The 55076-nt window shown below is 64.1% G+C and carries 60 protein-coding genes and 1 pseudogene (1 of these 61 running past the window's edge); 18 read left to right on the top strand and 43 right to left on the bottom strand.

All coding sequences use genetic code 11. The annotated features are described in order from the left end of the window. From lepB to era, 3 genes and pseudogenes are all read left to right on the top strand, one after another. Positions 1-203: pseudogene (lepB, locus tag RTCK_RS13415) on the top strand (signal peptidase I) (it extends 544 nt beyond the left edge of the window). Then, positions 204-920, top strand: coding sequence for a ribonuclease III (gene rnc / locus RTCK_RS13410; protein ID WP_142593165.1), 717 nt, complete (start codon positions 204-206; stop codon positions 918-920). It begins immediately after the preceding pseudogene. Positions 921-928: 8 nt separating this feature from the next. Next, entirely contained in the window at positions 929-1867 is a 939-nt protein-coding gene (gene era / locus RTCK_RS13405; protein ID WP_142593164.1) for a GTPase Era, read from the top strand. Between the two features lie 7 nt (positions 1868-1874). On the opposite strand, the gene RTCK_RS13400 is transcribed toward era, so the two are convergent. Then, the gene (locus tag RTCK_RS13400; RefSeq protein ID WP_142521228.1) at positions 1875-2240 is read right to left on the bottom strand and encodes a hypothetical protein; all 366 of its coding nucleotides are present in this window, start codon (positions 2238-2240) and stop codon (positions 1875-1877) included. Positions 2241-2391: 151 nt separating this feature from the next. Here RTCK_RS13400 and recO point away from each other — a divergent pair, with 151 nt between their 5' ends. Further along, positions 2392-3144 carry a DNA repair protein RecO gene (gene recO, locus RTCK_RS13395; protein WP_142521227.1) on the top strand — a complete coding sequence of 251 codons (753 nt, stop codon included), beginning with the start codon at positions 2392-2394 and terminating at the stop codon, positions 3142-3144. Here recO and RTCK_RS13390 read toward each other — a convergent pair whose 3' ends face one another. From RTCK_RS13390 to RTCK_RS13370, 5 genes are all read right to left on the bottom strand, one after another. After that, on the bottom strand, positions 3145-4371 hold the full coding sequence (locus RTCK_RS13390) for an MFS transporter (RefSeq protein ID WP_142521226.1): 1227 nt from the start codon (positions 4369-4371) through the stop codon (positions 3145-3147). It lies immediately after the preceding gene. A 104-nt stretch (positions 4372-4475) separates the two neighbouring features. Beyond that, positions 4476-5372: a DMT family transporter gene (locus RTCK_RS13385; protein ID WP_142521225.1), complete on the bottom strand. Its 897-nt coding sequence runs from the start codon at positions 5370-5372 to the stop codon at positions 4476-4478. 130 nt (positions 5373-5502) lie between these two features. Then, positions 5503-6348: an MOSC domain-containing protein gene (locus RTCK_RS13380; protein WP_142593163.1), complete on the bottom strand. Its 846-nt coding sequence runs from the start codon at positions 6346-6348 to the stop codon at positions 5503-5505. Between the two features lie 9 nt (positions 6349-6357). Continuing rightward, the gene (locus tag RTCK_RS13375; RefSeq protein ID WP_142593162.1) at positions 6358-7008 is read right to left on the bottom strand and encodes an HD domain-containing protein; all 651 of its coding nucleotides are present in this window, start codon (positions 7006-7008) and stop codon (positions 6358-6360) included. Beyond that, entirely contained in the window at positions 7005-9701 is a 2697-nt protein-coding gene (locus tag RTCK_RS13370; RefSeq protein ID WP_142593161.1) for a DUF2339 domain-containing protein, read from the bottom strand. Before RTCK_RS13370 ends, RTCK_RS13375 begins: the two co-directional genes overlap by 4 nt. Positions 9702-9960: 259 nt before the next feature. Here RTCK_RS13370 and RTCK_RS13365 point away from each other — a divergent pair, with 259 nt between their 5' ends. From RTCK_RS13365 to RTCK_RS13355, 3 genes are all read left to right on the top strand, one after another. Then, on the top strand, positions 9961-10992 hold the full coding sequence (locus RTCK_RS13365; protein ID WP_142593160.1) for an ABC transporter substrate-binding protein: 1032 nt from the start codon (positions 9961-9963) through the stop codon (positions 10990-10992). Positions 10993-11162: 170 nt separating this feature from the next. After that, on the top strand, positions 11163-11951 hold the full coding sequence (locus RTCK_RS13360; RefSeq protein WP_185928013.1) for an ABC transporter ATP-binding protein: 789 nt from the start codon (positions 11163-11165) through the stop codon (positions 11949-11951). Then, positions 11948-12766, top strand: coding sequence for an ABC transporter permease (locus tag RTCK_RS13355; RefSeq protein WP_142593159.1), 819 nt, complete (start codon positions 11948-11950; stop codon positions 12764-12766). The genes RTCK_RS13360 and RTCK_RS13355 overlap by 4 nt, the downstream gene beginning before the upstream one ends. A gap of 33 nt (positions 12767-12799) precedes the next feature. Here the strand turns inward: RTCK_RS13355 and RTCK_RS13350 are convergent, their stop codons facing one another. The 8 genes from RTCK_RS13350 to RTCK_RS13315 form a co-directional block, all read right to left on the bottom strand. Beyond that, complete coding sequence (locus tag RTCK_RS13350; RefSeq protein ID WP_142593158.1) at positions 12800-13693, bottom strand: mechanosensitive ion channel family protein; 894 nt, start codon at positions 13691-13693, stop codon at positions 12800-12802. Between the two features lie 125 nt (positions 13694-13818). Next, positions 13819-14340 (bottom strand): tyrosine phosphatase family protein, encoded by a 522-nt coding sequence (locus RTCK_RS13345; RefSeq protein WP_142593157.1) that lies wholly within the window; start codon positions 14338-14340, stop codon positions 13819-13821. Next, positions 14337-14921: an HD domain-containing protein gene (locus RTCK_RS13340; protein WP_408004554.1), complete on the bottom strand. Its 585-nt coding sequence runs from the start codon at positions 14919-14921 to the stop codon at positions 14337-14339. The genes RTCK_RS13345 and RTCK_RS13340 overlap by 4 nt, the downstream gene beginning before the upstream one ends. Before the next feature lie 29 nt (positions 14922-14950). Then, complete coding sequence (gene ygfZ, locus RTCK_RS13335; RefSeq protein WP_142593155.1) at positions 14951-15793, bottom strand: CAF17-like 4Fe-4S cluster assembly/insertion protein YgfZ; 843 nt, start codon at positions 15791-15793, stop codon at positions 14951-14953. A 75-nt stretch (positions 15794-15868) separates the two neighbouring features. Beyond that, positions 15869-16588, bottom strand: coding sequence for a hypothetical protein (locus RTCK_RS13330; protein WP_142521215.1), 720 nt, complete (start codon positions 16586-16588; stop codon positions 15869-15871). Positions 16589-16603: 15 nt separating this feature from the next. Beyond that, positions 16604-16861 (bottom strand): hypothetical protein, encoded by a 258-nt coding sequence (locus RTCK_RS13325; protein WP_142522907.1) that lies wholly within the window; start codon positions 16859-16861, stop codon positions 16604-16606. A gap of 101 nt (positions 16862-16962) precedes the next feature. Continuing rightward, a complete protein-coding gene (locus tag RTCK_RS13320; protein ID WP_142521214.1) occupies positions 16963-17379 on the bottom strand; it encodes a TIGR02301 family protein in 417 nt (138 codons plus the stop codon). Between the two features lie 23 nt (positions 17380-17402). Beyond that, on the bottom strand, positions 17403-17849 hold the full coding sequence (locus RTCK_RS13315; RefSeq protein WP_142521213.1) for an NUDIX hydrolase: 447 nt from the start codon (positions 17847-17849) through the stop codon (positions 17403-17405). A 57-nt stretch (positions 17850-17906) separates the two neighbouring features. Here RTCK_RS13315 and RTCK_RS13310 point away from each other — a divergent pair, with 57 nt between their 5' ends. Genes RTCK_RS13310 through RTCK_RS13300 form a run of 3 tightly spaced genes read left to right on the top strand, consistent with a single transcriptional unit; the run spans position 17907 to position 19668 of the window. Further along, entirely contained in the window at positions 17907-18230 is a 324-nt protein-coding gene (locus RTCK_RS13310) for a YnfA family protein (protein WP_142521212.1), read from the top strand. A 43-nt stretch (positions 18231-18273) separates the two neighbouring features. Continuing rightward, on the top strand, positions 18274-19029 hold the full coding sequence (locus RTCK_RS13305) for an SOS response-associated peptidase (RefSeq protein WP_142593154.1): 756 nt from the start codon (positions 18274-18276) through the stop codon (positions 19027-19029). 27 nt (positions 19030-19056) lie between these two features. Continuing rightward, positions 19057-19668, top strand: a complete 612-nt coding sequence (locus RTCK_RS13300) for a LysE/ArgO family amino acid transporter (RefSeq protein ID WP_142593153.1) — start codon at positions 19057-19059, stop codon at positions 19666-19668. 8 nt (positions 19669-19676) lie between these two features. Here the strand turns inward: RTCK_RS13300 and RTCK_RS21040 are convergent, their stop codons facing one another. The 6 genes from RTCK_RS21040 to RTCK_RS13280 all read right to left on the bottom strand — a co-directional run bounded on the left by RTCK_RS21040 (position 19677) and on the right by RTCK_RS13280 (position 25547). Next, positions 19677-19811, bottom strand: a complete 135-nt coding sequence (locus RTCK_RS21040; RefSeq protein WP_268963133.1) for a hypothetical protein — start codon at positions 19809-19811, stop codon at positions 19677-19679. 159 nt (positions 19812-19970) lie between these two features. Next, the gene (gene pssA, locus RTCK_RS13295) at positions 19971-20792 is read right to left on the bottom strand and encodes a CDP-diacylglycerol--serine O-phosphatidyltransferase (protein WP_142521209.1); all 822 of its coding nucleotides are present in this window, start codon (positions 20790-20792) and stop codon (positions 19971-19973) included. Positions 20793-20808: 16 nt separating this feature from the next. Further along, positions 20809-21507, bottom strand: coding sequence for a phosphatidylserine decarboxylase (locus RTCK_RS13290; RefSeq protein ID WP_142522906.1), 699 nt, complete (start codon positions 21505-21507; stop codon positions 20809-20811). A gap of 115 nt (positions 21508-21622) precedes the next feature. Next, positions 21623-21751 (bottom strand): hypothetical protein, encoded by a 129-nt coding sequence (locus RTCK_RS21035; RefSeq protein ID WP_268963132.1) that lies wholly within the window; start codon positions 21749-21751, stop codon positions 21623-21625. A gap of 15 nt (positions 21752-21766) precedes the next feature. After that, a complete protein-coding gene (locus RTCK_RS13285) occupies positions 21767-23656 on the bottom strand; it encodes an ABCB family ABC transporter ATP-binding protein/permease (RefSeq protein ID WP_142593152.1) in 1890 nt (629 codons plus the stop codon). A gap of 139 nt (positions 23657-23795) precedes the next feature. Continuing rightward, on the bottom strand, positions 23796-25547 hold the full coding sequence (locus RTCK_RS13280; RefSeq protein ID WP_142593151.1) for an Ig-like domain-containing protein: 1752 nt from the start codon (positions 25545-25547) through the stop codon (positions 23796-23798). Between the two features lie 168 nt (positions 25548-25715). On the opposite strand from RTCK_RS13280, the gene RTCK_RS13275 reads away from it, so the two are divergent. Further along, positions 25716-26321, top strand: a complete 606-nt coding sequence (locus RTCK_RS13275; protein ID WP_142593150.1) for an LOG family protein — start codon at positions 25716-25718, stop codon at positions 26319-26321. A gap of 33 nt (positions 26322-26354) precedes the next feature. Here the strand turns inward: RTCK_RS13275 and rarD are convergent, their stop codons facing one another. The 16 genes from rarD to RTCK_RS13200 form a co-directional block, all read right to left on the bottom strand. After that, positions 26355-27266: an EamA family transporter RarD gene (gene rarD, locus RTCK_RS13270; protein WP_142593149.1), complete on the bottom strand. Its 912-nt coding sequence runs from the start codon at positions 27264-27266 to the stop codon at positions 26355-26357. Positions 27267-27391: 125 nt separating this feature from the next. Further along, positions 27392-29008, bottom strand: a complete 1617-nt coding sequence (gene cimA, locus RTCK_RS13265; protein ID WP_142593148.1) for a citramalate synthase — start codon at positions 29006-29008, stop codon at positions 27392-27394. Positions 29009-29052: 44 nt separating this feature from the next. Further along, the gene (gene pip / locus RTCK_RS13260) at positions 29053-30024 is read right to left on the bottom strand and encodes a prolyl aminopeptidase (protein WP_142593147.1); all 972 of its coding nucleotides are present in this window, start codon (positions 30022-30024) and stop codon (positions 29053-29055) included. A gap of 10 nt (positions 30025-30034) precedes the next feature. Beyond that, positions 30035-30685, bottom strand: a complete 651-nt coding sequence (locus RTCK_RS13255) for a hypothetical protein (protein ID WP_142593146.1) — start codon at positions 30683-30685, stop codon at positions 30035-30037. A gap of 29 nt (positions 30686-30714) precedes the next feature. Then, positions 30715-30837, bottom strand: a complete 123-nt coding sequence (locus RTCK_RS21030; RefSeq protein WP_268963131.1) for a hypothetical protein — start codon at positions 30835-30837, stop codon at positions 30715-30717. 152 nt (positions 30838-30989) lie between these two features. After that, a complete protein-coding gene (locus RTCK_RS13250) occupies positions 30990-31472 on the bottom strand; it encodes a GFA family protein (RefSeq protein WP_142593145.1) in 483 nt (160 codons plus the stop codon). Continuing rightward, positions 31469-31966 carry a GFA family protein gene (locus RTCK_RS13245; RefSeq protein ID WP_142593144.1) on the bottom strand — a complete coding sequence of 166 codons (498 nt, stop codon included), beginning with the start codon at positions 31964-31966 and terminating at the stop codon, positions 31469-31471. The genes RTCK_RS13250 and RTCK_RS13245 overlap by 4 nt, the downstream gene beginning before the upstream one ends. Then, on the bottom strand, positions 31948-33333 hold the full coding sequence (cysS, locus tag RTCK_RS13240; protein WP_142593143.1) for a cysteine--tRNA ligase: 1386 nt from the start codon (positions 33331-33333) through the stop codon (positions 31948-31950). The genes RTCK_RS13245 and cysS overlap by 19 nt, the downstream gene beginning before the upstream one ends. 213 nt (positions 33334-33546) lie before the next feature. Further along, entirely contained in the window at positions 33547-34287 is a 741-nt protein-coding gene (locus RTCK_RS13235) for an SDR family NAD(P)-dependent oxidoreductase (RefSeq protein ID WP_142593142.1), read from the bottom strand. A gap of 97 nt (positions 34288-34384) precedes the next feature. Then, positions 34385-35887 carry an amidophosphoribosyltransferase gene (gene purF / locus RTCK_RS13230; RefSeq protein ID WP_142521197.1) on the bottom strand — a complete coding sequence of 501 codons (1503 nt, stop codon included), beginning with the start codon at positions 35885-35887 and terminating at the stop codon, positions 34385-34387. Positions 35888-36023: 136 nt separating this feature from the next. Further along, a complete protein-coding gene (locus tag RTCK_RS13225; protein ID WP_142593141.1) occupies positions 36024-36626 on the bottom strand; it encodes a CvpA family protein in 603 nt (200 codons plus the stop codon). Positions 36627-36710: 84 nt separating this feature from the next. Then, positions 36711-38114, bottom strand: a complete 1404-nt coding sequence (radA, locus tag RTCK_RS13220) for a DNA repair protein RadA (RefSeq protein ID WP_142593140.1) — start codon at positions 38112-38114, stop codon at positions 36711-36713. Positions 38115-38200: 86 nt separating this feature from the next. Beyond that, positions 38201-39361, bottom strand: coding sequence for an alanine racemase (gene alr, locus RTCK_RS13215; RefSeq protein ID WP_142593139.1), 1161 nt, complete (start codon positions 39359-39361; stop codon positions 38201-38203). An 86-nt stretch (positions 39362-39447) separates the two neighbouring features. Then, positions 39448-40950: a replicative DNA helicase gene (locus tag RTCK_RS13210; protein WP_142521193.1), complete on the bottom strand. Its 1503-nt coding sequence runs from the start codon at positions 40948-40950 to the stop codon at positions 39448-39450. A 225-nt stretch (positions 40951-41175) separates the two neighbouring features. Beyond that, positions 41176-41814 (bottom strand): class I SAM-dependent methyltransferase, encoded by a 639-nt coding sequence (locus RTCK_RS13205; RefSeq protein ID WP_142593138.1) that lies wholly within the window; start codon positions 41812-41814, stop codon positions 41176-41178. A 7-nt stretch (positions 41815-41821) separates the two neighbouring features. Then, positions 41822-42607, bottom strand: a complete 786-nt coding sequence (locus tag RTCK_RS13200; RefSeq protein ID WP_142593137.1) for an alpha/beta fold hydrolase — start codon at positions 42605-42607, stop codon at positions 41822-41824. A 32-nt stretch (positions 42608-42639) separates the two neighbouring features. Between RTCK_RS13200 and RTCK_RS13195 the strand changes: the two genes are divergently transcribed. Further along, entirely contained in the window at positions 42640-43992 is a 1353-nt protein-coding gene (locus RTCK_RS13195; RefSeq protein ID WP_142593136.1) for an alpha/beta fold hydrolase, read from the top strand. Between the two features lie 107 nt (positions 43993-44099). Here RTCK_RS13195 and RTCK_RS13190 read toward each other — a convergent pair whose 3' ends face one another. After that, entirely contained in the window at positions 44100-46148 is a 2049-nt protein-coding gene (locus RTCK_RS13190) for a TRAP transporter permease (protein WP_142593135.1), read from the bottom strand. 84 nt (positions 46149-46232) lie between these two features. Next, complete coding sequence (locus RTCK_RS13185) at positions 46233-47207, bottom strand: TAXI family TRAP transporter solute-binding subunit (RefSeq protein ID WP_142593134.1); 975 nt, start codon at positions 47205-47207, stop codon at positions 46233-46235. Positions 47208-47306: 99 nt separating this feature from the next. Between RTCK_RS13185 and RTCK_RS13180 the strand changes: the two genes are divergently transcribed. From RTCK_RS13180 to RTCK_RS13160, 5 genes are all read left to right on the top strand, one after another. Continuing rightward, entirely contained in the window at positions 47307-47465 is a 159-nt protein-coding gene (locus tag RTCK_RS13180; protein WP_185928012.1) for a hypothetical protein, read from the top strand. Between the two features lie 28 nt (positions 47466-47493). Further along, on the top strand, positions 47494-48804 hold the full coding sequence (gene ugpB / locus RTCK_RS13175) for a sn-glycerol-3-phosphate ABC transporter substrate-binding protein UgpB (protein ID WP_142593133.1): 1311 nt from the start codon (positions 47494-47496) through the stop codon (positions 48802-48804). Positions 48805-48872: 68 nt separating this feature from the next. Continuing rightward, positions 48873-49754: a sn-glycerol-3-phosphate ABC transporter permease UgpA gene (gene ugpA / locus RTCK_RS13170; protein ID WP_142521186.1), complete on the top strand. Its 882-nt coding sequence runs from the start codon at positions 48873-48875 to the stop codon at positions 49752-49754. Positions 49755-49763: 9 nt separating this feature from the next. Next, entirely contained in the window at positions 49764-50612 is an 849-nt protein-coding gene (gene ugpE, locus RTCK_RS13165; RefSeq protein ID WP_142521185.1) for a sn-glycerol-3-phosphate ABC transporter permease UgpE, read from the top strand. Beyond that, on the top strand, positions 50612-51667 hold the full coding sequence (locus RTCK_RS13160; RefSeq protein WP_142593132.1) for a sn-glycerol-3-phosphate import ATP-binding protein UgpC: 1056 nt from the start codon (positions 50612-50614) through the stop codon (positions 51665-51667). The genes ugpE and RTCK_RS13160 overlap by 1 nt, the downstream gene beginning before the upstream one ends. 90 nt (positions 51668-51757) lie before the next feature. On the opposite strand, the gene rplI is transcribed toward RTCK_RS13160, so the two are convergent. The 5 genes from rplI to RTCK_RS21120 form a co-directional block, all read right to left on the bottom strand. Next, on the bottom strand, positions 51758-52333 hold the full coding sequence (gene rplI, locus RTCK_RS13155) for a 50S ribosomal protein L9 (RefSeq protein WP_142521183.1): 576 nt from the start codon (positions 52331-52333) through the stop codon (positions 51758-51760). Positions 52334-52357: 24 nt separating this feature from the next. Then, positions 52358-53326: a DUF2232 domain-containing protein gene (locus RTCK_RS13150; protein ID WP_235988692.1), complete on the bottom strand. Its 969-nt coding sequence runs from the start codon at positions 53324-53326 to the stop codon at positions 52358-52360. Positions 53327-53485: 159 nt separating this feature from the next. Beyond that, positions 53486-53734: a 30S ribosomal protein S18 gene (gene rpsR / locus RTCK_RS13145; protein WP_052637782.1), complete on the bottom strand. Its 249-nt coding sequence runs from the start codon at positions 53732-53734 to the stop codon at positions 53486-53488. A gap of 22 nt (positions 53735-53756) precedes the next feature. After that, positions 53757-54200: a 30S ribosomal protein S6 gene (rpsF, locus tag RTCK_RS13140; RefSeq protein WP_142593131.1), complete on the bottom strand. Its 444-nt coding sequence runs from the start codon at positions 54198-54200 to the stop codon at positions 53757-53759. 226 nt (positions 54201-54426) lie between these two features. Further along, positions 54427-54585, bottom strand: a complete 159-nt coding sequence (locus tag RTCK_RS21120; protein WP_328803963.1) for a ClbS/DfsB family four-helix bundle protein — start codon at positions 54583-54585, stop codon at positions 54427-54429. Between the two features lie 72 nt (positions 54586-54657). Here RTCK_RS21120 and RTCK_RS13135 point away from each other — a divergent pair. After that, positions 54658-55076 (top strand): helix-turn-helix domain-containing protein (locus tag RTCK_RS13135; protein WP_185928011.1); only part of this gene is annotated, 419 nt, incomplete at its 3' end.

The following is a 55076-nucleotide window of genomic DNA, read 5'->3' as shown; positions in this document are numbered from 1 at the left end:
CTGAAGGCCACTACTTCTTCATGGGCGACAACCGCGACAACTCCTTGGACAGCCGTTTTGACGTGGGCTTCGTGCCCGCCGAGAACCTGATCGGCCGCGCCTCCATCATCTTCTTCTCCGTTGGCAACGACACGTCCTTCCGCGAGTTCTGGAAGTGGCCGGCGAACATGCGTTGGGACCGCCTGTTCAAGGGTGTCGAGTGAATGAAGGCGAAGGCGCTCTCGGCTGACGACAGGTCGAAGCTTGAGGAACTGACCGGACACCGGTTTGCCGACCAGCAGTGGCTCGATCGCGCTCTGACCCACGCGAGTGCCGGATTGGCCAAAGGGCCTAACTACGAGCGGCTGGAATTTCTCGGAGACCGCGTTCTCGGCCTCTGTGTCGCGGAACTGCTGTTCCAGACCTTCCGGACTGCCACCGAAGGGGAGCTCTCCGTCCGGTTGAACCAGTTGGTGAGCGCGGAAAGCTGTGCCCAGGTTGCCGACGAACTGGAGCTCCACCGCTATATCCGGACAGGTTCGGACGTAAAGAAGTTGACGGGCAAGCGGATGCTGAACGTACGGGCGGACGTGGTGGAGAGCCTGATCGCGGCGCTCTATCTCGACGGTGGACTGGAGCCTGCCCGCAGGTTCATCCTCCGCAACTGGCGGGACCGCGCGACCCGCGCCGATGGTGCTCGCCGCGACGCCAAGACAGAGCTGCAGGAATGGGCCCATGCGAAATTCGGCCTCACTCCGTCCTACCGGATCGACGATCGGAGCGGACCGGATCATGATCCCCGCTTCACCGTCACGGTGGAGGTGAAGGGCGTGCCGCCGGAAACGGGCAGCGACCGTTCGAAACGGGCTGCGGAACAGGTGGCCGCCACCAAAATGCTGGAACGCGAAGGCATATGGCCGAAGGCCCCTGCCGAAGGTTGATTGGAACCATGACAGATAACGAGAACATGACCGGTGCCGGGACAGAGGGAGCCGCGACGCGCTCCGGCTTCGTGGCGCTGATAGGACCGACCAATGCCGGCAAGTCGACGCTTCTGAACCGGCTTGTGGGCGCCAAGGTCTCAATCGTCAGCCACAAGGTCCAGACGACGCGCGCCATCGTCCGGGGCATTGCGATCCACGGCAATGCCCAGATCGTGTTCATGGACACACCCGGTATCTTCAAGCCGCGCCGGCGGCTGGACCGCGCCATGGTGACGTCCGCATGGGGCGGCGCCAAGGATGCCGACCTGATCATGCTGCTGATCGACAGCGAGCGCGGCCTGCGCGGCGATGCCGAAGCGATCCTGGAAGGCCTCAAGGAGGTCAGGCAGCCGAAGATCCTCGTCTTGAACAAGATCGACCGCGTGAAGCCGGAAGACCTGCTGAAGCTTACCTCGGCCGCCAACGAGGCGATCGAGTTCGAGCGGACCTTCATGATCTCCGCAACGACAGGGTCGGGCTGCGAAGACCTGATGGATTTCCTTGGCGAGCGCCTGCCGGAGGGGCCTTGGTACTATCCGGAGGACCAGATCTCGGACCTTCCCATGCGCCAGCTTGCGGCCGAGATCACGCGCGAGAAGCTCTTCCTGCGCCTGCATCAGGAGCTTCCTTACGCATCGCACGTCGAAACGGAGAAGTGGGAGGAGCGCAAGGACGGCTCCGTACGCATCGAGCAGGTGATCTACGTCGAGCGCGAAAGCCAGAAGAAGATCGCGCTCGGCAAGGGCGGAGAGGCGATCAAGGCTATCTCGACGGCGGCGCGCAAGGAACTGTCGGAAATCCTCGAGCAGCCCGTGCACCTCTTCCTGTTCGTGAAGGTGCGCGAGAACTGGGGCGACGATCCGGCCCGCTTCCGCGAGATGGGGCTGGAATTCCCGAAGGGCTGATCGGCTGCTACTTCTGCCGATCCATCAGCGCCTTGACCTCGAGATACCGGCGGCGGTTTTCCGGCTCCTGCTCGTTTTCGGAGTAGCAGGTATCGGAGATGCAGAAGCGGGTAAGGGTGAAGGGCGGCGTCGCGCTGCTGAATTCGCACTCGATCTCGTTGGTGAAATCGCTCGCCTTGGCATCCTCGCGCGTCGAATAGGTCAGTCGTGCACCCGGCGGGTCCAGTTCGGGGAAGGACTGCACCACACCTGTCTTGATGACGGGCACCAGCAGGAAGTTCTGCGCGACGGTGACGCAGGCCTTCTCCAGTTCCGGTGACTGGGCCATGGCGGGAGAGGCGGCGAGCAGGAAGACGAGCGGAAGGTATCTCATGGATGCTCCTGAGGTCGGAATTCGCCGGGGCAATTCCGAAGAGGGGCAATTTGTTCCAAGGCCCGCAGGATTAAAGGGCAGGAAAAAGTGATTCAGCTTCAGCGGCTTGTCCGCTACTGTTGAATCGGATCGCGAAACTGTTGAAGTGCCGATGCAGTGGCAAGACGAAGCAATCATAATCGGCGTGAAGCGCCACGGTGAGACGAGTGTCATAGCCGAGGTGATGACGCGCTCGCGCGGCCGGCATCTGGGCCTCGTCCGGTCCGGCCGCTCGCGCAGCATGCAGCCCGTGCTCCAGCCGGGGAACCGGGTGGACGTGGTCTGGCGCGCGCGGCTCGACGAGCATCTCGGCGAGTTCAAGCTGGAGCCGCTTCGTCTGCGGGCCGCGCGTCTGATGGAACAGGCAACCTCCGTCTACGGCGTCCAGGCCATGGGTGCGCTTCTACGCCTTCTGCCGGAGCGTGACCCGCATCCGCATCTCTACGAGGCGCTCGACGTCATCCTTGAGACGATGGACGATCCGGCCGATGCGGGAGAACTCTTCATCCGCTTCGAACTCGCGATCTTGAACGACCTTGGCTACGGGCTGGACCTGAGCGAATGCGCCGCCACCGGCGCGCAGGAGGACCTGAAATATGTCTCGCCGAAATCGGGGCGGGCGGTATGCGGCGCGGCCGGCGAGCCCTATGCGGACCGGCTCCTGGCGCTGCCGGCCTTTCTCCGGGAGGGTTCCAACGCCGGCGCCGATCCGGTCGGGCTGTCGGCCGCCTTCCGGCTCACCGGCTTCTTCCTCCATCGCCATGTCTACGAGCCGCGCGGCATCACGGAGAACGCCGCCCGGGACGGCTTTGTCCAGGCGGCGCTGAAGGCTCTGGCGCTCCAGGAAGAGCGGAAGGCCGGCTGATCAGGCTGGCTGGGCCACCGCCAGCGGGCGCTCGACGGGCTTCTCCCGGATCGGCCAATGGACGATGGCGGCGAAGATGCCCAGAGCAACCCCCAGCCACCAGACCGGATCATAGGACCCGAAACGGTCGTACAGGAAGCCGCCCATCCAGACGCCCAGGAACGAGCCGACCTGGTGCGACAGGAAGACGATACCGCCCAGCAGGCCGAGATGGCGGGTGCCGAACATGATCGCCACAAGCGCGTTGGTGGGCGGCACGGTGGAGAGCCACAGCAGGCCCATGACGATCGCGAAGACGATGACGGAGGAGGGCGATTGCGGCAGGAGCAGGAAGGCGGTCACCGCGACGGATCGGGCGATGTAGATATAGGCGAGGAAATAGGGCTTGGAGTATCGCTGCCCGATGACGCCGGCGGCCAGCGATCCGATGATGTTGAAGAAGCCGATCAGCGCCATTGCGATCACTGCATAGCTGGCCTCGATGCCGATATCCCCGAGATAGGCCGGGAAATGCGCGGTGATGAAGGCGACCTGGAAGCCGCAGACGAAGAAGCCGCTGACGAGCAGCAGGTAGCTCTGGTGCCCGAAGGCCTCCCGCAGCGCTTCGCCGACGGTCTGCTTGAACTCCGCCTGGGATTGCGATCCGGAGGAGGCGTTGCCGCGCAGCGGATAGGCGAGCAGGGGCACGATCAGCATCAGGGCCGCCATGATCACCAGGCTGTCCGACCAGCCATAGGCGGAGATCAGCCCTTGGCTCAGGGGTGCGAACAGGAACATCCCGGCCGATCCGGCCGCCGTCCCGATACCGAAGGCGAACGAGCGCCGCTGCGGCGTCACGTTGCGGGCGAAGGCGGAGAGAATGACGCCGAACGAGCCTGCCGCGACCCCGAGGCCGACCAGCACGCCGCCGCCAATATGAAGCGCGGTCACGGAAGCTCCGGTGGACATGAGCAAGAGGCCCGCGCAGTAAAGCACGCCGGAGAGCGCCAGCATGCGGCCGGTGCCGTATCTGTCGGCGAGTGCACCAAAGATCGGCTGCCCGAGGCCCCAGCTCAGGTTCTGGATCGCCATGGCCAGTCCGAAGGTGGAGCGGTCCCAGCCGGTCTCCGAGAGCATGGGCAGTTGGAAAAAGCCCATCGCGGATCGCGGCCCGAAGGTCAGCACGGCAATCAGGGAGCCTGCGATGATGATCAGCCAGGGCATGGGATTACGGGCGGCCTGCGTCATCGATGATGCCTCCTGCATGACTCAAGTGCTCGACCATACTGCCGCCGCCGGCAAAGCCAAAGTCAGTTTTCCTCAGCGATGCATCATGGAAATTGATGCTTCGTTCAGATCTCTCCGGGCGGATCGATCCGCGGCGTCCGCCGGCCGCTGCGGGCTTCCCGGTAGATGGTGAAGAGGCCGGCGCAGACCACGATCAGCGAACCTGCCACCATGTTGAAACCAAGCGTCTCGCCATAGATGAAGACGCCAATCAGGGTGACGAGCACCAGTTGCAGGTACGACATCGACTGCACGATCACGGCATCGATATGGTCGAAGGCGCGGATCAGTAGGTAGTGGCCGACGACCCCGAGGATGCAGAGCAGGAGCATCCACCAGCCGTCGTTTCCTGCGAAGCTGGACCAGTAGAAGGGGCCGATGATGGAGATGGCGGCTGCGCCCGCGACGCCGGTATAGAAGAAGCTGGTATTGGCGGTATCGGTCCGGCTGGCGAGCCGGGTGGTGATGGAATAGAGGCTGTACATGACGGCGCCGGCGATCGGCAGCAGCAGGCTGATGTCGAAGCCGCCGGTCTCGGGCTTGAGGATCAGCAGTACGCCCAGGAACCCGATGGCAATCGCCGTCCAGCGCCGCCAGCCGACGCGCTCCCCGAGCAGCGGCACGGAGAGCAGTGCCACGATCAACGGCGCCGACTGAAAGATCGCCTGGCTTTGCGCGAGGCCGACCACCGCAAAGGAAGTGATCGCGACGACGATCTGCACAGCCAGAAGCACGCCGCGGAAGATCTGCAACGCCGGCCGCGGACTCGTCGCCGTCCCGATCACGCCGCCGCGGGAGCGGCTGGCGAGAAGGAGCGCGAAGGCCGCGAAGGCCCAGTAGCGCATCATGGCGATGAAGACCGCGGGATAGTTGTCTGCCAGATGTTTGGAAACGCCGTCCTGGATGGAGAAGATCGTTACTGCGAGAAGCGCGAACGCGAGGCCTGTCGCCCGAGAAGTCATGAATGATGCAGTCCCTGAAATGGCCGCGCCCGGGGGAATGCCCTGCACCTGCCTTGCGAAGAGCCGGCAGGTTGTCTGACAACTCTTCCCAAGGAAAATAACGAACATCAACTCGCTGGCAAGGTCAGATTCAGCGTCTTTTGATCGGCCACCTGATTTCCCGATATGCGGTCACTCTGGCCTCGTCTCCGATGCGGATCCGGCCTGTGCTGCGGGGCACTGCATTCCAGCCGAAGAGCGGTCCGGGTACCCGTCGGTCGGCGGACATGCGGATGCGTCCCATGGCGGGGAGGGGGCTTGCGGCCTCGCGTGATCCCGTCTGCTGATCCTGCGCGGTCATGATGCAGCGGGCGCAGGGTTTGACCAGGTCGAAGGCGATGCCCCCGACCTCGATCGATACCCAACCGTCTTCGGCCCATGCCTCGTCCGTATCGAGCACGATGTTCGGTCGGAACCGCTCCATGCCGACCGCGCCTTCGCCATGGGCCTGCATGTCGGCATTGAGTGCGTGGAGCGAGGCAGTCGTCGTGATCAGCACCTGATAGCCGTCCGCAAAGGCGACGGGCGTCCCGTCCCCGGTCCATTCGGCGCTGGCGGTGCGACGGGACAGATCGTCGAAGAAGACGAGCCTCACGTCGCGCCCAAGCCAGGCGGAGAGCGTGGCATTGGTCTTGTCCTCGCCGAGCGCCGCGCTGACGGGCGACTTCCAGACGGTGACGTCGAGACGCCGCCGTGGGTCCGGCGCCGCCACGTTCAACAGGGCGCTCGCCATCGCGATCCTCACCCCATGCTCCTCGGCTACGACGGTCAGCCGCGCAAGCGCCGGCAGGTCGCGTTGCGTGATGAACATTCCTTCCGGATCGGTGATCATCATGCGCCGGTCGCCGGGTATGCCGGCAAGCGTCATATCCGCCTCCTCCAGCGGAATGCCGCGGGCGCTCTTGAGGGGATAGAGGTGAAGTTCGCTGACCTTCATGGGAAGCCTTCAGATTTCATCGAGGAAAAGTTCGAGGACCTGTTCCAGGCGCTGGTGCCGTTCCTGCGCCAGGGCTCTTCCTGCAGCCGTCTGGAACCCGTCCGCCAGCTTGAGGAGCTTGGTCTGGAAGTGGTCGATCGCGAAGCGGCTGTCGTCCAGCGGCCGCTCCTTCGCAAGCGGGTCGGAGGGATCGTAGAGGCCCGAACTCATCCGCCCGGCGATGTAGAAGCAACGGGCGGCGCCCATCATGCCGATCGCGTCGAGCCGGTCGGCGTCCTGCAGGATCCTCGCCTCCAGCGTCTCCGGCGCGATGTTGGCCGAGAAGCTGTGCGCGGTGATTGCATGCGCGACGGCGGAGATGCGAAGCTCTTCCCAACCCATCGCCCGCAGGATGCCGGCCGCCTTTTCGGATGCCAGCCGCGAGGCCTGCGCGCGCAATGGCGAGCTCTTCTCCACGGCGACACAGTCGTGCAGCAGCACGGCGGCGGCCAGCAGGCGGCCGTCGCCGCCCTCCGCCGCATGGATACGCATCGCGTTGCGGAAGACGCGCAGGAGATGGGCGAGATCGTGCGAGCCGTCGTCCCCCTCCGTCGCATGGGGCAGCAGAGCGGCGGCGAGTTCTTCATGCGGTGAAAAGGCCGATGCCGGAGAGGTCGTCATGATCCGTCCTGTGGAGCTTCCGGGAGCCCGCCCGGCATCCGTGGCCGCCGGGCAAGGATCTTCTGGTAGAACAGGCCGATGCCCATCAGCACGAGTCCGAGCCCGATGAACGACAGCGCCCGCAATATGCCTTCGAGGTTCGACATGTCGACCAGGAAGACCTTCAAGACCGTGATGATGACAAGTCCTGCCGAGGCGATCCTCAGGCTGCGCGCATCGAACCGGGATCCGAGTACCAGCAGCACCACGCCGATCAGCAGCCAGACGACGGAATAGGTGTAGGTCTCGTTGGCGAGAAAGCCTTTCCAGTCGGCAATGTTCTCGCCGTGCCAGAAGCGGCGGACGGAGAGGGTGGCCCAGAGGAAGCCGAGGACGGAGCCGGCGATGGCAAGCATCGCGACGTAAGGCCGTGGCCGCTTGTCGCGGGCATAATAGGCGAGCCCGGCATAGCAGAGGGCAGGCAGGAGGTAGCCGATCAGCAGCAGGTTGACGAACGGCCAGCGGCCGGTGCCTTCGCCGCTGAGATAGGGGTTGAGGGCAAGGACGTGCAGGGACAGCACGTTGAGGGTAGCGAGCACGCCGGCGATCATCGATCCGTAGCGGAAGACAGGGCTCGGCGCCTTGAGGTCGAGCGTCATGAGCGTCGCCGACAGGCCGACCGTCAGCAGCGTGTAGATGGACTGCTCGCCGAGCGTCGGCACCCGGTCGTCGAGCACGCCGCCGTTCATGGCATGGCGCACGAGGACGGCGAGCGCCATCATCACCATCAGCGTGGCGAGCGCCTGCAGGAAGTTGCGGGCTCGGCTGTCCTCCCAGTTGCGCATACCATAGGCCGCCAGCACCGCGAGAACGGCGGGAATGCCGTATCCCGGCAGCAGCGCGTTGAAGAAGGGACTGGTGCCGAGCTGTGCGGGGCCGACAAGCGTCGGCTCCCATGCGATCCGGCCGAAGATGAGGAGGAGTGCCGCGCCCATCGCCCACGGGAGCGCCGGCCACGGCCGCCACCGCGTCGCTGCGATGTAGCAGATGCCGAGGACAGAGAGCAGGATCGTGGTCGTCACCCCGTTGGTCAAGGCATGCAGGCTGAAGGCGAAGGCGGCGAAGGAGCCGAGTACAACGAGATTCGCAGCCCGATCCCCCGTTGCGGCGTCGCTGCCCCGGAAGCGCCATTGCGCTGCGGCCAGCAACGCGGTCCCCAGGAGCAGGCCATAGGCGCCGTGCGTCCAATCGCGGGCCAGGAGGCCGAAGTTCAGGAAGCTGATGGTCGCGACGGCGATAGGAACGGCCGACATGAAGACTGCCCAGAGCGAAGCTAGCTTGCCGCCCCGGTCCCCGTGGAGGCGCAGGAAGGTGAAGCCGAGAAAGGTAAAGACGGCGCCGAGCAGCAGGCTGACCGCGATCTCGATCCCGAAGCCCCGGGGTGCCGGCATCGAGCCGTCGGCGGCTACGGGCGGGACGTGGTCGAGCAGGATGAGCGCCATCAGCCCGATGCAGGCCACGGCGCCGGCCGCCGAAAGGATGGCCGGCCATACGGCATGGGAACGGGCCGCTCCGACGGCCCCCAGTGCCGCCATCAGCGACGCGCCGGCGAAGACGGAAAGGACGGTCGCTCCATCATCGGCGGCGACAAGGGCGAATGCCGAGAGCAAGGTGACGAGGGCAAGAGAGAGGCTGATACCCAGCGGGCGCCGCCGCAGGAAACGCCACCAGGTTTCCTCCTCCGGCGGGACATCGTCGAACCGGCGGCCCGGCCAGACGAGGGCGCTGCCGGCGATCATGACGAGGAGTGCCAGCGTCGGCGGCAGCGGATCGGGCGGAAAGGCCTCGAAAACATACATCATAACCCAGATACCCAGGCCGAGGTTGGCGAGTGCGGGAACGATGGTCCACCGACGGAGCCGGGCGGCCGCGGCCGAGGCAAGCCATGTGACGGCGAGAAAGGTGAAGAGTGCCCAGGCGCTCGGGGCATTGGAAGCGACGAGCGCCGGCGTCAGCAGCGAGCCGGCGAGGCCGAGCCCGGCCAGCGCCTGGCCGTGCAGGAGCGAAAGCGCAAGCGTCGCAAGCGAGATGAGGGCCAGCAGCGCGAAGGCGACGGCAGGGCCGATGAAGCCATAGTAGCCGTGTGCGGCGTAGGTGGCGCCAAGAAGCGTGACAGCCCCAGCCGCGGTCAGGACGCCGGGGATCATCGCGTTGCTGTAGCGGGCGGCGACCTGGGGTACCATCCGCCGCCGCACCGCTTCGCCCGAAGCGAGCAGGATCGCGCCGAAAATCCCGGCGAGAACGAGGCGCGCCTCCGGGCCGATGAGGCCGGCCTCGATGGAATAGCGGATGAGGAAGATGCCGCCCAGCGCAAGCGCTATCCCGCCGACCCAGACAGCCCACCGGGCGCCGAGGGTGCTTTCGAAGGAGTGAGACGCGATCTCCTCCCCCTGCGGCACCTGTTCCCCGCTGGCCGTTGCGTCGGCAACCGTGTCCATCGCGAGGGGCGGTGCACCAGGATCAGCTTCGGCCGGCCTGTCTTCCGCGTTCGGCGCAGCAATCGCGGTTTCCACGATCGCCTTCGTGGACGGATGTTCCCCCTGCAACTGCTGGCGCAGCGCCGCAAGTTCGTGCTCGAGCCTGGCCAGGCGTCGCGAGGTTTTTCTTTGCCATGCGATGCCAAGCACGATGACGAGAAGCAGCAGAAGATCCATCGTGTGGCCCCGTCCGAGATGTATTCCGCTTATACATGCGGGGCCGGTGATTCCAAACCTCCACCGCATCTGATCCGGGCGGGATGTCGCCTCTGCCGAGTTCGCCTAAAACCTGGTCGAATTGCCTGTCCGCACGTCAGGTTTGACGAAAAAATAATCAGAAAAATAAATGGCGAATAAGTAGGCAAATAATGCTTGCTTCCCGCCCGTCTTGTCGCTTTGAATGAGCCATTCAACCAGCAGGGGAACGACAAGAACAATGTTCACACGCAGATATCTGACCAGGCTTGCAGCCGCCGCTGCCGTCGCCGCGAGCTTCGGCTTTCCGTCGATCGCCTCTGCCGAGACGCCGATCAAGTTCACGCTCGACTGGAAGTTCGAGGGGCCGGCGGCGGGCTTCCTGCTCGCGCTCGACAAGGGCTACTTCAAGGAAGAAGGCCTCGACGTGACGATCGACACCGGCAACGGCTCGGTAGAGGCTATCCCGCGCGTGGCGACGGGCACCTACCAGATGGGCTTCGGCGACATCAACTCGGTGATCAAGTTCCTCGACGAAGACCCGTCGCAGAAGGTGAAGGCCGTGATGATGATCTACGAGCGGCCGACCTTCGCGGTCGTCGGCCGCAAGACGCTCGGCGTGACGGAGGATCCGAAGTCGCTGGAAGGCAAGAAGCTCGGCGCACCGCCGCCGGATGGTGCCTTTGCCCAGTGGAAGGCCTTCAAGCAGGTTGCCGGCATCGACGACAGCAAGATCACCATCGAATCGATCGGCTTCCCCGTCCGGGAGCCGATGCTCGCCCAGGGAGACGTGGACGCGGTCTTCGGCTTTGCCTTCTCCGTCATCCTGAACCTCAAGGCTCAAGGCATCGCCGACGACGACATCGCCACCATCCTGATGGCCGAGAACGGCCTCAACCTCTACGGCAACGCCGTCATGGTGAACACCGATTTCGCGGCAGAGAATCCGGAGGCCGTGAAGGGCTTCCTGAAGGCGCTCGCCAAGGGTTTCGCCGATGCCGTAGCCGATCCGGAAGAAGGGGTGGCCGCCGTGCTGAAGCGCAATGAGACGCTCAACCCGGATATCGAACTCGAGCGGCTGTCCATGGCCAACGCCATGAACATCAAGACGCCCAACGTAAGCGAAAACGGCTTCGGAGGCGTCGACATGGAGCGCCTCGGCGCATCGATCGAAACGCTCAAGCTGTCCATGGGCCTCAAGGGCGAGATAAAGGCGGAGCAGGTCTTCGATGCGAGCTACCTGCCTCCGAAGGAAGAGCGGATGCTGCCGTAAGGCGTCATGGAGGCCTGCCTCTCACCCTGACCCTCTCCCCGCACATGGGAGAGGAAAGGCACCACAAGAGGACGAGGGGAGCGACCTATCCTTTCTCCCCGCAGGCGGGAGAAAGGTGACGGCAGCCGGATGAGGGCGCCTCCCTCCTCGGCCTAGAGAAAGAAGAAGCAATGCCCCATCTCGTTTCCATTGATGACGTCGACATGCGCTATGGCGGCGCAGAAGGCACGCTCGCCGTCTCGGGTCTCACCATGCGGGTCGGCAAGGGCGACTTCGCGGCCGTCGTCGGCCCCTCCGGCTGCGGCAAGTCCACGCTGATGAAGCTCGTCACGGGGCTCCACATTCCGCAGAAGGGCACGGTCATCGTTGCCGGCCGGCAGGTGACGCAGCCGGTCTCGATCGTCGGCATGGCCTTCCAGAATCCCACCATGCTGCCCTGGCGGACGACGCTCGAAAACATCCTGCTGCCCCTTGAGATCGTCGAGAGGCACCGCCACCGCCTGCGCGCCAACCGCCGGGAGTATGTCGGGAAGGCCGAGCACCTCCTGGAACTGGTCGGGCTGAAGGGATTCGGGGCAAAGTTTCCGTGGCAATTATCGGGCGGCATGCAGCAGCGTGCCAACCTGTGCCGGGCGCTGATACACGAACCGGACCTGTTGATGCTCGACGAACCCTTCGGCGCGCTGGACGCCTTCACCCGCGAGGAACTCTGGTGCGTCATCCGCGACCTGCACGCGGCGCAAGGGGTCACGATCATCCTCGTCACGCATGACCTGCGCGAGGCGGCCTTCCTGGCCGACAAGATCTTCGTCATGAGCGCGCGCCCCGGCCGGATCCTGCGGGAGCACCGTGTTCCCTTCGAGCGTCCCCGCGAGTTGGAACTGATGTACGAAACCGAGTTCAACGACCTCGTGCACCAGTTGCACGGCGAGATCGCCAGCGCGAGGATTGCCGCATGACCATCGTCTCGGACACCATCTCGCAGGACCCGGAGGCAAAGGCTCGGCCGATGCGCATCAACTGGGTCCGAGCGGCCCCATGGCTCTACACGCTCGGCCTCTTCCTGGTCTGGGAACTGCTGGTGATCGCGCTCGACACGCCGGTGACGGTACTGCCGGCACCCAGCCGCGTCTTTCAGGCCGTGGTGCAGTATTGGTCCGCCATCTGGAAGAACTCGCTGCAGACGCTGTTCACCACGACCCTCGGCTTCGGCCTCGCCGTCGGGGGCGGCCTGGCGCTTGGCCTCTTCATCGGCTGGTCGAAGACCATCTATGCCGGCCTCTACCCGTTGATGATCGGCTTCAATGCCATTCCGAAAGTAGCGGTCGTGCCTATCCTGGTGATCTGGTTCGGCATCGGCACGATCCCGGCGGTGATCACCGCCTTCCTGATCTCCTTCTTCCCCATCGTCGTCAACGTGGCGACCGGTCTTGCCACCATCGAGCCGGAAACCGAGGACGTGCTGCGTGCGCTGGGTGCCCGCAAGATGGACATCATGCTGAAGGTCGGCATTCCCCGCTCTATGCCGTATTTCTTCGGCTCGCTGAAGATCGCCATCACGCTCGCATTCGTCGGCTCGGTCCTGAGCGAAACGGTGGCGGCGAACTACGGCCTTGGCAACATGATGAGTTCGGCGCAGAGCCAGTTCAACGTGCCGCTGGTGTTTGCCGGATTGCTGGCGCTCGCCGTCGAAGGCATCGCCATGTACGCGCTGATGGCCTGGATAGAGAAGCGCATGACCGGCTGGGCCCACCGCTCCACCATGGCGAACTGAACTGCGCCAACAGCCCTCGAACCGTTCGGCGGCTCAGTTCCGTGTCTGCGGCGCCGGCTCCGACAGATGGAGGAGAGGCGGCTCCTGCTCGTCGGACGGAACACGATAGGTCACCTGCGGATAGGGGATGGTGATCCCCTGCGCGTCGAACGCCACCTTCACGCCCTTGGTCACGTCGCGCGTGGTGTTCCACCAGACATCGCTCCGTGCCCAGTAACGCAGCGTCAGGTTGACGGAGCTGTCACCCAGGCTGTCGACATAGGCGGTCGGCGCCGGATCCTTCAGCACGCGGCTGTCGCTGTTGACGAGGTCCAGCATGATGTGCAGCGCCTTGTCGATGTCGTCCTCGTAGGCGATGCCGACCTTGAAGTCGTGCATGCGCGTCGGCAGCCGGCTGTAGTTCGTCACCGGAACGTTCCACAGCGTCGAATTGGGCGCCAGCCGATAGAGGCCGTCATAGGTACGGAGCTCGGTCGCGAACAATCCGATGTCCATGATCGTGCCGTTGATGTCGTTCGTCTCGATTGCCTCGCCGACGCGGAACGGCCGCAGCACCAGCAGCATGATGCCGGCGGCAATGTTCTGCAGCGTGCCCTGCAACGCAAGCCCGATCGCCAGGCCGATCGCGCCGAGCGCCGCGAGGATCGAGGCTGTCTGCACGCCGAATTGGCCGAGCACCATGACGACGACGAGCACCAGAACGCCATAACGGACCACCTGCGCAAAGAAATGGGCGAGGGTCACGTCGATGCCGTGAATCCTGGATAGCCCCTTGAAGGCCCATCGGCTCAGCATGCGCGATGCGATCCATCCGACGGTGAGAAGGACGAGCGCGCCGACGATCGAAAAGGAATATTGGACGGCCAGGGCCATCAGTTGCGCCAGGGCCGCGCGTGTGGCGACCACTGCATCGGATGCCTGTTCCATGCCTGCGTCTACTCCATTTGTTCAGCCTGCCCGCTAATTGGAGCAGGTGGCGGGGAGGTCAAGCAAGTTGGCGGGACTTTTGAAGGATCAATATCTTCTTCTTGAATATGTTGATCTTTCGCCCTTCAGGCTTTGCGGATAGGCAGCACGAAGGAGGCGCGCCCGTCGGTCTCCGCGCCGCGGCCGATGCCCTTGATTGCTGAGATCAGCCGGCCGCCGCGACCGAGCAACCGGTCGCCGAATTCGATCAGGCGAGGGTTGGGGGTCGCATGTGGGGCGGCCCGCCTCAGCCGTGCCGCGAGTTCGAAGTCATCCTCCTCCGGGTCGACCGCGAGCGACGCGATGACCGCTGCGGCGGGAGAGCGCGACACGCCCATCCAGCAGTGGATGACGATCGGCGATGCCCGGTCCCATCGCCGGGCGAAGTCGATCAACTGGACGACATGCTCCTCCGCCGGCGCCACGAGGTCGCCGGTGCCGGCGAACGCGATGTCGTTCATCTTGAGCACGAGGTGACGCTCCGCATCGATCAGGCCGGGGCGGTGGAAATCATGCTTCTCGGCCATGAGGCTCACCATGTGGCTCGCCTTGTGCCGCGCGGCCAGTTCCGCGATGCTGCCGAGGGGACAGACGACGATGGCGCTCAAGGGGGAGCTTCCGGCCGATGCCCGCGCTCGGCCTCGATCTCGGCGAAGCGCTTGAGGAATGATGACTGTGCTTCCATGGCCGGCACCGGCTGCAGCGGCAGCATCTCCTTCGTGATCCCGCGCGGCTGGCCGAAGAATTTGCGCGCTTCCTCCGGGGAAAAGCCGGCCAGTTCCGTTGCCTCGAAGAAGGCGGCAATGGCGTCGGCCTTCTTGATCTGCGCCTTCAGCTCGCGGCTCGGATGGGCCGGCAGGCCGAAACGCAGGTGGATCGCCGCTTCCAGCCGGTGTTCCACGCTCTTGTAGCCGCCGCCGACCACCGATTTGAACGGGGAGATCATGTCGCCGATGACGTATTCCGGTGCATCGTGCAACAGCGCCATCATCCGGCTCCGGCAATCCTCGCCGGTGCAACGGCGGAAGATTTCCTCCACCACCAGGCAGTGCTGGGCCACGGAAAAGGCGTGGTCGCCCCGGGTCTGGCCGTTCCAGCGGGCGACGCGGGCAAGTCCGTGCGCGATATCGGAAATCTCCACGTCCAGCGGGGAGGGGTCGAGCAGGTCCAGCCTCCGCCCGGAAAGCATGCGCTGCCACGCTCTTGGGGAGACGCGGCTCACGATCCGGCCTCGTCGTCGGTCGGCAGAGAAAGTCCGCTCCATGCCGGAAGCTCTGTCGTTACGACGATATCTCCGGCCAGCAGCGGAGTGTCCGAGGCAACGGCCGCTCCGACCCTGTCCGTTCGGACTATGGCGAGGCCGAAATGTCCGGAAACGGTGCCGAGCGTGCCGACGGGCTTTCCCCCGGCGGTGATATCCGTGCCGGAAGGCGGCAGCGCTTCCTTGGCCTCGATCTGTACCAGCCGTCTCCTGGCGGTACCGCGATGCTGCATGCGCGAGACCACCTCCTGGCCGACATAGCAGCCTTTGCGGAACGAAAGCCCGCCGTTCAGGTCCATCAGGACGTCATGGGGAAACGCGTCCTGCAGGCCATAGTCGATTCCCGATGCCGCGACGCCGGCCTGCACCCGCAGAAGGTCATAGTCGCCCCGCACGAGATTGCCGACGGCCTGTCCGGCGAGTCGCAGCAGTCGAATGCCCGATTTTGAAAAGCGTGCGTCCTCGACTCCCGCGGAGCTTGCCTCGTCACCCCACAGAACCGTCACTCCTTCCTCCGGCAGGGACTGGATCTCCACCGGCGCCCGCAGTTTGTACATGGTGAGCCTTCTTGCAAGCGCTTCCTGCTGCACGGCCTCCGTCTCCAGGACGAAGGCGTCGCCTTGCCGCCAGACCATGAAGTCGAAGAGAATCTTGCCCTGCGGCGTCAGAAGCGCCCCCGGTCGCGCTTCGCCGGCGGCGAGCGAACTCACGTCGGTGGTGATCAGGTTCTGGAGGAAATGCTCCGCGTCCGGACCGGAGATACGGATGAAGCGGCGGCTCTGGAGATAGGCAGCTGGCATGGACGGGCTCGGGAGGTTTCACTGCCTTCAGTTAGGCATTTGCCGGCGTTGCAGCAAGCCTCTCCTGCAGTTCCGTCAATCGCCGCCCGTCATGGACTTCCACTCGCCTGCGGGCGTGATGGCAAGGCGATAGAAATTGTAGTTGCCGCTTTCTTCCATGCCCATCAGGTCGCCCGCCGTCACGATTCGCAGCAAGTCCACCCGCTCCGGCGCGGTCAGGGACGACAGGGTTTTTCCGGCGAAGTAGGGCCACACATAAACCTCGTCCGGCGTGCCGACATCCAGCCGCGCCGCGCCCGTCGACAGGATGTCCAGCAGGATAGCAAGGATCTCCAGCCCTTCCGGATCCCCCGAATAGCTCTTCAGCGCCTCGATCGGGTCGTTGATCTCGCCGTTGACCTGGGTCTGGTGCGGACCCGTGGTCAAAGGGCGCAATTGCTCGATATCGCCGGAGGCGGCGGCCTCGACGATGAGTTCCCGCATCCGCCGGACCGGTTCCGGGAGAAGGGCGGGATCGAGGATGATTTCCGCATCGGCCGCCGCGTCCACCTCGCCGCCGACCTCCGGTGTCCCGGCGCTGTCTGTGGGTGAGCGATTGATGAGCGGGTCGGGAAGAGGCAGGCCGGGCGCTACCTCCGGCTCTTCTTTCGGCTGTTGCTCGCGCGGCGAATCATCCGATCCGACGCCGGAGAGGGCTTCGGCGGGAAGCGGCGGCAGCGCTATCAGAAGAGAGGCGAGAACCGCCGCCGCAGCATGATGTTTCCTGGCACTGGAATTCCGCGGTTCCGATCGCATCGGAAGGACCTGAGGCTACTGTAGCCGGCGTTCCGGAGAAAACTCGCCGGCAAGCATCCGCTCGCGAAGGGCTTCAAGCATAGCTTCCGCGCCATTCTCGCCGTGAATGCGAATCGTCTCGCGCATCGCCAAAGCGAAGGCTGCATCGGCAATGATCTCCGGCTCTATGCCGTCGGCCATACCGTCCGCCCATGCCTCGTTCTGGTATTCCAGGGCAACCTGCATCTTCTCATGGACAATCATGTCGTCGATTTCGTTGCGGCCTGTCTGCATCATGTCTTCCTCGGTTACCCGCGGGTTACTACGTCGTTAAGAACTCTAGCAGCCTTTTACCAAAACGACACGGCTTGCTGGCGAAGGAGGTAAATAATGCCCTAATTTCCGAACCGTGCAGCGATTTCTCCGGCGAGTGTTGCGCCTTCGTTACGGTGCCGCTCCTCCGCCGCCCTCGCGGCCTCGGTGCAGGTGGTGTGTACGGCGGCGAAGGAACGGTATCCGCGATTGAAGGCGGCGGTGAGGCGTGCGCGCCGGTTCGGCTCGTTCGCCGTGTCGGATTCCAGCATTTCCTGCATGGAGGCGCGCCAGTTTCCGTTCTCCTCGCCGCAGAGGTCCCGCAGGTAATGAAGCGATCCGAGAATCTCCGCCAACCGCGCAAGCTGCAGGTCGTAGGGAGCGGGCTTCTCCTCGGCCGGTGGCGGCGCCGGCGAGGCCGCCTGCTGCGAGGCAAGAGGTACCGGGCCCGCGATCAGGAGTATCAGGCTTGTTGCACAAGCGCGCAGGAAGAACGACATCGTTTTCTCGTTTCTCGCGCGCATCAGCCGGGCATGGCTGTGAGCTTTTCGACACAGTCGAGCACACTGGGCGGAACCGGAAGCGCGCGAATCTCCTCCAAGGTATACCACCCGTGCTCGCTGGCATCATCCCCGGCGATCGCTTCGGCTGAGGCATCGGCAGAAACCCGGAAAACGGACAGCAGGAAATGGCTGGTGATTCGGCCGTCCTCGTCCTGCGTCTTCAGGTCGTAAGCCGCGAAAGGCTCCGGATCGCGCGCGGTGATCCCGGTCTCCTCCAGGAATTCGCGCAATGCCGTTTCTTCCGGCGTTTCTCCCGGCTCCGCACGCCCTCCGGGAAAGGCGAACATGTCGGCGGCAGGCGGGTTTCGCCGGCGGACCAGCAGGTACCGGCCGCCGCGCTCGAGGATTGCGGAGGAGGCGAGCGTCGCCGGCGCGGGCTTTGGTGCGGAGGAAGGTTGGTCGTCCATGGGCGGCAGGGTAGAACGGATTCGCAAAAATCGAAACGGGGGCCTTCGGACCGCTTCATGAAGACATATCTTCTCTATTCCGCGGCCGCCCTTGCCGAGATCGCCGGCTGCTTCGCCTTCTGGGCCTGGTGGCGGCTTGACAAGGCGGTGTGGTGGCTGGCGCCCGGCATCGTTTCGCTGGCGCTGTTCGCCGGTCTTCTGGCGCTCGTTCCGAGCGACGCTGCAGGTCGGACCTACGCCGCCTATGGCGGCATCTATATCGTTGCGTCCATCCTGTGGCTCTGGTTGGCGGAAGGGCGGCTTCCCGATCGATGGGACCTTTCGGGCGGGCTGATATGCCTCGCCGGTGCCTCCGTCATCCTCTTCGGGCCAAGAGGCTGATCCCTTCCTTGACCGCTTCGAACGCCGATGCGATGACGACTGCATGTGTGGACGCTATGCGCTGACCGCGACGTCGAAGGAGGTCCTGGATTTCCTCGGTGTCATCGACATCGACGACTTCCCGGCGAGGTACAACATCGCACCGACGCAGCCGGTTCTTGTTGTCGCGGCCGAGGAGCATCATCGGCCGGGGAGCAACCTGCCTCGGCGGCGGGCGCTGCTGGCCCGCTGGGGCTTCCTACCCGGCTGGGTAAAGGATGTCCGGGACTTTCCGCTGCTCATCAATGCCAGGGCGGAAACGGCTCCGGAGAAGGCATCCTTCCGGGGCGCGATGCGCCACAGGCGCGTTCTCGTCCCGGCGTCCGGCTTCTACGAATGGCGCCGGCCCGCGAAGGAAACGGGACTGCCGGCGCAACCCTATTGGATAAGGTCGCGCAAAGGCGGTCTTGTTGCATTCGGCGGGCTGATGGAGACCTATGCCTCCGCCGACGGCTCGGAAATGGACACGGCCGCAATCTTGACCACGAGGGCCAATGCGACCCTCCGCGGTATCCACGACCGGATGCCCGTCGTCATTCCGCCGCAGGAATTCTCACGCTGGCTGGACTGCAGGACGCAGGAGCCGCGGGAGGTGGCCGATCTCCTGCAGCCGGCGCCGGAGGAGCTTTTCGAAGCGGTGCCGGTTTCCAATCTCGTCAACAGGGTCGCCAATATGGGTCCGGAACTCCAGAAGCCGATCATCCTGGCAGAACCGCAGGATCCGCCTCCCAAGGCCGCGGCACAGATGTCGCTCTTCTGATCCTTCCTCGGTTCCAGGACGTTCTTGATGTTCTCCGCAGCACTTTCCGGCTTCGCGCTCGGCGCCTCGCTCATCATCGCGATCGGGGCGCAGAACGCCTTTATCCTCCGGCAGGGCTTGATCCGCAGCCACGTCTTCATCCTCTGCCTGATCTGCGCGCTTTCGGACGCCTTGCTGATCACCGCTGGCGTGGCCGGTCTCGGCACCCTCGTCGCCCGGTCGCCCACGCTGATCACGATCGTCACCCTGGGCGGCGCGGCGTTTCTGGCAGGCTATGCCTTCATGGCGTTCCGCCGTGCCTGGCGTCCCGCGGCCATGGTCGCGGGCGCACCCGAAGGTCTCGGCTTGAAGGCGGCGGTTCTGGCATGTCTGGCCTTCACCTTCCTCAACCCGCACGTCTATCTCGATACGGTCGTTCTCCTGGGAAGCCTGTCGGCGGCCTTCGAAGGACGCGAACGTTTCGCTTACGGCGCCGGAGCGGCGCTGTCGTCCTTCGTCTGGTTCTTCGGCCTCGGCTACGGTGCGCGGCTGCTCGCGCCATTGTTCGCAAAACCCGCCGCGTGGCGGGTACTCGACGTCCTGATTGGGCTCGTCATGAGCGTGCTGGCCATAGGCCTGCTGCTCAGCCTCGGACAGTAGGCGAGCCGTCAGCCTGCAGACTTCAGGGCCGGCTTCGGCTTCAGCATCAGGGCTGCTGCGACGACGGCCTTCAGGGCCAGCGGCCGGTAGGGAAGGGCTTGTTCCGCTTTCGTCTGTTCGGCGGCTGCCGGTTCGTTGCTCATGATCTGTCTCCTCGCCGTATGATTAAGGGTGCGAATAAATGCGGGCGGGGATTTCGTCTGCAAAGCCGGCCAAATAGTGGCGGCGGAACAAGGAGCGTCATAGGCGGGGAGACGCCGGACCATAATGGTCCGGAAGTGATGCATGTCTGCCGCAGTGGGTTACACCGAAGCGTTATCGTCCTCGATCGTGAGCGTGCCGTAGCGCCGTTGCCAGAGCCGGGCGCTGAACGGCAGGAAGGCGAGGTAGGCCACGACGGTCACGACCAGCACCTGCCACGTATAGCTCATCAAGAGTGCGACATAGAGGACCATCACCAGCAGGAACGGCAGCATCAGGTCCCGCCGGACCTTCGTCTGCGATTTACCCGACCATACCGGGAGGCGGCTGACGAGGAGATAGCCGATGAGGATCGTGTAGGCGACGCTGCAATAGACGAAGACGGGAGAGGGATCGACGCCGAGAAATCCGAGATAGACGGGCAGCAGCACCAGCACCGCCCCCAATGGCGCCGGCACACCCACGAAGAATTCCGATTGCCACGCAGCCTTCTCCTGGCGCTCTTCCATGACGTTGAAGCGCGCAAGCCGCAGCCCGGCGGCGATCGCATAGATGAGGGCCGCGATCCAGCCGAAGGAGCGGGCGTGGTCGAGCAGGAAGGCATAGGAGACGAGAGCGGGTGCTACGCCGAAGTTGATGATGTCGGCGAGCGAGTCCATCTGGACGCCAAATCGCGACGTCGCCTTGAGAAGGCGCGCGATCCTGCCGTCGATGCCGTCGAGGAAGGCGGCAAGGAGCACCATCGATACCGCAAGCTCGTACCGCCCTTCGAAGGCCAGTCGGATACCCGTCAGGCCGGCGCAGATGGCGAGCACCGTGATGAGGTTCGGCACCATCAGGCGGATCGGAATTTCCCGCAGCCGGGGACCCCTCCCGCTCGTGTCTGGCCGGGGTGTCTCTGGTGGGGAAACAGGCGTCTCCATAAGAACTCCTGAACGCTTAGCTGCGGCGGCTGATCGTCGGGCCCTTGGTCGAGCCGAACTCGGCAATGACGGTCTCCCCGCCATAGGTCCTCTGCCCGACGGAAACGCGCGGCTGCGCACCGGCCGGCAGGAGGACATCGAGACGGGAGCCGAAGCGGATCAGGCCAAAGCGCTCGCCGGCATTGACCGGCTCCGTCGGCTTCACCCAGCAGACGATGCGGCGTGCCACGAGGCCTGCGATCTGCACGACGCCGATCCTGCCATGGCGGGTCTCGATCACCATGCTGTTGCGTTCGTTGTCTTCGCTCGCCTTGTCGAGCTCGGCATTGATGAACTGGCCGGCGCGGTACTGGATGTCCGTCACCTGGCCGCGCACCGGCGAGCGGTTGATGTGGCAGTCGAAGACGTTCATGAACACCGAAATGCGCAGCATCGGCTCCGTGCCGAGGTTCAGCTCCGCCGGAGGTACGACCATCTGGACGGAGGAGACGCGGCCGTCCGCGGGGCTGAGCACAAGGTCGTCGTCCTGCGGCACGACCCGCTCCGGGTCGCGGAAGAAATAGGCGCACCAGAGCGTCAGGACGAGGCCGATCCAGAATAGCGGCTCGGCGATCCATCCGAGGATCAGCGATGCGATGAAGAACGCCGCGACGAAGACGTAGCCTTCTTTGTGAATCGGAACGAGCGTGTTGCGGATGGTGTCGAACAGATTGATCAACCCGGTTCTCCTCAAGGTGTCGGCTTTCGCTGACTACAGGCAAACAGTTTGGGGGGCAATGCGGTTCCGCGCGGCAGAGAGCGGCGCAGACAGGGCGGGGCGGCTCGGCCGCCTATTGGGGCTCCACCCATCCAAGCCAGGTCGTCAGCGCCAGCAGCGGCGATCCGTAGAAGATGAGAACGAGAGCGTAGGCAAGGGCGATGCTGCCGGCAATAATCATGCGTTTGGTCGAATATCTCACGTCACTCTATCCTTCTCATTCTGCCGCTGGGGTGCCGCGCGCGATGACGCCGAGGTCGTCGCTCTCCCGCACCTTCCGCAGATGCTCCTCGGCCTGCGTTGCCTCGCGCTGGCGGTTCCACATGGAAGCGTAGAGGCCGTCCTGGGCAAGCAGGTCCGCATGGGTTCCGCGCTCGGCGATGCCGCCGTCGCGCAGCACGATGATTTCGTCCGCATTGATGACCGTGGAGAGCCGGTGGGCGATCACCAGGGTGGTCCGGTTCTTCGAGACGACGTCCAGCGCCGCCTGTATCTCGTGTTCGGTCGTGGTGTCGAGGGCCGAGGTGGCCTCGTCCAGAATGAGGATCGGCGGCGCCTTCAGGATCGTCCGCGCGATTGCCACGCGCTGCTTTTCGCCGCCGGAGAGCTTGAGGCCGCGTTCGCCGACCATCGTTTCGTAACCATGCGGCAGGCTCTCGATGAACGATCCGATCTGCGCGACCTCGGCGGCCGCATGCACCTCTTCCTCCGTTGCGGAAGGACGGCCGTACCGGATGTTGTAGGCGATGGTGTCGTTGAAGAGGACGGTGTCCTGCGGAACCATACCGATCGCCGCCCGCAGCGATTTCTGCGTCACCTCGCGGATATCCTGCCCGTCGATGGTGATGGCGCCCTTCTGGACATCGTAGAAGCGGTAGAGCAGGCGCGATATCGTGGATTTGCCGGCTCCCGAAGGCCCGACGATCGCCACCGTCTTGCCGGCCGGCACGTCGAACGAAATCCCTTTGAGGATCGGCCGCTCGGGATCATAGGAAAAATGTACATCGCGGAAGGCGATCGCGCCCTGGTGGATATCCAAGGGCCGCGCGTCCGGATGGTCCACCACTTCCGCCTCGACTTCCAGGAGGTCGAACATCTGCTCGATATCGGTCAGCCCCTGGCGGATTTCGCGGTAGACGAAGCCGATGAAGTTGAGCGGCACGGAAAGCTGCAGCAGCAGAGCATTGACGAAGACGAAGTCGCCGATGGTCTGCTCGCCCCGCTGGACGGCCAGGGCGGACATGACCATCATCACCGTCATGCCGAGACCGAAGATGACGCCCTGGCCGAAGTTCAGCCAGCCGAGGGAGGTCCAGACCTGCGTGGCCGACTTTTCGTAGCGCGCCATGGAGGCATCGAAGCGCCGCGCCTCCATCTCCTCGTTGCCGAAATATTTCACGGTCTCGAAGTTGAGGAGCGAATCGATCGCCTTCGTATTCGCGTCCGTATCGCTGTCGTTCATGGAGCGGCGGATGGCGATGCGCCAGTCGCTCGCCCGGACGGTGAACCAGACATAGGCCCAGACGGTTGCGGCCGTGATGGCGACATAGGAAAAGCCGTAGCTGAACCAGAAGATCACCGCGGTCAGCAGGAACTCGATGAAGGTCGGCACCGAGTTGAGGATCGTGAAGCGGACGATCGTCTCGATGCCCTTCGTGCCGCGCTCGATGATGCGCGACAGCCCGCCGGTCTTGCGCTCCAGGTGGAAGCGCAGCGACAGCGTGTGCATGTGCACGAAGGTCTTGTAGGCCAGCTGCCGCACCGCATGCTGGCCGACACTCGCGAAGAGAGCGTCGCGCAGCTGGTTGAGGCCGACCTGGAAGATGCGGGTCAGGTTGTAGGCGATGACGAGAACGACGGCGCCGAGGAGGAAGGCGGGCAGCACGCCCGCCATGTCGAGATTGCCGTTCAGGGCATCCGTCGCCCATTTGAAGAAGTAAGGCACGCCGAGCAGCACAAGCTTTGCAAGGAACAGGAAGACAGTCGCCCATACGACCCGGCGTTTCAGGTCACCCCGACCATGCGGCCACATATAGGGCCACAGGTTCACCAGCGTCCCGAGCGGATTGCTGGAATCCGCCGAGACGGTCTTCTTTGTTACTGCCATCTAAGTCTCCGGAGGGCGGCCGCCGCTTGCTTCCGCACATAGGACGGGGCGGGCGGTGATGCAATGGCCGGCAAGCCGTGCCACGAAAGCAGAGGGGCGGATCTCTCCGCCCCTGATCAATGAAATGCTCTCGAATGCGTCAGCGTTGCTGCTTCTGCAGACGCTTGCGGTGCAGTTCCTCCGCATCCGGCAAGGCCTCGTCGGGCACGCCGAATATCTGGCCGGGCTCGATCAGGTCGGGATTGTTGATCTGGTCCTGGTTCGCCAGGTAGATGGTGGTATAGCGGACGCCCTGACCGTAGACGCGTCTGGAAATCTGCCAAAGCGTGTCGCCCCGGCGGATGATCACGGAATTGCGCGCCTGGGTCAGCGGCGCCTGCTCGATGGTCTTCGGGCCCGCTTCGGCCGTCTGCTGTGGGGAGGCACTTGTGTCGCCGTTCTCCGTGCTTTCCGCGATTACCGGCCCTACGGCGGCCTCGATCGCGGAAGCCAGCTCGGGAAGCTTGGCCCCGATCGCCTCGGGTCCCGGCGGAAGTCCGTCAAGCGCAGCCAGGGCTCCACCTGACTGTTTTGCCGTCTGCTCGACGATCTCGCGCGCGGCGGCCCCGGCCCCTGCGGGAAGGCGGTACTCCGAGAGCGATTTCAGGGCGATTGCGGTGGCCGAGCGGGCGGCGGCGAGTTCCTCCGGCGTCGGCTGCCGGCCGCCCTGGTATAGCCCCTTCAGCAGCGCGAACGCGCGGCCGGCTTCGTTCCGCAGCTTGTCGAAGGCGCCGCCGTCGATCGCCGAAACGGCATCGGGTCCCTCCTGTCCCGCCACGGCCGCGACCTGGGCGCCGGCCGGCCGGTTGAAAGGAACCTCGACGCGAAGCGCCGTCTTTCCGGCGCTGTCCAGCAGTTCCACGCCGATGATGTGGTTGCCGACCGAAAGGTCGATGCTGCCTTCGATGACGAAATTCCCTTCGTCGGTCGCCTTGGCGCGGCCGATGGACTGGTCGTTGGCAAAGCCGAGCAGGGAGGCGCCGGAAGGCGCCCGCCCGGCGATGAACAGCCGGCTTCCCTCGATTTCGACGGCCGTTACCTGGATGTCCGCGGCGGCTGTGGGAGCCTGATCGGCGCCGGGAGAGGTGGCCGGCGCGACCGGCGCGACCGGCGGGGCCGTGGCGACGAGATCCGAAGCCGCGCCGGGGAGGGCGGGCAGTGCCGGCGAAGGTGCTGTGCCGTCTCCCGTCGAAGCCGCAGCCGGCGTCGCGGAGGGATCGATGCCGGCGGCCGGTATGTTGATGAGCCGGCTCGCCTTGCCTGGCTTCGTCACCATGGCGAGCAGCTTTCCTTCTGCGTTTTCAGGGACGGAGACGGTAGCCGTCTCCTCGGAAACCACCGGCTGGCCGGCCTTGCCCGTTGCGCGCAGCACCAGTTGATGGTCGCCGGCGGGCAGCGGCTGGTCCAGCACCAGTGCGAAGTCGCCGCTCGCCCCGGCCCTGACGGTGGCCACGACCTTGTCTCCGGATGCCACTTCCACGGTGGCGTCCGGCTCGGCGCGGCCGGCGATGACGGTGGAGCCGTTCGGCTCGACGCGAAGGACGTCGAAAGCGGGAACGATGGAGGCATTCGCAGCCTCTGCAGGTGGATTGGCGGCTGGCGCAGGTTGCTGGGGCGCGCTTTCAGCCGCGCTTCCCGACGGCGCGGAGGCAACCTCCGGCGGTTCTTGCCTGGCTGTTTCCGGCGCCGGCATCTTTTCGCTCACGGCGTCCTTGACGGTCTCGCCGGCGCTGTTGATCGCCTCCGAGATCTGGTCGCCCTCGTCGGAAATTCGCGGCAGCACGAAAAAGACCATCAGCAGGGTTGCTGCGGCAAGGACGAAAAGTGCCAGCCAACCGGCGCGATTTCTCATGTTCATACGTCTCCGGGCGAAAGAGTGCCGCCTGTCAGGAATTAACTCTTTCCTACTGGCTTCACAAGCTTTTCAGTCCCTTCGGGCTTGCGGTTGCTTCCATTTGCGACCACTTTTGCACATGGCCGCGCTCGCGGTTCGCCCTCATGACCCTTCTGGAGTAGATAATTGCCCATTCAGTCAATCTGCGTCTATTGCGGCTCCCAGCCCGGTCGCGATCCTGCCTACCTCGCAGCCGGTCGCGCGCTTGGAAAATCCATCGCCGCCCACGGGCTTCGGCTGGTCTATGGTGGCGGCACCAAGGGCATCATGGGCGCAGTGGCGGCGGGTGTCCTCGCCCATGGCGGCCAGGTGACGGGCATCATACCAGAATTCCTCGTGGACATGGAGGCCACGCGTCATTCTCTCGGCCAGCTCGACGAACTGATCGTCACGGAGGACATGCATGCGCGCAAGCATGCCATGTTCGAGCGCTCGGACGCCTTCGTGACGCTTCCCGGCGGCATCGGAACGGTCGAGGAGATCGTTGAGATCATGACCTGGGCACAGCTCGGACGCCATGAAAAGCCGATGGTCTTCGCCAATATCGGCGGCTTCTGGAAGCCCATGCTCGATCTCGTCGAGCATATGCGTGAGCAGGGCTTCATCCACCGCGCCCATCTCGTGCAGCCGATGGTGATCGACGACGTCGAGGACATCGTTCCGGCCATCCTGGACCGGGCTGGCGCCCGCACTCCCGCATCCGGCGAGGCGGCCGTGATCTCGCGCCTCTAGGAGGCGATCCTCGTCATGCTTCCGGGGCCGGCGTCAGGCGTGACGGCCCGGACGCAGCATCGCCCAGGAATAGATTGCGAGCGCCGCCCAGATCAGCATGAAGGCGCCGAGCTTCACCATGCTGAGCGGCTCGTGGAAAACGAAGACTGCGATCAGGAAGATCATGGTGGGGGCGATGTACTGCATGATGCCGATCGTTGACAGCCGCAGCAGCTTCGCCCCGTTGGCGTAGATCATCAGCGGCCCGGCCGTCACCAGCCCGCTGGCAACGAGCAGCAGCGTATCGGAGAGACTTGTGTTGATCAGATGTCCGCTGCCGGAGGTCTCCGCATAGATGATGTAGGCGAGCGCCGCGGGGCTGAGGATCAGCACCTCAAGGAAGAAGCCCTGGTTCGGCCCGACGGGAAGCGTCTTGCGGAAAAAGGCATAGAAGCCCCAGCTGACGGTGAGGATCAGCGAGACCCACGGGAGGCCGCCGGCATCGTAAGTCAGGATGGCAACGGCCACCACGACCAGCACGATCGCGACGAGTTGCACCGGCTGCAGCCGTTCCTTCAAAAGCACCGCTGCGAGAAAGATGCTGAACAGCGGGTTGATGAAATAGCCGAGGGCCGTGTCGAGGGCACGGTCGACGGAAATCGCCCAGACATAGATGCCCCAGTTCACCGTGATGAGGGCGGCGGTGAGACCTGCCATCATCATCGTGCGGGGCGAGCGGAGCGCCGCCTTGAGCTCCGACGTCCGGCGCAGGATCAGCAGCACGACACCCGCCACGGGCACGGACCACACGACGCGGTGCGCCAGAACCTCGAACGGCGACATGTGTGCAACCGCCTTCATGTAGATCGGCAGGAAGCCCCAAAGCAGATAGGCCGTAAGGGCAAAAGCAAAACCTCGCGCGGAATCCTCGTTCTTGGCGACGGCGGGCGCTTCGGTGGTGGCCATGGGATATTCCGATCGTCTTTCCGGTTGGCGCCCGATCTACTCCAACGGCCTGAGGCGAACCAATTCATTTGCGTGAAGCGTTGATCGCCGACGTGAATTCGTCCCCCGGCGGAGAGGCGCCCTGACTACTCCGCAGCCATCCGGCCTGCCATGTGCCGGTTCTTCATCAGCTTGTAGATGATGGAGTCGGTCAGCGCCTGGAACGAGGCGTCGATGATGTTTTCCGATACCCCGACCGTCCACCAGCGCGTGCCGTCGCCGTCGGTCGATTCGATAAGCACGCGCGTGATGGCGGCCGTTCCGCCGTTCAGGATGCGCACCTTGAAGTCGGCGAGCACGAGGTCGGCGATCTCGGCCTGGTACTTGCCCAGGTCCTTGCGCAGCGCGAGATCCAGCGCGTTGACCGGTCCGTCGCCCTCGGCCACCGACATCACGCGCTCGCCGTCGACGTCGAGCTTCACGACCGCCTCCGACACCGTCTTGATGCGGCCGTTGGCATCGAAGCGCCGCTCGACCATCACGCGGAAGCTGTCCACCGTGAAGAATTCGGGGATGGTTCCCAATGTCCGGTGGGCAAGAAGTTCGAAGCTCGCATCGGCGCCTTCATAGGCATAGCCGGTCGCCTCCCGTTCCTTGACGATGGAGATCAGCAGGTCGAGCTTCGGGTCGTCCTTCTGCACCACGATGCCGCGCCGTTTCAAGGCGTTGATGAAGTTCGATTTGCCGCCCTGATCGGAGATCATCACCTTGCGGAAATTGCCGACCGTTTCGGGTGGCACATGCTCGTAGGTCTTCGGGTCCTTCAGCAATGCGGATGCGTGGATCCCCGCTTTCGTGGCGAAGGCCGAGGCGCCGACATAGGGCGCCTGATGGTTCGGCGAACGGTTCAGAAGCTCATCGAAGGCGTGGCTGAGGTCGGTCAGGCCGGACAGGCGCTCGGGATCGATCCCCGTCTCGAAGCGGCAGGAATAGACCTCCTTCAGCGAAAGGCTGGCGACCAGCGTCACCAGATTGGCGTTGCCGCAACGCTCTCCGATACCGTTCAGCGTGCCCTGGATTTGCCGACAACCCGCCTCGACGGCGGCCAGCGAATTGGCGACCGCCTGGCCGGTATCGTCATGGGCGTGAATGCCGAGCGACGAGCCGGGGATCCCCGTCGCAATGACCGTCTCCACGATCCTGCGGATTTCCGCCGGCTGGGTGCCGCCATTGGTGTCGCACAGCACGACCCACCGTGCCCCCGCCTCGTAGGCCGTCCTGGCGCAAGCCAGCGCATAGTCGGGATTGGCCTTGTAGCCGTCGAAGAAGTGCTCGCAATCAACCATGGCCTTCTTGCCCGAAGCCCTGGCGGCCTCGACGCTTTCCCGGATGGATTGGAGGTTCTCCTCGTTCGTGCAGCCGAGCGCCACGCGCACGTGGTAGTCCCAGCTCTTGGCGACGAAACAGATGGCGTCGCTTTTCGCCTGCAAGAGTGCCGCAAGGCCCGGATCGTTGGATGCCGAGATGCCGGCCCGCTTCGTCATCCCGAAGGCGACGAAGGCGGCCTTCTCGGTCCGCTTTTCCGAAAAGAAGGCGGTGTCCGTCGGATTGGCGCCCGGATACCCCCCCTCGACATAGTCGAAGCCGAATGCGTCGAGCATGCTTGATATGGCGATCTTGTCCTCGACCGAGAAGTCCACGCCGGGTGTTTGCTGCCCGTCGCGCAGGGTGGTGTCGAAGAGATGGATGCGTTCGCGCGTCATGTGCTCGTTCCTCCGGGGCCGCGTGTCGAACGCAGCCTGATCACCTATGCGGCTTTTCCTGCGAACCGATCCGTCGCCCGGATCAGGCGGTCGGTGATGCCCGGCTCGGAAACCGCATGCCCGGCGCCTTCGATGATGTGGAAATCCGCCTCCGGCCAGGCCTTGTGCAACTGCCAGGCATATTTCAGCGGGCAGGGCATGTCGTAGCGGCCGTGGACGATCGTTCCCGGGATGCCGCGCAGCTTGTGGGCGTCGCGCAGCAGCTGCCCTTCCTCCAGCCAACCGGAATTCACGAAGAAATGGTTCTCGATCCGTGCGAAGGCGACCGCATAGCGGTCCTCCGCGAAGTCTTCCTGCATCTTGTGGTCGGGCAGAAGCGTGATCGTCGAGCCTTCCCAGAGGCTCCAGGCCTTCGCGGCGCGAAGCTGCTCCGCCTGGTCGGAGCCGGTCAGGCGGCGGTGGTAGGCATGCATCAGCTCATGGCGCTCGTTCTCCGGTATCGGCGCGAGGAAGGCCTCCCACTTGTCGGGGAACATCTCCGAGACGCCGAACTGGTAGTACCAGTCGAGCTCCGCCTTGGTGAGGGTGTAGATGCCGCGCACGACGAGTTCGCTCACCCGCTCCGGATGGGTCTCGGAATAGGCGAGCGCCAGCGTCGATCCCCAGGAACCGCCGAAGACCATCCACTTCTCGACGCCAACCATCTCCCGCAGCCGCTCGATATCCGCCACCAGATGCCAGGTCGTGTTGGCTTCAAGGGAAGCGTTGGGGGTGGAGCGGCCGCAGCCGCGCTGGTCGAACAGGATGACGTCGTAGAGCGCCGGATCGAACAGCCTGCGCTGGTTCGGGTTGATGCCGCCGCCCGGGCCTCCATGCAGGAAGACGGCCGGCTTGGCGCCTTTGGTGCCGATCCGCTCCCAGTAGATCGAATGGCCGTCGCCCACGTCCAGCATGCCGGTCGCGTAGGGCTCAATCTCCGGATAGAGGGTGCGCAGGATTTCGGGAGAGGATGACATGGTCAGAAACTCACTTTCGCGGATTGGATGTCGGATCGGCGAGGCGGATCGACGCGATCACGGCGACGATGAACATCACGGGGACTCCGAGTTCGAGCAGTTCCTCGAGGATGACCATCAGCAGGCTGGTATGCTGCTCCAGCGTGATGCCGAAGGGTGCGAGCTTGCGCCCGATGCCATCCACGGATTTGGAGAGGACGGCGAAGCCGATGCCTACCACCAAGGCCCATGCCCACGCCTTCCACCTCTGCAGGCCGTCGATGAAGGCGCGTCCGTTCGAAGCGATGACACGGAATGCGACGATCGCGACGAAAACGAGAGCGATCACCCCGAAGATACGCTCCATGATCGGCGCCATGTCGGTGAGGTAGAGATCGCTCCGGAGAACGCCGATGCTCGTCAGCTTCTTGTCGAGATCCAGTTCGCGGCCCATCATCAGGAACATGATGGCGGGTAGCTCCCAGGAGGTTTTCCAGCTGTCGCCGGGACGCGTCCAAAGCCAGGTGATCGCGGCATAGGCATAGAGGAGGGCAGAGGCCATCTCGATGCCACCCGTCTCGCGGACGAGTCCGGAGCCAAAGCCCTGGGTCCAGATGTCCAGCCCGATCAGGGCCGCCGCGCCTGCAAGCGCCAGGGCGAGAAGATGCCACGGACGGGTCATGCCTTGCCTCCGGTCTCCTTGACCGCTGCTCATGCCCGGCCCCCCGGAGCTGACGAGGCCGGTACCGGCGCCATGGCGCAGATCGAGGTCGGCATTGCATCTCCGCCCGTGACGAGGAGGACCGCCGGCAGGCGATCGGCTATGTCATTCATATGAAAAGTCCTTGTTATCAATGGCTAGCCGCGAGATCTTCATCATAAGAATGCATATGCGAGGATCGCGGCCGTAACCAGCACCACCAGCAGGCCTTTTCCGATAAGGCCGTAGAGGAGCCATTTCGGCATCTTGGTGTCCGGATTCTGTGTCACGAGGTACCGCCTTCCGGCCAGGTTTCTGTATCGTGATCGGGATGCTGGCGGGAGACGATGTCGGCGAGAAAGGGCGCCGCCTCGATGTCATCCATCGTGTGGCGCTCCGGCAGGCGGTGCAGACTGTCCATGAACGGCAGCCTGCCCTCTATGCCGTATTGCACCGTCGGCGCAAGTTGGGAGGGCTCGTCGAAAGCGCCCGTAGCGACCGCCATGCCGTCCGCAGCCTCATAGGTGAGGGGAGTGCCGCACTCCGGGCAGAAGCCGCGCTTTACGTGATTGGAAGACTGGAAATGTTTGGGCTCGCCGCGGGTCCAGACAAGTTCCGCGTCGCCGATATCGACCAGCGGCGCAAAGAAGGCGCCGAACGCCTTCTGGCACATCCGGCAATGGCAGATCGAGGATCCCTTGACCGGCCCGGTGATCCGAAATCGCGTGGCACCGCACTGGCACCCGCCTGTGTAGACTTGAACAGTCATGAGCGTACCTCCGGTGGCCAGCCTTCCGAATCGTGATCCGGGTGCTGGCAACTGCTTCTGGCAATCTCGGCATCGTCCTCCGCAGACGTGTCCATGCGCCGGTCGTGAGGCAGTGTATTGAGCTCGCCGAACCATTTCATCTTGCGCGCCAGGTTCGTCTGCAGCTCCGGCTTCACGCTCTGGGGATCATCCAGGGAGCCCAGCGTGATGCTGATATGGTCGTGGCCGCCGTCATAGAAGAGCGGCGTCCCGCATTGACCGCAGAAGCCGCGGCGAACGGTTGCGGAAGACTGGAACCACGCCGGCTGCCCGCGGGTCAGCGTGAAATTCTCGTACCTCACGCCACCGAACGGCATGAAATAGTTGCCGGCCGCCTTCTGGCACATGCGGCAGTGGCAGACATGCGGACAGCCTATCTCGCCTTCGGCGCGATAGCGCACGGCGCCGCACTGGCAGCCACCCGTGTGAAGCTCCGTCACCTCTTCACCTCCCATGTCGTGACCCGGCCGCCGGTCGCGGGATCCTTGCCGTCCTTGAGGTGGATGCCCTTGGCGGAGAGATCATCGCGGATCTTGTCTGCTTCGGCAAAGTTCTTGGCCTTGAGCATTTCGAGCCGCATTTCGACCAGTGCATCCACCGCGGACGCGACGGCCTCGTCCACCTCGGTCTTCTTCGGCAGGACGCCGAGCAGGGCAGCACTCGCCGCGAAGGCGGGAAGCTTGTCCGGATCGGCCTTGGCGGCCTGGGCCAAAGCATGCAGTTCCTGCACTGCGCCAACCGTGTTGAGGTCGTCGCGGAGGGTCTCGATGATGGCAGCATCCGGCTCGCCTTCCGGCGAATCCGGGACCGGCCACTTGGCAAGCAGGCGCTCTGCCTCCTCCAGCCGTTTGACGGAGAAATCGATCGGCTCCCGGTAGTGCGTCATCAGCATGGCGAGCCGCAGCACCTCCCCCGGCCACTGCCGTCCGCCGAATTTCTCCGTGTGCAGCAGGTCGTAGATCGTGACGAAGTTGCCTTCCGACTTCGACATCTTGCGGCCTTCGACCTGCACGAAGCCGTTGTGCATCCAGACATTCGCCATTACTTCGGTGCCGTGCGCGCAACGCGATTGGGCAATCTCGTTCTCGTGGTGCGGGAAGATCAGGTCCAGCCCGCCGCCGTGGATATCGAAGACTTCGCCGAGATAGCGGCCGCTCATGGCGGAGCATTCGATGTGCCAGCCGGGCCGGCCGCGCCCCCAGGGGCTCTCCCAGCCGGGTTCGTTGGGGGAGGAGAGCTTCCACAGGACGAAATCGCCGGGGTTCTTCTTGTGGGCGTCGACCGCGATCCTGGCGCCGGCCTGTTGCTCGTCGAGGGGACGTTTGGACAACTGGCCATAGTCCCGCATCGACTTCGTGTCGAACAGCACTTCGCCCTCGGCCACGTAGGCGTGACCCTTGACAATCAGCCGCTCGATGATCTCGATCATCTGCGCGATGTTGTCGGTCGCCCGAGGCTCGACATTGGGTTCCAGGCAGCCGAGCGCCTTCACGTCATCGTGGAACTGCGTCTCGGTCTTTTCGGTGACCAGCCGGATCGCCTCGTTCAGCGGCAGGCCGGGATGGTCGCGCAGCGCGCGCGCGTTGATCTTGTCGTCGACGTCGGTGATGTTGCGGGCATAGGTGACCTGATCCGTCCCGTAGACGTGGCGCAGCAGGCGGTAGAGCACGTCGAAGACGATCACCGGCCGCGCATTGCCGATATGGGCATAATCATAAACCGTCGGACCACACACATACATGCGCACGTTGTTCGGATCGATCGGGCGGAACTCGGCCTTTTCCCGGGTCAGCGTATTGTAGAGCTTGAGCGTTACGCTCATCGAATTCTCCTGACAGCAAGCCACCGGCTGGACCGGGTCGTTTGTCTTCAGGCTTTTCGAGAGACGAAAACGGCCGGGCCAGCGCGGTGCGCTAGCGAATAATGATCCCGCAAATGGAAATCGCCGTTTTCATGCGGCAGTTATGGCGCGGGGCGGGGCTTCGGTCAAGGCGGGGAAGAACAACTCTTGCGCAGCCCGCCTGACCCGCAACGATCATTCCGGCATGCGGTAATCGACGAACTTGTTGTCGCGCACCACGAACAGCCGGCCGGTCTCCGTCATCTGGGGAGAGGCGAGCGGCAGGATTGCCTTGGCTACATCGGAGGGGTGCGGCAGCGTGTTGGGGTCTTCGCCCGGCATGGCCTGGGCGCGCATGGAGGTCCGCGTTGCGCCGGGGTCGATGGAATTGACGCGCAGCGCCGTCCTTTGCTGTTCGGCCGCCCAGGTGCGCGCCAGTGCTTCGACTGCGGCCTTGGAGGCTGAGTAGGCGGCCCAGAACGGCCGGCACTTGTGGGCCGCGCCGGAGGAGAGGACCAGCGCCCGGCCGGCATCGGACTTCAGCAGCAGCGGCTCGACGGAGCGGATCAGCCGCCAGGTGGCGGTGACGTTGGTCAGCATCACCTTTTCGAACACTTTCGCCTCTATGTGGCCGATGGGGGAGATCACGCCGAGGATACCGGCATTGGCGACGAGGATGTCGAGCTTGCCCCAGCGCTCGAAGATCGAGCCGCCGAGACGGTCGATGGCCTGCATGTCCGTCAGGTCGAAGGGAACGAGCGTCGCTGAGCCGCCTTCGGCCTTGATCGCATCATCCAGCTCTTCCAGGCCGCCGACGGTGCGGGCACAGGCGATGACGTGTGCCCCCGCCTTCGCCAGCTCCAGTGCGGTGAAGTAGCCGATGCCGCGCGATGCGCCGGTCACCAGCGCGATCCTGTCCTTCAGGTTAATCGTCATGTGCCGTCCCGTCTCCTGCTGCGGCATAAAAAAGGCCGCGTTGCCGCAGCCTTCTAGAGTGTTTGGTCCGCGATGCAAACAGGCGAGTTGCCGCGGCTCAGCCGTTGCTGGCGAGCATCGAGACCTTGTTGCCCATGGCTTCGCCGTTCTTGTCGAGAAGACGGGTCGGGTAGTCGCCGGTGAAGTAATGGTCGGTGAACTGCGGCCGGGCCGGGTTGCGCGGCTCGCCGCCGACGGCACGGTAGAGGCCGTCGATCGACAGGAACTCGAGCGAGTCCGCCCGGATGTAGTCGCACATCGCCTGCAGGCTGTCGTACTGATTGGCGAGCAGCTTGTCGGCGTCCGGCGTATCGATGCCATAGAAGTCCGGATAGTAGATCATCGGGCTCGCGACGCGGATGTGCACTTCCTTGGCGCCTGCGTCGCGGATCATCTGGACGATCTTCAGCGAGGTCGTGCCGCGCACGATCGAATCGTCCACCAGCACGACGCGCTTGCCCTCGATCATCGCCCGGTTGGCGGAATGCTTGAGCTTCACGCCGAAGGCGCGGATCTGCTGCGTCGGCTCGATGAAGGTACGGCCGACATAGTGGTTGCGGATGATGCCGTATTCGAACGGGATGCCGCTCTGCTGCGCAAAGCCGAGGGCGGCAGGCGTCCCGCCGTCCGGAACCGGAACCACGACATCCGCATCCACCGGCGCTTCCTTGGCCAGGTTGATGCCCATGTTCTTGCGGGCGACATAGACGCTGCGGCCGCCCACGACGGAATCGGGACGGGCGAAGTAGACGTATTCGAAGAGGCACAGCCGCTCCGGCTGCTGGTTGCCGGACTTGCGGGCATCGATCTCGATCGATCCGTCGGGCTGGATCTCGCAGATGATGACTTCGCCATTCTCCACGTCGCGGATGTACTTCGCGCCGATGATGTCGAGGGCGCAGGTTTCCGAACAGAAGATCGGCTTGCCGTCGAGTTCGCCCATCACCAGTGGCCGGATGCCGGTCGGATCCCGCGCGGCGATCAGCTTGGTGCGGGTCATGGCAACAGTCGAGTATCCGCCCTCCATCTGGCGGATGGCGTCGATGAAGCGGTCGGCCGTCGAGGTATAACGGGAGCGGGCGATGAGGTGGAGGACGACTTCCGTATCCGACGTCGACTGGCAGATGGCGCCGCCGGCAATCAGCTGGCGCCGGAGCGTCAGGCCGTTCGTGAAATTGCCGTTGTGTGCGATGGCGATGCCGCCGACTTCGAGCTCGGCGAACAGCGGCTGGACGTTGCGCAACGCGACTTCGCCGGTGGTCGAATAGCGGACATGGCCGATGGCGATGGTGCCGGGCAGTTTCGCGAGGGTAACCGGGTCGGTGTAGTGGTCGCCGACGAGCCCCATGCGGCGCTCCGAGTGAAAGCGCGTGCCGTCGAAGGAGACGATGCCGGCTGCTTCCTGGCCACGGTGCTGCAGGGCGTGCAGACCGAGTGCCGTCAGTGTCGCTGCTTCGGGATGGCCAAGGATGCCGAAGACGCCGCATTCCTCGTGAAGCGTGTCCCCATCGAGATCGCCCCGAAGGTCATCTGCGATCGTCTGCGAAACCGGCTCGTTCATCTGCTGGCCCTTGCCTCTCGGAAAAATGGAAGAGCCGGCCGGGATCCAGAGTTCCCCGCTGCCAGCCCTTTCCCGTGTAGTCTCGTATGTTAGCACAAATGGTGATGCCTGGCGGCGCATCAAGCGCGACAAAGCGTCAATTATTTGTCGCAGGCGCATCTTCGGCCGGCGCACTCTCCGCCGGCGGCTGGCCCTGGGCGGGCGCGCCATCGGTGGGCGCCTCCTCCTGGCCGGTGATCCGCGCGCGGATCTGCGGCTCGATGTCTTCCGGCAGCACGGCCTGCAGGCGCCCGACCAGCGTATCCAGGAAAGGCTTCGACTTCGACTGGCTGACCCATTCCGGCTGCGAGCGGACGTCGACGAGCCAGTTCCAAAAGGCGACGGCGACGACGAGCAGCAGGATGCCGCGGGCGGCGCCGAACAGGAAGCCCAGGGTGCGGTCGAGCGCGCCGATGCGGCTGTCGATGATGAAGTCGGCGATGCGCGACGTGATGAAGGAGATGATGATCAGCGCGACGAGGAAGATGATGCCGGCGGACGCGGCGATCGCGATGCGGTCGTCTGTCGTGTAGTTCTGCGCGTAGGGGACGAGCAGCGGATAGAGATAGTAGGCCGCCGCGACGGAGCCCACCCAGCTTGCGATCGACAGCACCTCGCGGGAGAAGCCGCGAACCATGGCAAGCACGGCAGAAAACAGCGTGACGCCGATGACGATACCGTCAAAGATCGTGATGGGCATGTAAGATGTACTCCAAGACTTGGCCGTGCCACGGCCCCCCGCGTTCCGGCAGTCTCTTACAACAGTGGTGCAGGTAACGGAAGATCAATCATCTTCTTGCGGCTTCGCAAGCCGGGCGGCAGAGCCCGCGATCCGGCTGACGAGGTCCGGAAGGTCCTCGATCTCCGTCCAGCGGCTTGATGACGACTTCGGCAGTTCCGCGGAACTGGCGGGCAGGAGCGCGCCGGCGAAGCCGAGCTTTTCCGCCTCCTTCAGCCGCTGTGCCGTCTGCGAAACGGGACGCACCGCGCCGGAAAGGCTGATCTCGCCGAAATAGACGCAGTCGGAGGGGAGGGCAGTTCCGGCAAGCGAGGAAACCAGCGCTGAGGCGACGGCGATATCCGCTGCGGGCTCGGTGATCCGGTATCCGCCGGCGACATTGAGATAGACGTCGTGCTGCCCCAGCCGCACGCCGCAATGCGCCTCCAGCACGGCAAGGATCATCGCCAGCCGGGACGAATCCCAACCCACGACCGCGCGTCGCGGCGTACCGAGGGAGGTCGGAGCCACCAGCGCCTGGACCTCGACCAGCACCGGCCGCGTTCCCTCCATCCCGGCAAACACCGCCGCGCCGGGTGACTTCGCATTCCGCTCCCCGAGGAAGAGCTCGGACGGATTGGTGACCTCCCGAAGCCCGATGTCGGACATTTCGAAAACGCCGATCTCGTCCGTCGGCCCGAAGCGATTCTTGACGGTGCGCAGGATGCGGTAGTGGTGGCCGCGGTCGCCCTCGAAGTAGAGGACCGCATCCACCATGTGTTCCACCACGCGCGGACCGGCAATCTGGCCTTCCTTGGTGACATGGCCGACGAGCACCATGGCGGCCCCTGTCTGCTTGGCGAAGCGGATCATCGCCTGCACGCCGGTGCGAACCTGCGTAACGGTGCCGGGAGCGGAATCGGCTGTATCGCTCCAGAGCGTCTGGATCGAGTCGATGATGACGAGGTCCGGCCGCTTGCCCTCAGCGAGCGTCGCGAGGATGTCCTCCACGTTTGTCTCCGCTGCGAGCAGCACCTCCGTGTCCGCTGCACCCAGCCGCTGTGCGCGCAGCCTGACCTGCGCCACGGCTTCTTCGCCGGAAACATAGATGACGCGATGCCCGCGCCGGGAGAGCGCGGCGGCCGCCTGCATCAGCAGCGTCGACTTGCCGATGCCGGGATCGCCCCCGACCAGAACCGCAGAGCCGCGCACGAAACCGCCGCCCGTGACGCGGTCGAGTTCCGAGATGCCGGAGCGAATTCGGGGGGCTTCCTCCGTCTCTCCCGAGAGCGTCGTCAGTGCAACTGGTCGCCCCTTCTTCGGCGCCCGGGAGGGGCCGCCGCCGATCCCGCCCATCGGGTCTTCCTCGACGATCGTGTTCCATTCGCCGCAGCCGTCGCATTTCCCCGCCCAGCGGGTATGGACGGTGCCGCAGTTCTGGCACACGAATTGGGTCTTGGGCTTGGCCATGGGTCGGTGTCGCCTAGCTGTCACGATGGAAACAAATAGAGAACATTGCTTAGCCGGACCGTCTGGTCATGGCAAGAGGCTGACGCCTATTCTGCTTCCAGATAACGCCGTTCGTGGCGCAGGCCGAGGCCCGTCAGCATTTCGTAACCGATCGTGCCGGCGGCACGCGCGACATCGTCGACAGGAATGTTGGGACCGAACAACTCGACGTAATCCCCCGCGTTCACGGCGCCCTCCGGAACATCCGTCACGTCGAAGATCGTCAGGTCCATGGTGACGCGGCCGACGACCGGGACGCGGTGCCCGGCGACGTAGCCGTACCCGCCGGCTGTGCCGCCGGCACGCAGCGGAACGCCGGAACCGGAAAGCGAGCGCAGATAGCCATCGGCATAGCCGACAGACGCGATCGCCAGTCGGCTGGGGCGCGCGAGCTGATAGGTGGCGCCATAGCTAACGGTGCCTCCGGCCGCCGCCTCGCGGATCTGGACGATCCGCGCCGCCGCCGTGGCCACCGGCCGCAGCGGCTTCATGCCGCCTACGGCCTCGCCTCCGTAGAGCGCGATGCCGGGCCGGGTCAGGTCGAAATGGTAGTCCGGGCCGAGGAATATTCCAGCGGAGGCTGAGAGGCTTGATTCAATACCTTCGAAGGCTGCACTAACCTGCCGGAAAGATTCGAGTTGTGCCTTGTTGCTGGGAGCAGACGGCGCGTCTCCGCTGTGGAGGTGCGACAGAACCAGAACCGGCGAGAAGCTCGCCGGGCGGGATACATCCTCTGCCAGAGCCAGCGCATCCTGCAAGGGCAGCCCGAGCCGGTTGAAGCCGGTATCCACCTGAAGAGCGCAGGGATAGTCTCCGAGCTCGGCGATCACGCCCATCCAGAAGGCGAGCTGCTCCTCCGAAGCGATCACCGGCACCAGGTCGTTCTCGAAGAACATCCGCTCCTGCCCCGGCCAGATTCCGGAGAGTACGAAAATGCGTGCATCGGGCGCATAGGCGCGCAGCGTGACGCCTTCCTGCACGACCGCCACGAAGAAATCGCGGGCGCCGGCCTCGTAGAGCGTGGTGCCGCAATCCTCCAGCCCAAGGCCGTAGGCGTCCGCCTTGACCACCGCCGCCGTCCGAGCGCTTCCCGAGCGCTTCGCCATGTCCCGCCAGTTCTCGGCAAGTGCGGAAAGGTCGACCGTCAGCCGAACGGGGGCGATGTCGAAGGGGTCCGGGAGTTCAGGCATTTCATCTGCATCGATCATGAAAGTCACGTGTAGCTGGAGGCAAGGTGGGCTGAGGGCTAACCCTTACGGTCGCCCTTGTCCACTGCCAGGCGTTTCCCCTTGTCTCAGTGCTCCTCGTACTGCGTGAAGCTCGGATCGGCGAGATCCGCAAAGCGCGTGTATTCCGACTGGAAGGCCAGCTTGACGGTACCGGTCGGTCCGTGGCGCTGCTTGGCGATGATGACGTCTGCCGTGCCCTTCACCTTGTCCATGTGGGATTCCCATTCCGGGTATTTCGGATCGTTGGGATCGCGCGGCTCCATGTTCTTCACGTAATATTCTTCGCGAAACACGAAGAGCACCACGTCGGCGTCCTGCTCGATTGAGCCGGATTCGCGAAGGTCGGAAAGCTGCGGACGCTTGTCCTCGCGGCTTTCCACCTGACGGGAGAGCTGCGAGAGCGCGATGATCGGAACGTTCAGTTCCTTGCCGAGCGCCTTGAGGCCCGTGGTGATCTGGGTGATCTCCTGCACACGGTTGTCGCCGGATTTTCCGGCGCCGGTCATCAGCTGGATATAGTCGACCACCAGGCAATCGAGACCGCGCTGGCGCTTCAGGCGTCTTGCGCGTGCGGAAAGCTGGGCGATCGAAATGCCGCCGGTCTGGTCGATGAAGAGCGGCACCTTCTGCATCATTTGGCTGCAGGCCACCAGTTTCTCGAAGTCGGCCTCGGTGATGTCGCCGCGCCGGATCTTCGAGGAGGAAACTTCCGTCTGCTCGGAAATGATACGGGTCGCCAGCTGCTCCGCCGACATTTCGAGCGAGTAGAAGCCGACGACGCCGCCATTCTTCGCCTTGAAACTTCCGTCCGCCTGTACCTCGGGCTCGTAGGCCGCAGCGATATTGTAGGCGATGTTGGTGGCGAGCGAGGTCTTGCCCATGCCCGGACGTCCGGCAAGCACGATCAGGTCGGACCGCTGCAGGCCGCCCATCTTGGCGTCAAGCGACATGATGCCTGTCGAGATGCCGGAAAGATGCCCGTCCCGCTCGAAGGCGGCGCCCGCCATGTCGATCGCCTGGGCCACGGCATCGTTGAAGGACTGGAAGCCGCCGTCATAGCGACCGGTTTCCGCGAGTTCGAAGAGACGCCGTTCGGTGTCCTCGATCTGCGTCTGCGGCGGCATGTCGAGCGGCGCATCATAGGCGATGTTGACCATGTCCTCGCCGATGGTGATCAGCGCCCGGCGCAGCGCCAGGTCGTAGATGGCGCGGCCGTAGTCCTCGGCGTTGATGATCGACACCGCTTCGGCCGCGAGGCGGGCGAGGTATTGCGCCACCGTCAGGTCGCCGACCCGCTCGTCGGCCGGCAGGAAGGTCTTCATGGTGACGGGGTTGGCCGTCTTGCCCATGCGGATGATGTCGGCGGCAACCTCGAAGATCCGTCGGTGCAGCGGCTCGAACAGATGCACCGGTTTCAGGAAGTCGGAAACCCGGTAATAGGCGTCGTTATTGACGAGGATGGCGCCGAGCAATGCCTGCTCCGCCTCGATATTGTTCGGCGCTTCGCGGTAGTGGGGTTCCGCGTCCTTGTTGCTGAGCGCCGTCAGCTTGCGTGCTACGTCCTGCATGTCGTCCAATCGGTGAGGTGATTCATTCCATCCTACAGCACATTGCGGCGAAGGAACGCATTCACATCAAGGAGCCCCGTCGATTTTGCGATCTCCACAGTCCGAAATTCCGTTTGTGGATAAAGTCCGGCAGCAGACCGAAGATGATTTGACCGTGACAAAACCGTCATGGCTCGTCACGGTCCCTCTGCCGCTCGCGGGTCTGCGGGACCATCGGGTCCTGCTTCACGCAGTCGCGCGCCGCGCAATTCCGCCGACGTGGCTTCCGAGGAAGCGCATCCGCCCGCCGAACTCCTCGTCCGCTAGCAGTTCGACATGAAACCCGCTCCGGGCGAGAGCGGCAAGCGGCTCCCACGTCAGGTTGCAGCCGCCGGCGAGGAGCTTCCACGCCCCATTCACGCGGCTCTGGATACGCGGCAGAAGCCGACCGCGGCTCGCGCCATGCTCGAGGAAGATCAGCTGCCCCTCCGCTCTCAGAACGCGCCTCATCTCCGAGAGCGCCCTCTCCGGATCGACGACGGTGCAGAGAAGGTAGCTCGCAACCAGCGTGTCGACGGAACTCGTCTCGATCGGCAGGTCCTCTGCAGTGCCTTCCAGCAGCCGTACATGCCGCTGCAGATCGTCCGCTCTCCTTCGGGCCAAGGCCAGTATCTTCGCATCCGGATCGACCCCGACGAGAGTCTTGGTTCGTTCCCGGTCATAGAGGTCGAGATTGTGGCCCGAGCCCACTCCCACCTCAAGCACGTCACCATATGCGGTAGGTATGATTCGTTCGCGCATCGCCCTGAACGGCGGTGCACTGCACCCCTTGTTGACGATCACGCGCCCGACCGATTTCAGGATTCCTTGGCAAAACCCGCACATGACGATCTCACGCCTCCATGCCTTCAAGAAAGTTCAGGATGATTGGCAGGATCGTTCCGGCTTGGGCGAAGGAGGTGCAGTGGTTGAGCCCCCCGGCGACCTCGACGGAAGCGTTCGGCATGCCGGTCATGTCGAGGACGCGGCTCTTCCGCTCGTCTTCGCTGCCCACGATCGCCAGGAGCGGGATGCCGGAAGCCGACACCTGAGCGGAAAAATCGGCACGGTTGCGAGCGGCGCAGGCCGACAGTGCCGCCGGATCATTGTCGGCGATCCGCCGCCGGGTGCTCTGGCTCATCGTCCCCGCCTGCCGTTCCAGATGTGCCATCCAATCCTGCAGGCCCGCCCGCAGGACATGCCGTAGCGGCTCCAGATCCTCGCTGAACGGATGCGCGCCGATGGCGATCACGGCCTCCACCCGTTCAGGTATGTGTGCTGCCGCCGCAAGGGCGAGAGTTCCGCCCATGGAATGGCCGAGGAGTAGCGCCTTCCCATGCCCCAGCCTGTCGAGCACGGCGACAAGATCGGCAATCCGAAGGGAGCCGGAATAGGCGTCGGGCTGATGAGGCTTGTCCGATTGGCCGTGGCCACGGCTGTCGATCAGGATGACCTGGTAACCCGCGGCCATCAGCGGTTCCACATAGCCTGCTTCTTCCCATCCCTCGTGGCTCTCGCTGAAGCCATGGAGGCATGCCAAGGGTCGGCCTGTTCCAGCGACCTTGAATGCGATTTCGACGCCGTCGGAACTGCGGGCAAACTGGAGGGATGATGCAGCCCTCTGCTCGATGATATTCATGACCGATTCCTTCTCGGTTATAGTGATGCCTGTTGGACGGACCGGACGTTAGTCACCTGGCGTCCCTGGAGAGCGACCGCTCCAACATCTGGCTTTCACCCCTGGCGAGGGTGGCAAGCGATGTCATGACCTTCGAGGAACTCCTTGCCGCTCACCGCTTCGCCGAAGCCGAGCCTCTCTACACGCAGGATTTTCTCCAAGGTTTCCATCTGGATGAAGCATCCGACCTCCAGGAGTGGATATTCTTCAGGCGTGAAGCTCTGCGCGGTCGCCTTCTGCAGGCTCTCGAGCGCCTCGTTCACGATGCCTTTGGCCAAGGCCGCTATGCCGATGCGGCCAGATTCGGCGCCCGTCTTGTGGAATGCGATCCGCTCAATGAAGCGGCGCATCGTTACCTGATAAGGGCGGCGATGGAGGGCGGCGATCTGGTCTCCGCACGCAGGCACTACCAGTTCTGCGCCGACCTGCTGCAACGGTCGCTGGGAGTGCAGCCCTCCGGTGAGACGCGCGCACTTCTCCAGCCGGCTTCCACTCCCGCTTTTGATAAAGCGTCGCTTCTGGTCTCGCCTGTGCGCTATGTGCCTGTGGATGGCCTGCATGTGGCCTACCGGACAGTCGGCGAGGGAGAGGTCGACATTCTGCTCGTCCCGGGCTTCGTGTCTCATGTCGAGCGCGGGTTCGATGACAGGCACTGTCGCCAATGGATGGAACAGGTTGCATCATGCGGCCGACTGATCCTGTTTGACCGGCGGGGCGTCGGCCTGTCCGACCGGGCTGCCGCATACCCGACGCCGGAAGCCGTCGCACGGGACATGGAAGCGGTGCTGGATGCCGCGGCCAGCAGAAAGGCGGTCGTTGTCGGTGCTTCGGAAGGTGGGCCGGGAAGCATCTTCTTCGCGGTCAAGTTCCCTCAGCGCGTCCACAGCTTGATCCTGTGGGGCGCGATGGCGAAAGGCTGCAGGAGTGCCGACTATCCGTTTGCGCTGGACCGGCTGCAGTTCGATGCCTGGCTGGCGAAGCTGACACACGAATGGGGAGGTCCGGTTGACCTTTCGACATTCGCCCCCAGCCTGCTCGGGGATCCCGCGGCGCGGAACTGGTGGGCCAGTCTCCTCAGGGCGTCGTCCAGTCCGGGGTCGATGCGAACCGTCCTGACCGCGCTGCGGGATGTTGACGTGCGCCAGTGCCTGTCCGAGCTCACGGTGCGGACGACGCTCATGCACCGGAAGGGGGACCGGGCGGTGAAGAAGGAAGCCTCGATCTACATGGCCGAGCAGATCCCCGACGCCCGGCTCATCCTTCTGGAAGGAAGCGATCACTGGTTCTGGGTCGGCGACCGCGAGCCGCTGATCCGGGAGATCGCGGCTGCGACAGCGAAGGCGTAGCCAGGGAGGCGGCCTTCGTAAGGCGGCAGATCGCCTTGAGTCCGCCGCCGCGAATCCTCCCCATGCCTAGCACTGCGGCCGTGGCTGTAGCCCGGATGCCCGCTCCCTTAGGCAGGGGCGATCCCGCCGCGGTAGGCCGTGAACTGCCGGAACAGCACCGGCAGGGCGAGGGCGATGCCGACCAGCGACGACGTCAGTTCGGGCACCACGAGAAGGATGGCTGCCAGGATCAGCAGGGGCCTTTCCCAGGACACCGTCCGGACCAGCATGAAGCCTGAGAGTGCGGCACCGAGGAAGGTGATGCCGAGGGCGCATCCGATGAAGGCGACGAGGAAATTGCTCCAGGTGAAATCGGCAGTCACCAGCAGCAGGGATGGCGAGAACACGAAGACGAAGGGCACGAGGATCTTGCCGAGGCCGAGCCGGAAGGCGGTGTTGCCGGTCTTGAATGGATCGGCCCCCGCCATTCCCGCCGCCGCATAAGCCGCCAGCGCCACCGGCGGGGTGATGTCGGCAAGCACGCCGTAATAGAAGACGAAGAAATGCGCGACGATGGGCTCCACGCCCAGCATGCCGAGGGTAGGGGCGGCGATCGTCGCCATGATGATGTAGTTGGCGGTAGTCGGGATGCCGCAGCCCATCAGGATGCAGACGACCCCGGTCATGATCAGCGTGAACAGGAGCGTCAGCGCCTGCGGCCCGAACCAGTCGGCAGGCATGAACGTGCCGACGAAGGCGGCGATCTGAGCAGCGGTCGTGGTGACGATATAGGAGATTTTGAAGCCGACGCCGGTCAGGGTCACGACGCCCACGACGATGCCGACGGTGGCTGCCGCGGCGCCGACCGCCAGCGCATACTTGGCGCCGTCGCGAAGGCTCTCGAAGATTTCCGTGAAAGACATGCGCCGGCGTGGGTTGAGAAGGCCGACCAGCACGCAGAGCGTGATCCCCCAGAAGGCGGCGAGATAGGGTGTATAGCCGGACAGAAGGACCGCTATCAGCACGATGAGGGGGATCACCGTCGGCCAGTCCCGCTTGAATGCCTCCCGCAGGTCCGGCATTTCCTCTTTCGTCATGCCGCGCATGCCGTTGCGCTTCGCCTCGAAATGCACCTGCACGAGAACCCCGAAGAAGTGCATGAAGGCCGGCACGATCGCGGCGAGGATGATCGTCGTATAGGGGAGGTTCAGGAACTCGATCATCAGGAAGGCGGCCGCCCCCATGATCGGCGGCGTAATCTGGCCTCCCGTCGAGGATGCGGCTTCGACGGCTGCTGCAAAGGGGCGCTTGTAGCCCATGCGGATCATTGCCGGGATTGTCAGGGATCCGACGGTCACCGTGTTGGCGACCGAGGAGCCGGAGATCATGCCGAACAGCGCAGAACCGAAGATCGATACCTTGGCCGGGCCGCCGGCAAAGCGGCCTGCGACCCAGGCTGCGCAATCGAGGAAGAGCTGGCCGAGACCGATACGGGTGGCGAAGACGCCGAAGAGCACGAAGTGGAAGACATAGGTCGCTACCACCCCGAGCGCGATGCCGTAGATGCCCTGGCTCGTCAGGTAGAGATGGTTGATCAGCTGCGAGACCGTGGCGCCGGGATGGACGAGGATGCCCGGCATGGACGGCCCGTAGAGCGAGTACGCCATGAACAGGATGGCGATGATCGGCAGCGGCCAACCGACGGACCGGCGCGTCGCCTCCAGCAGCACCACGATCAGGATGCCGCCGAGAATGACATCAGTTGTCGTGGGATTGCCGACCCGGAAGGCCAGATCATCGAGCGGGATGAACGGCACGTGCATGACGGCCACGACGGCGCCGATGGCAAGAGCCCAGTCGAACAGCGAAATCCCCAGCGGCCGGATCACGCTGGCATTCGCCGGTTGATCATAGCCTTTCCGGGAGAAGGGGAAGACCAGGAAGATGAGGCCGAGCACGAAGGAGAGGTGAATTCCCCTGTGCAGGACTTCGGAGAGCAGGCCGAAGCCGGCGGTGTAGTAGTGGAAGATCGACAACGCCACCAGTGATGCGCCTACAAGGCGCGCCGCAAGCGGAGCCAGCGGCCGGAAGCGGATCTCCGAATCGAACTGCTCTTCCAGTTCGCGCGCCTTCGCCTCGTCCAGCTCCATCGGAGCAATCTTGTCGCCTTCGGCCATCTGTCTTCTCTTGTCTCTGCTTTCAACGGAAAGCGGCGGCCTGCTCCGGGCGGACCGCCGCTGTTTCTCCGGAACGGGCTGCGCTTACTTCAGTACGCCCGCTTCCTTGTAGAACCGCTCCGCGCCCGGATGCAGCGGAATGCCGAGGCTGGTCGTGGCGTTTTCAAGGGTGATCATCTTGCCCTTGGCGTGACCGGCATCGAGCTCCTTGCGGGAGTTCTCGTTCCACAGCGTCTTGGTGATGTTGTAGACGAGGTCGTCGGACTGCTTGGCGCTGGTGACCCACTGGGCGGCAACCGAGATCGTCTGGGTTTCGCCGACGCCGGTATAGGTTTCAGCCGGGACGATGTCCTTGGCGAAGAAGCTGTATTCCTCCAGCAGCTTGTCGACTTCTGGTCCGCTGATCGGAACCAGCGAGATACCTGCTGAGGTGGCGAGCTCGGAAACCGCGCCGGTCGGATAGCCACCGACGAAGAAATAGGCATCGAGCCCGCCGTCGCGCAGCAGGTCGCCGGCCGGGCCCGGCTTCAGATGCTCGGCCTCGATGTCGTCCTCCGTCAGGCCGAAGGCGCCGAGAACGATGCGGGCGTCGACGATCGTGCCGGAACCCGGTTCGTCGATCGAGACGCGCTTGCCCTTGAGGTCGGCGATCGAGTTGATGCCGGCGTCCTTCCGGGCGACGACGTGGATGGTTTCCGGATAGAGCGTCGCGATCAGGCGCAGGTCTTCCACCTTGCCCTTGCCTTCGTAGAGGCCGGTTCCCGTATGCGCCCAGTAGGCGACGTCGGACTGGGTGAAGCCGGATTCCATCGAGCCGCCCTGGATGGCGTTGATGTTCGCGACGGAGCCGTTCGAGGCCACGGCCGTTGCGACCAGCCCTTCGACGCCCTTGCCCTCTGCCCCGGAGATCGCGTTCGCGATCAGGCCGCCGATGGGATAGTAGGTGCCGGAGGTGCCGCCGGTGCCGATGCGAAAGAAGGCGGGTGATTGCGCAAGCGCCACGCCGGCGCCGACGGCGAGCACGCCGATCATGGCGAGGAAACTCTTCTTCAGTCTCATTGGGGTCCCTTTCTCCTGTTTCTTCCACCATGGATAAGGTCACGCCTGCCTGTCAACCGTCTGCGCCGGGCGGCCGGGCTTCTCCCGACCTTTGTGGACGTGAAGATCGCGGGCGGGCAGTTGCGAAAAGAAAACGAAACAAAATCGAAAGTCGCCTGCGATTATCCCATTGTCAAAGCGCGCGTTTCTGGGTTAGCTGATTTAGGTTTGAAAGATCGTGGCGCCGCCGATGAGAGCAAGGGCGGCGGCGCGGAATGAACCAGTCGGTAGAACAGGGAGGAAGACAATGTCCACGATGAAGATCGCTGCCTCGGCAGCAACCGCGAGCCTTTCGCTCCTTTGGGCGTCGAGCGCGCTTGCGGTCACCGAACTGCAATGGTGGCACGCCATGACCGGTGCCAACAACGAAGTGGTTGACACGCTCGCCAAGGAGTTCAACGAGAAGCAGAGCGAGTACAAGATCGTCCCGGTGTTCAAGGGGACGTATCCCGAGACGCTGAACGCCGGCATCGCAGCGTTCCGCGCCAAGCAGACGCCGGCCATCATCCAGGTGTTCGACGTCGGCACCGGCGTGATGATGGGAGCCGAAGGCGCCGTTATGCCGGTTGCGGAAGTGCTGGAAAAGGGCGGCTACGAGTTCGACAAGTCGAAGTACCTGGCCGGTATCGTCGCCTATTACTCCAAGCCCGACGGCACCATGCTGTCCTTCCCCTACAACTCGTCCTCGCCGATCCTCTATTACAACAAGGATGTCTTCGAGAAGGCCGGGCTCGACGTGGACAACCCGCCGAAGACATGGCCGGAAGTCTGGGAAGCCGCTCGCAAGATCAAGACCAGTGGTGCGGCTGAATGCGGCTACACCTCCACTTGGTTGACCTGGATCCAGACCGAAAACTTCGCCGCCTGGAACAACGTATCCTATGCGACGAACGAGAACGGTCTCGCCGACACCAATGTCGAGCTGAAGTTCAACTCGCCGCTGTTCGTCGAGCACTTCCAGTCGATCGCCGATCTCGCCAAGGAAGGCGTGTTCCGCTACGGCGGCCGTACGTCTGAGGCAAAGCAACTGTTCCTGTCAGGCGAATGCGGCATCCTGACGGAATCCTCCGGTGGCCTCGGCGACATCGTCAAGAGCGGCATGAACTACGGCATCGGCCAGCTGCCTTACTACGAGGGCGAAGGCCGCCCGCAGAATACCACCCCCGGCGGCGCCAGCCTCTGGGTCTTTGGCGGCAAGACGGACGAAGAATACAAGGGCATCGCGGAGTTCTTCAACTTCCTGTCCCAGACGGAGATCCAGTCCCGCCTGCATCAGGTTTCGGGTTACCTGCCCGTCACCATGGAGGCCTACAACGCGACCAAGGAGTCGGGCTTCTATGAAAAGAACCCCGGCCGCGAAACGCCGATCCAGCAGATGATGGGCAAGGAGCCGACCGAAAACTCCAAGGGCGTTCGCCTCGTGAACCTGCCGCAGGTCCGCGACATCATGAACGAGGAGTTCGAGGCCATGCTTTCGGGCCAGCAGGATGCACAGGCCGCCCTCGACAAGGCCGTCGAGCGCGGTAACGCCGCCATCCAGCAGGCCCTCGGCAACTAAGACTGCCGTTCGATGCCGTCCGGGCAACCAGCCCGGGCGGCAATTTCATTTCCGAAGGGTTCCCCGCTTTGCAGAACGTGGTCTTTCCCAACAAGATACTTCCCTATCTTCTGGTCGCCCCGCAGATCATCCTGACGGTGATCTTCTTCTTCTGGCCCGCGAGCCAGGCGCTCTATCAGTCGGCAATGCGGGAAGATCCCTTCGGCCTCCGGAGCACCTTCGTCGGCTTCGCCAACTTTGCCGCGATCTTCAATGACGCCAACTACCTGCACTCGCTGCAGGTAACGGTGGTGTTCAGCGTGGCGACCGCGGTGCTGGCCATGGGCACGGCGCTTTTCCTGGCGACGGCTGCCGATCTCGTGGTTCGCGGACGCGGCTTCTACCGAACCTTCATGATCGTTCCCTATGCGGTCGCTCCGGCCGTGGCCGGCATGCTCTGGCTCTTCATGTTCAACCCGGCCATGGGCACCTTCGCCTATCTCCTCCGTCGCAATGGCGTGATGTGGGACCCGCTGCTGGATGGCAACCAGGCCATGCTGCTCGTCGTCGTCGCCGCTGCCTGGAAACAGATCAGCTACAATTTCCTGTTCTTCGTTGCCGGCCTGCAGGCAATCCCGAAGTCGCTGCTGGAGGCTGCTGCCATCGACGGCGCGCGCGGCAGCCGGCGGTTCTGGACGATCATCTTCCCGCTGCTTGCGCCGACCACCTTCTTCCTCCTCGTCGTCAACACGGTCTATGCCTTCTTCGACACCTTCGGCATCATTCATGCCGTGACGGGCGGGGGGCCCGCCAAGGCGACGGAGACGCTCGTCTACAAGGTCTATAACGACGGCTTCGTGAATCTCAATCTGGGCTCTTCGGCGGCGCAGTCCGTGGTCCTGATGGTGATCGTGATCGCGTTGACGGCTTTCCAGTTCCGCTTCGTCGAGAAGAAAGTGCATTATGGTTGAGGCCCGCGCATGATCGAGAACCGCCCCGTAGCGAGGCTGATGGCCCACCTGATGCTGGTCATCGGCATCATCATCGTCGCCTTCCCGATCTACTACACCTTCGTCGCCTCCACGATGACCTCGGTGGACATCATCCGCCCGCCGATGTCGCTGCTGCCCGGCGATCATCTGGTGGAGAATTATGCAGGCGCCATGTCCGGCGGGCTGGAGCAGGTCGTGGGTGTCAGCCTGGAAAGGCTGCTGTTCAACACGTTCGTGGTGGCGATGGCGATTGCGATCGGCAAGATCGTCATCTCCTTCCTCTCCGCCTTCGCGATCGTCTTCTTCCGCTTCCCGTTCCGCATGGGCTTCTTCTGGATGATCTTCATCACCCTGATGCTGCCGGTGGAGGTGCGCATCCTGCCGACCTACAAGGTGATCGTCGATCTCGGGCTCCTGGATACCTATGCGGGCCTGACACTGCCGCTGATGGCCTCCGCCACGGCCACCTTCCTGTTCCGGCAGTTCTTCCTGACGATTCCCGGAGAGATGGTGGAAGCTGCCCGCATCGACAACGCGGGGCCCTTCCGCTTCATGAAGGACATCCTGCTTCCCCTCTCGAAGACCAATATCGCTGCACTCTTCGTGATCCTCTTCATCTACGGCTGGACGCAATATCTCTGGCCGCTGCTCGTCACCAACGACGCGAAGATGAACACCATCATCATCGGGCTGCGGCGCATGGTCGATTTCACCGACGCGTCCACCCCGTGGAACTACGTCATGGTAACCGCGGTGCTCGCCATCATCCCGCCCGTGCTGGTGGTGGTTCTGATGCAGCGCTGGTTCGTCAAGGGTCTTGTGGAGACTGAAAAGTAATGGCCGGAATTGAACTGAAGGATGTCCGCAAGGTCTATGGCGGCAATATCGAGGCGATCAAGGGCGTCTCGCTGAAGATCGAAGACGGCGAGATGATCGTGCTGGTCGGCCCCTCGGGCTGCGGCAAGTCCACGCTGCTGCGCATGATCGCGGGCCTGGAGAGCATATCGTCGGGCGAGATCGTGATCGGCGACCGGGTGGTGAACCAGCTTGAGCCGTCTGAGCGCGACATTGCCATGGTCTTCCAGAACTACGCGCTCTATCCGCACATGACGGTGAGGCAGAACCTCGCCTATGGACTGAAGAACCGCAACACGCCGAAGGACGAGATCGACCGCCGCATCACCGAGGCGGCGAGGGCGCTGGAAATCGAGCAGTATCTCGAGCGCAAGCCGCGCCAGCTTTCCGGCGGCCAGCGCCAGCGCGTCGCCATGGGACGCGCGATCGTTCGCAAGCCCGCGGCCTTCCTGTTCGACGAGCCGCTGTCGAACCTGGACGCCAAGCTGCGGGTCCAGATGCGCGTTGAGATCCGTCGCCTGCAGCGGTCGCTCGCAACGACCAGCGTCTACGTCACCCACGACCAGATGGAAGCGATGACGCTCGCCGATCGCCTCGTGGTCCTGAACGGTGGCAAGATCGAGCAGGTCGGCACGCCGATCGAACTCTACGAGCGTCCGGCCTCCACCTTTGTTGCAACCTTCATCGGCTCGCCCTCGATGAATCTCCTGAGGCGTCAATCGGGCGAGGGGAGCGGCTGGGCCATTTCTCAGGCCGCCGGTATCGCCGGCAACGTGGAAACGGTCGGCATCCGGCCCGAAGACATCGTGATCGCGGATGCCAGTGCTTCCGGAGATTTTGCGGGTCGCGTGCAGGTGGATGCGGTCGAACTGGTCGGCGCCGAGAGCTATGTCTACGGCTCCTTCGCCGACGGAAACACGGTCGTCTTCCGCGTTCCCGGACGATCCCGTATCGCTATCGGCGAGACGATCGCAATTGCTGCCGGCCGGTCTTCGATCCATGCCTTCGACGCCGCCGGGAAACGGTTGGACGCCTGAGCGAGGGCGGTCAGCGGGTAGCGAGCTCCAAACGAAAGAAGCCCCCGGCGGTATCCGTCGGGGGCTTCTTTGTCGATTGCACGATGAAGATTACTCTTCGTCGCCGTCGCGATCGGCGTCCGGATCGAAGAAGTCTTCCGGACGAAGTGCATCTTCGTCGACGCCGTAGATGGCATCGGCGGAGGTGAGGGTCTCGCCCTTCGCCTGACGCTCGGCTTCTTCGACCGTACGGGCCACGTTGATCTCGATCTCGATCTCGACTTCAGCGTGCAGCAGCAGGGTTACCTTATGCAGGCCGATGGTCTTGATCGGCAGGCTGAGGTCGACCTGGTTGCGACCGATGTTGAAGCCTTCGGCAGCCAGTGCCTCGATGATGTCGCGGGCAGCGACCGAGCCGTAGAGCTGGCCGGTTTCGCCGGCGGAGCGAACCATGATGAAGGTCTTGCCTTCAAGAGCGTCGGCAACCTTCTGGGCTTCCGAGCGGCGCTCGAGGTTGCGGGCTTCGAGCGTTGCGCGTTCGGCTTCGAAACGCTTCTTGTTGGCTTCGTTGGCGCGCAGCGCCTTGCCCTGCGGCAGGAGGTAGTTGCGGGCATAGCCGTCGCGGACCTTCACGGTCTCGCCCATCTGGCCGAGCCGGGCAATCCGTTCAAGGAGAATGACTTCCATGGGTTTGTCCTTTCAGTTGGGTTGTCAGTCGGAATGTTGCTTGCTGTCGTCGCGTGCCGGCGTGAGCGCGATTGTACGCCTTGTATCGGCAAGGCCGAGCACGAGAATGAAGAATGCCGGCAGAACCAGCAGGGCGGAGATATAGGCGAGCACCAGGGCCGGAAGGCGCCAGTCCTTGCCCTTGCTCCTGAAATGCAAGGACGCGTAGCCGGCCATCAGGAAGCCCGCCCCGAACGCGCCGCACAGCGTGGCGCCGATCATGGCGGGCACGCCGCCGAAGAAGGTCAGTACGATCCCGGCCAGGAAGACGAAGATCGAGTTGCGGTTCATCCGCAGCGCCGAAGGCATGTCCTCCCTCGGCCGCAGCGCGCGCGGCGAGCGGGAGACGACGCGGATGGCGAGGTAGAAGGCCGCAAACAGCAGCACCACCCACAGCCCGGCTTGGATCATCGGCAGCATCAGGACGAACATCGCCTTCGTCTGCGCCAGGCTTTCGGGATCCGGTGCGAAGGAGGGATCCTGCGCCTGGAAGGCGGAGGTCATCAGGCCCACGAGTTCGTTCGTCAGTTCCGGCCCGTAGCCGATGACGACGCCGAGCGCGATCATTGCGACGGTCACCAGGCTGCACAGGTGCAGCAGGATGTCGGACAAGGGATACCAGGCGAGCAGGTTATCCGGTCCGCCAAGTTCAGCGGCGGGACGGGCGAGGTTTGCCAGGTGCGACAGCCAGCCGGCGGGGATGAGCGTGAAGACCGCCATGGTGGCTGCGAAGGGCGGCGAAACCAGGACTGCGCCCAGCACCGCCGCGGTAGTGATGGCGGTGATGGCGGCCTTGTTGCCCCAGCCGAGGCCGGCGATCAGGATGGGAAGCGCGGACGCGGCATAGATGACGACGGCGAACGACAGCTGCGCCATCGCACCCAGCGCGAGCAGGGTGGCAACGACGCCGGCGAGAATGCCGACCGGCAGTACTGTCTGGTTCGAAGTCTTCACGGTCTCGCTGTCCTGCCAGATCAAGCAGTTAGGGGAGGTGGCCTGAATCGCTTTCTCAGGCCCTTCATCCCCAACATGGGATTTCAAATGTTCCGATCCGCGCCCATCGCGGAAGGGAAGGACCCGCTGACTCCTAATCAGCGGGTCGGAGCTTTCAAATCACGCTACGACGTAGGGCAGCAGGCCGAGGAAGCGGGCGCGCTTGATGGCCTTGGCCAGTTCACGCTGCTTCTTCTGGGAAACGGCCGTGATGCGGGACGGCACGATCTTGCCGCGCTCGGAAATGTAGCGCTGCAGGAGGCGTACGTCCTTGTAGTCGATCCGCGGTGCATTCGCGCCCGAGAAGGGGCAGGTCTTGCGGCGGCGATGGAACGGACGGCGTGCGGGAGCAGAGGATGCTTCAGCCATTTTCTTTTCTCCTTAAGCTCGATTACGCACGGTCTTCGCGCGGACGACGGTCGAAGCCGCCTTCGCGCGGACCACGGTCCGGACGCGGCCCACGGTCGCGGTCGCCGAAGCCGGGGCGGTCGCCGCGCGGGCGATCGTCGCGGTCGCGCTTCTGCATCATCGCGGACGGACCTTCCTCATGCTTCTCGACGGCGATCGTCATGTAGCGAAGAACGTCTTCGTTGATGCGCATCTGGCGTTCCATCTCGTGCACGGCGGCAGCCGGTGCGTCGATGTCCATCAGGGCGTAGTGAGCCTTGCGGTTCTTGTTGATGCGGTAGGTGAGGGACTTGAGGCCCCAGTTCTCGATGCGCCCGACCTTGCCGCCGTTAGCTTCGATGACGCCCTTGTACTGTTCGACGAGGGCATCAACCTGCTGAGCGGACATATCCTGCCGGGCAAGGAATACGTGTTCGTAGAGAGCCATGTAAGCTTTGCCTTTTCTTGCGATTGTGTTCACCCGGACCTCGGCGGCTAAGCCTCAACGACTGCTCCTGAAGGGCCTGAACCCGGCAAGAAAAGTTGTTTGATCGAGACGGTCGAGAGCGGAGACACGGGAGGCCTGAACCCTTTGGTTCATGCAGCTCGGTCGCCCGAGCCTGCCCTCCGTTCAGCCACCAGCCAGAAAGACCGGGTGTTTCGAACAGGCGCGCTTATACGGATTTCTGGCGCGAAAGCAAGCTCTCCGGTGGAGAAAAGCCGTCAAGCCGCAGCCGTTCTCTCTTCCATCTGCGAAGTCGCGCTCTCGCGTTGGCGTAAGGCGATGCGGTGTTGAACTGGATCATCCGCCCTAGAGCAAATTTGACGAACACCGAGTCGCTTTGAGGATTCACGCGATGAACAATGTCTGATTCACTGCTCCTGTGATTTGCCAGGAGGAGATGATGACGAGGAGCCTGAGCGGAGACCTTCGCGGTCGGGTAATTGCAGCGATCGAAGATGGGGTTTCGACGCGGGAGGCGGCACGACGCTTCCGCATCGGCATCTCGACGGCCGGGGCCTGGTATCGCCGCTATCGCGAGACCGGCGAGATGGAAGGGCGCAAGCAGGGACAGCCGTCGCGCTCGAAGCTTGATACGCACGAGGCCTTCATTCTGGGCCTCATCGAGAAGACACCGGACATCACCCTTGCTGAGATCGGCGAGCGCCTTGCTGGCGAGCGCGGCGTGCGGGTGGCGCCCTCGACGGTCTGGCTGTTTCTTGACCGGCGCGGCATCACGTTCAAAAAAGACGGCGCATGCCTCAGAGCAGCAGCGTCCCGATGTCTTGCGTCGCCGCATAGCCTGGTTCGACGGCCAGATCG

This window comes from Pseudorhizobium endolithicum, assembly GCF_902153245.2.
GTDB lineage: Bacteria > Pseudomonadota > Alphaproteobacteria > Rhizobiales > Rhizobiaceae > Neorhizobium > Neorhizobium endolithicum.
This window is presented reverse-complemented; position numbering and strand designations above follow the sequence as displayed.

Coding starts and splice junctions, on each gene's coding strand:
- rnc (WP_142593165.1), top strand. CDS start 204: ATGAAGGCGAAGGCGCTCTCGGCTGACGACAGGTCGAAGCTTGAGGAA.
- era (WP_142593164.1), top strand. CDS start 929: ATGACAGATAACGAGAACATGACCGGTGCCGGGACAGAGGGAGCCGCG.
- RTCK_RS13400 (WP_142521228.1), bottom strand. CDS start 2,240: ATGAGATACCTTCCGCTCGTCTTCCTGCTCGCCGCCTCTCCCGCCATG.
- recO (WP_142521227.1), top strand. CDS start 2,392: ATGCAGTGGCAAGACGAAGCAATCATAATCGGCGTGAAGCGCCACGGT.
- RTCK_RS13390 (WP_142521226.1), bottom strand. CDS start 4,371: ATGACGCAGGCCGCCCGTAATCCCATGCCCTGGCTGATCATCATCGCA.
- RTCK_RS13385 (WP_142521225.1), bottom strand. CDS start 5,372: ATGACTTCTCGGGCGACAGGCCTCGCGTTCGCGCTTCTCGCAGTAACG.
- RTCK_RS13380 (WP_142593163.1), bottom strand. CDS start 6,348: ATGAAGGTCAGCGAACTTCACCTCTATCCCCTCAAGAGCGCCCGCGGC.
- RTCK_RS13375 (WP_142593162.1), bottom strand. CDS start 7,008: ATGACGACCTCTCCGGCATCGGCCTTTTCACCGCATGAAGAACTCGCC.
- RTCK_RS13370 (WP_142593161.1), bottom strand. CDS start 9,701: ATGGATCTTCTGCTGCTTCTCGTCATCGTGCTTGGCATCGCATGGCAA.
- RTCK_RS13365 (WP_142593160.1), top strand. CDS start 9,961: ATGTTCACACGCAGATATCTGACCAGGCTTGCAGCCGCCGCTGCCGTC.
- RTCK_RS13360 (WP_185928013.1), top strand. CDS start 11,163: ATGCCCCATCTCGTTTCCATTGATGACGTCGACATGCGCTATGGCGGC.
- RTCK_RS13355 (WP_142593159.1), top strand. CDS start 11,948: ATGACCATCGTCTCGGACACCATCTCGCAGGACCCGGAGGCAAAGGCT.
- RTCK_RS13350 (WP_142593158.1), bottom strand. CDS start 13,693: ATGGAACAGGCATCCGATGCAGTGGTCGCCACACGCGCGGCCCTGGCG.
- RTCK_RS13340 (WP_408004554.1), bottom strand. CDS start 14,921: ATGCTTTCCGGGCGGAGGCTGGACCTGCTCGACCCCTCCCCGCTGGAC.
- ygfZ (WP_142593155.1), bottom strand. CDS start 15,793: ATGCCAGCTGCCTATCTCCAGAGCCGCCGCTTCATCCGTATCTCCGGT.
- RTCK_RS13330 (WP_142521215.1), bottom strand. CDS start 16,588: ATGCGATCGGAACCGCGGAATTCCAGTGCCAGGAAACATCATGCTGCG.
- RTCK_RS13325 (WP_142522907.1), bottom strand. CDS start 16,861: ATGCAGACAGGCCGCAACGAAATCGACGACATGATTGTCCATGAGAAG.
- RTCK_RS13320 (WP_142521214.1), bottom strand. CDS start 17,379: ATGTCGTTCTTCCTGCGCGCTTGTGCAACAAGCCTGATACTCCTGATC.
- RTCK_RS13315 (WP_142521213.1), bottom strand. CDS start 17,849: ATGGACGACCAACCTTCCTCCGCACCAAAGCCCGCGCCGGCGACGCTC.
- RTCK_RS13310 (WP_142521212.1), top strand. CDS start 17,907: ATGAAGACATATCTTCTCTATTCCGCGGCCGCCCTTGCCGAGATCGCC.
- RTCK_RS13305 (WP_142593154.1), top strand. CDS start 18,274: ATGTGTGGACGCTATGCGCTGACCGCGACGTCGAAGGAGGTCCTGGAT.
- RTCK_RS13300 (WP_142593153.1), top strand. CDS start 19,057: ATGTTCTCCGCAGCACTTTCCGGCTTCGCGCTCGGCGCCTCGCTCATC.
- RTCK_RS21040 (WP_268963133.1), bottom strand. CDS start 19,811: ATGAGCAACGAACCGGCAGCCGCCGAACAGACGAAAGCGGAACAAGCC.
- pssA (WP_142521209.1), bottom strand. CDS start 20,792: ATGGAGACGCCTGTTTCCCCACCAGAGACACCCCGGCCAGACACGAGC.
- RTCK_RS13285 (WP_142593152.1), bottom strand. CDS start 23,656: ATGGCAGTAACAAAGAAGACCGTCTCGGCGGATTCCAGCAATCCGCTC.
- RTCK_RS13280 (WP_142593151.1), bottom strand. CDS start 25,547: ATGAGAAATCGCGCCGGTTGGCTGGCACTTTTCGTCCTTGCCGCAGCA.
- rarD (WP_142593149.1), bottom strand. CDS start 27,266: ATGGCCACCACCGAAGCGCCCGCCGTCGCCAAGAACGAGGATTCCGCG.
- cimA (WP_142593148.1), bottom strand. CDS start 29,008: ATGACGCGCGAACGCATCCATCTCTTCGACACCACCCTGCGCGACGGG.
- pip (WP_142593147.1), bottom strand. CDS start 30,024: ATGTCATCCTCTCCCGAAATCCTGCGCACCCTCTATCCGGAGATTGAG.
- RTCK_RS13255 (WP_142593146.1), bottom strand. CDS start 30,685: ATGACCCGTCCGTGGCATCTTCTCGCCCTGGCGCTTGCAGGCGCGGCG.
- RTCK_RS21030 (WP_268963131.1), bottom strand. CDS start 30,837: ATGAATGACATAGCCGATCGCCTGCCGGCGGTCCTCCTCGTCACGGGC.
- RTCK_RS13250 (WP_142593145.1), bottom strand. CDS start 31,472: ATGACTGTTCAAGTCTACACAGGCGGGTGCCAGTGCGGTGCCACGCGA.
- RTCK_RS13245 (WP_142593144.1), bottom strand. CDS start 31,966: ATGGGAGGTGAAGAGGTGACGGAGCTTCACACGGGTGGCTGCCAGTGC.
- cysS (WP_142593143.1), bottom strand. CDS start 33,333: ATGAGCGTAACGCTCAAGCTCTACAATACGCTGACCCGGGAAAAGGCC.
- RTCK_RS13235 (WP_142593142.1), bottom strand. CDS start 34,287: ATGACGATTAACCTGAAGGACAGGATCGCGCTGGTGACCGGCGCATCG.
- purF (WP_142521197.1), bottom strand. CDS start 35,887: ATGAACGAGCCGGTTTCGCAGACGATCGCAGATGACCTTCGGGGCGAT.
- RTCK_RS13225 (WP_142593141.1), bottom strand. CDS start 36,626: ATGCCCATCACGATCTTTGACGGTATCGTCATCGGCGTCACGCTGTTT.
- radA (WP_142593140.1), bottom strand. CDS start 38,114: ATGGCCAAGCCCAAGACCCAATTCGTGTGCCAGAACTGCGGCACCGTC.
- alr (WP_142593139.1), bottom strand. CDS start 39,361: ATGATCGATGCAGATGAAATGCCTGAACTCCCGGACCCCTTCGACATC.
- RTCK_RS13210 (WP_142521193.1), bottom strand. CDS start 40,950: ATGCAGGACGTAGCACGCAAGCTGACGGCGCTCAGCAACAAGGACGCG.
- RTCK_RS13205 (WP_142593138.1), bottom strand. CDS start 41,814: ATGTGCGGGTTTTGCCAAGGAATCCTGAAATCGGTCGGGCGCGTGATC.
- RTCK_RS13200 (WP_142593137.1), bottom strand. CDS start 42,607: ATGAATATCATCGAGCAGAGGGCTGCATCATCCCTCCAGTTTGCCCGC.
- RTCK_RS13190 (WP_142593135.1), bottom strand. CDS start 46,148: ATGGCCGAAGGCGACAAGATTGCTCCGATGGAGCTGGACGAGGCGAAG.
- RTCK_RS13185 (WP_142593134.1), bottom strand. CDS start 47,207: ATGAGACTGAAGAAGAGTTTCCTCGCCATGATCGGCGTGCTCGCCGTC.
- ugpB (WP_142593133.1), top strand. CDS start 47,494: ATGTCCACGATGAAGATCGCTGCCTCGGCAGCAACCGCGAGCCTTTCG.
- ugpE (WP_142521185.1), top strand. CDS start 49,764: ATGATCGAGAACCGCCCCGTAGCGAGGCTGATGGCCCACCTGATGCTG.
- RTCK_RS13160 (WP_142593132.1), top strand. CDS start 50,612: ATGGCCGGAATTGAACTGAAGGATGTCCGCAAGGTCTATGGCGGCAAT.
- rplI (WP_142521183.1), bottom strand. CDS start 52,333: ATGGAAGTCATTCTCCTTGAACGGATTGCCCGGCTCGGCCAGATGGGC.
- rpsR (WP_052637782.1), bottom strand. CDS start 53,734: ATGGCTGAAGCATCCTCTGCTCCCGCACGCCGTCCGTTCCATCGCCGC.
- rpsF (WP_142593131.1), bottom strand. CDS start 54,200: ATGGCTCTCTACGAACACGTATTCCTTGCCCGGCAGGATATGTCCGCT.